The organism is Dyadobacter koreensis (assembly GCF_900108855.1).
GTDB classification, from domain to species: domain Bacteria; phylum Bacteroidota; class Bacteroidia; order Cytophagales; family Spirosomataceae; genus Dyadobacter; species Dyadobacter koreensis.
In genome coordinates this window covers 717651-775321 of the sequence record NZ_FNXY01000002.1, presented here as the reverse complement: position 1 = coordinate 775321, position 57671 = coordinate 717651, and the positions used below count along the sequence as shown (strand labels likewise).

Below are 57671 nucleotides of genomic sequence, written 5' to 3'. Positions count from 1 at the left end.
AGATTTTGCCGGTAAAGCAAAAGATAAAAAATTGCAGCCAAAGGATTGGGAAGGAAACACATTCTCAATTTCTAACCTGGGTATGTTTGGTGTAGATGAATTTACAGCGATCATCAACCCACCAGATTCTTGCATCCTGGCTATTGGTGGTATCAAAAAAGTTGCAGCTTTCAAAGAAGATGGAACTGTATACCCAACCAACATTATGAAGGTTACACTTTCTGCTGATCACCGTGTTGTTGACGGAGCACTTGCTGCTCAGTTCCTGAACACTGTGAAAAAGCTGTTGGAAGAGCCGATGAGCATGTTGGTTTAATGTTATAATTACAAACACACACTAAATATGAAATCAGGTGACCGTTTAAATCAGATTGAACCGCTAATTGCTGAAATAAGTAAGAGGTTAGATGAAATGGATGAAAGGTTAGATAAGATAACTGGATTGCTAGGCGGAATTGTTGAAAAATTAGACGAAGTCGCTGAAAAATTAGATCAAAGAACGGATCGAACGGTTGGAAAAATGGATACTAATTCTGAAATAAAGAGAAGACTCATTGAAAATGAGAAATCCAGGCAGGAGCTTAAATCCATCTCAAACTTTCTGAAAAACAAAAACTAGTTTTTCGAAATGATTTCAGTTCATAAAATACAATAATGTCAAAAGTGTCAGGTTTTATAGCCTGGCACTTTTGTTTTAATGACAGATTAAATTTCTGCCCGTTTGGCAGATATCATTTAGAATCCACAATTACACTATGGAAAAAATACATGCAACCACCGTCCTTGGCGTACTTCACAATGGCACTGTTTCACTGGGTGCTGACGGACAGGCGACGATGGGCAATACAGTAGCAAAAAGCAATGTAAAAAAGATCAGGACATTGATGGGTGGCAAAATCCTCGTAGGTTTTGCAGGATCTACCGCTGACGCTTTTACACTTCTTGAACGTTTCGAAGAAAAACTTAACGCATATGGCGGCAACATGAAGCGTGCTGCGATAGAACTTGCAAAAGATTGGAGAACAGATCGTTATTTGCGTAAGTTAGAAGCAATGATGATCACAGCCAATAAAGATGAGATTCTTGTAATTTCCGGTACTGGTGACGTGTTGGAACCTGAAAATGGAATTGCAGCAATTGGTTCTGGCGGGAACTTTGCTTTATCGGCAGCACAGGCCTTGAAAAAACATGCTACGCACTTGTCTGCAGAAGAAATGGTCCGCGAAGGGTTAACCGTTGCGGCTGATCTTTGTATCTATACAAACCACAATCTTGTTATTGAAAAAGTTGTTCAATAACACCAATGAGAAAGCGGCTGAAAACCAACCGCTTTCTCATTTACAATATTTTTTCAATTTTATAATATTCGATAGCTTCTTTGTAGAAAGGCTCAGAAAACTTTTTAAAACCTACCCTTTCATAAAAATTCAACGCGTCCGTTCTTGCATCGCACCACAATCTTTTGAAATTATTTTCCTGGGCATAGTTAACTACATGCAAAATCATCTTTTTGCCAAGGCCTCGGTTTTGATATTCCGGTAACGTTGCAAATTTCCTGAATCTTATACTTTCGCCTTCTGCAAATAAAGAAATGATCGTTACCAGTATGGAATCCTCATAAAGTCCGAAGTGAATTCCTTCCTCATCTCCCTCAACTTTTACAAATTCAAACGGTTTGTCAGGCCAAAGCACTTTATGCCGGATTGGCAGAATATCTTGTACGGACACTATTTTAATCTCGCTACTCATTTTTTTAAATTTATAATTGCGCAAGCAGTGTCATGATCCTGACCAGCTCGTCAGAAACAAGCCGGCTGCTTTCCTGTTGATATTTGTTGGCAATCAAGGCAAAACTTAACACCGCTCCTGATTTCGTTGTGACGTAACCGGCATAAGCCCGTGTGCCGCCAATAGAACCGCTTTTTGCCCTAATATTGCCCGCCGCTTTGGTTCCTTTTCCCAGATTACGAACCGTCCCGTTTACCCCTAAAACTGCTATACTTTTATAAAAGTCAGGATAAGATTTTTCCTTGGTCGCCAGACTTAATATATCTGTAAGATTATTCGTAGTCAACGATCCTGACGGCGACAAACCACTACCATCTTTTATGAAAAAGCCGCGTACATCTGCCTTTCTGTTCCACCAATAATTCGTTACTGCTTTTACCGCATCATCATAATCTGATTTACCTTCCAACGTTTTTCCCGCTTTTTTTAAAAATGAATCGGCGTAAAGGTTAACACTCCAAAAATTAGCTTGCTGACAGATATCTCTTAACGGAGGCGATTTATACTCATCTAAAATCTTTCGCGAAGTTAACGGTGTCATCGGCTTTGGGCTTTTCAACAGTGTCGTTTCTGTAATAATCTTAATAGCAGAAGCAAGATTTTGTCTTAATGCATATGCCGTAAAGGCGCCAGGATCAGGAATTGAACCTTTAACCGAAAAGGTCGTTACTCCTCTTGGAACAGTGCCTGTCAAAACGACATTCGTGCTAAGCGGACTTCCATAGACGATGGTTTTGTCTCCCGACCCTCTTTCTCCGGTTGTAACTAAATTATTAAAAGTCAGATAGGGAATTGCCGGCTCAATTCCCAGAAATGTCGCTGGGTCTCCCTCGCCTGCTCCGGGCTTGAATCGTATCCGGTATTGATTGTCATTAAAATTAAGTCCCGAAACGCCGGCGCCGTAATAATTTCCCAGATCACCCCAGACCCAGCTATCGGCCAAAGTATTAGAATCAAAATAAGATGCGTCCGCAATAACATCTCCCTTGATAACTTTAATTCCGGTCTTTTGAATTGCAGCGGTCCAGCGGGATATTAATTGCGTACTTGATAAATGCTCCTTAAACCGATCACTTCCCAGCGACGGATCGCCCGTTCCCCGGATATAGATATTTCCAACCAAGGTATCTTTGTTGAAAAATCCATCATGTTCCAGAAAAGTCTGGTACCTAAAATCCCCACCTAACACCGACAAAATTGTTGCCGTGCTAACCAGTTTTAATATAGAAGCCGATGGAAGTGACTTTTCTGAATTTATTGCGAAAATTGTTTTCTTATCTGATGTGGATTTTACGCTGACAGACAATGTACCATTTCGTATTAATTCACTGTTTTGAAGTTCCAATACGGCATCGCTAAAAACCGTTAAAGCCAAACTATCAATCGATTGTCCCTTTAAAAAATGCGTAAACAGCATACAGAAAAGGGTTAATTTTAATTTCATAAATCTTTCTTCGGTCTGGGTCAAATAAAAAAATGAAACATTCTCATGCTAAACTATACAGAGTTCGGCAATTCTACGCCTCTTTTTTGATACTTTTGCAGTTAAATGTTTAAGTTAAGATGATTATATTCCGTAACAATTGCCGTTATTACAGGCATAATTTTACTACTCGCATTTTTACTTTAACTTGATCTTTTAATACAAGATTACGATTCGAAATAATATTGATTTTTCGCACTTGGGGAGAAATCACAATATAGATATTCACAGTATTACATAAAACATGAAATTGACATTTTGGGGAGCCGCCCAGCAAGTTACCGGTAGTATGTTTCTGCTTGAAACAGACGATTACCGGATTTTGATTGACTGCGGCTCGGACTTTGATTTAGATGAAAAAGACAGAAGAACACGCTATGACGAACAAAAAAGTGTTTTCCCTTTTGATGCAAGCTTAATAAATACAGTGCTGCTTACGCATGCACATATTGACCATTCCGGAAACATTCCCAATTTATTCAAAGAAGGTTTTGAAGGCAGAGTTGTATGTACAGAACCAACCCTGGCGCTAACTTCGTTACTTTTAAAGGACGCAGCGCATTTGCATCAAAAAAGGTTGAATGCCCAAAATGGTTCTTCCAATAAAAAAAGAGGTCGTAAAAGAAAAGATGTTCCGCGCGATTATTTTGTAGAAAAAAACGTCATCGAGGCACTTGATAATTTTGTCCCCGTTTCTTTTGGCCAGCGTTACCGTATTGCCGACCACGTAGCGATTACTTTTTATGCAGCTGGCCATTTACTGGGCGCGGCACATATTGTTGTGGAGGTTACTGAAAACGGCGAAAAGAAAAAAATCTGTTTTTCCGGAGATATCGGACGCAGCAATTATCCGTTGCTGATTGATCCCCAGGAAGTACCGCAAGTCGATTATCTGGTTTGCGAATCGACTTATGGAAATCGTCTGCATGAAGATTTGAGCTCTCCCGCGGAGGCTCTTGCTGATGTGATCAAACGAACATGTATCGATATTCCTGGCAGGTTGATTATTCCATCTTTCAGTGTTGGCCGGACTCAGGCTTTACTTTTTACTTTAAATAAAATTTACGCCGATCACGCTTTTCCTAATTTGAAAGTGTTTTCGGATAGTCCTTTGGCGCACAGTAGCACGAAAGTTTATCAGCGGTATGTCAGACTGCTAAATAAAGAGGCCAGGAATTTCCATGCAGATAACGATATCCTGTTCGATTTCGAAAATCTGATTTATCTGGAAAGCTCGGATGCCAGCCGGGCCGTTTCCAATTATAACGAACCCTGCATTATTATTTCATCCTCCGGAATGGTTCAGGGAGGAAGAGTTGAACAACACGTGGAAGCTAACATCGGGAACCCCTATGCAACCATTTTGATGATCGGATATGCATCGGAAGGAACGTTGGGATGGAGGCTTTTAAATGGGCAAGACAGCATTTCTATTCGTGGAAACAAGCTGCCCGTCTTGGCTAATATTGAAAAAATTGACGTATTTAGCGGCCACGGAGACCAGAATGACTTGATCCGATTTGTGAAAATGCAGGATCCGGAAAAGTTAAAGACTGTTTTCTTAGTTCATGGCGAACATCAAAGCATGACTGATTTCCAGGGTAAAATTAATGAATTTGGCTATAAAACGGTCGAAATACCGTTGCGGGGACACTCCTATGAACTTTAAGACCCGGCCACAAAGAAGAAATATAACATGAGAACATACCTTGATTTTGAAAAACCAATGGCCGAGCTAGAACGTAAGCTCGAAGAGATGAAAGCGTTAGCACAACAAAATAATGTTGATGTTTCCAGCGCTATTTCCTTGTTGGAAAATAATATTACTGAGCTCCGTAAGGATATTTTCGGAAAGTTGACAAGCTGGCAGCGCGTCCAGCTTTCACGTCACCCGGACCGTCCTTATACGCTGGATTATATCCAGTTAATCTGCGATGAATTTATCGAACTTCATGGTGATCGTCAGGTTCGTGATGATCCTGCAATGATTGGCGGGCTTGCTAATATTAACGGGCAAACTTTCATGATCATTGGCCAGCAAAAAGGGCGTAATACAAAGCAGCGTCAGCACCGGAACTTTGGTATGCCAAATCCGGAAGGTTACCGCAAAGCATTGCGTTTGATGAAACTAGCTGAAAAATTTAACGTTCCTATCGTTACTTTGGTTGATACTCCCGGTGCATTTCCAGGTATGGAGGCGGAAGAACGCGGGCAGGGTGAAGCAATCGCACGTAACATCAAAGAAATGTTCCTTTTGAAAGTGCCTGTTATTTGTATCATTATCGGAGAAGGTGCGTCTGGCGGAGCGATTGGTATTGCCATCGGCGACCGCGTACTCATGCTGGAAAATACGTGGTATTCTGTAATTTCTCCCGAAAACTGTTCGACGATCCTGTGGCGCAGCTGGGATTTTAAAGAACAGGCAGCGGAAGCGATGAAAATCACGGCCAGAGATATGAAAAACAATAAGCTGATCGACGGTATTGTTCCGGAACCACTTGGAGGCGCTCATCTTGATCACGCGTGGATGGCCGCTGAATTGAAAAAAACCATTCTGAGTAATTTCAAAGAAATATCTTCTATGTCGCCGCAAAAGAGAATTGATCAACGAATTGATAAATTCTGTGCGATGGGGGTTGTTGTTGAATAATCAAGTCTAAATGCCGTCATGAAGAATAGCCGTATAAAAAACATAATTTTTGATCTGGGTGATGTCATTCTGAACATTGATGTCCCGCTCGCTTCAAGTTCTTTTGGGAAATTAAGCGGACGCGAGCAGCATGAAATCCTGACGCTCTTTAAAGAAAAAGAACTTTTCCGCCTGTTCGAGACAGGACTTGTGGACGAGGACGCGTTTAGAAATATGATCAGAGAGTTGCTTGAATTCCCCGATTGGTCAGAAGAAATTATTGATACGGCCTGGAATAGTTTGTTACTGGACATTCCGCCTGCGCGCATTGAACTGATTAAAGAACTGGGTAAAAATTACAGGCTGTTTTTACTAAGCAATACAAGTTCGATCCATATCAAACAAGTTAACAAGATTCTGCATGCCGCTTCTGGCGTTGAAAAACTGGATGACCTGTTCGAAAAAGTTTATCTTTCTTACGAGATGGGGCTAATGAAACCGGATCCCGCCATTTATTTGCAGGTTTTGAAAGAATCTGGCCTCGTTGCGGAAGAAACATTATTCCTTGATGATAATGCAGACAATATCGCAGCCGCTGCAAAACTGGGCATCGACACTATTCTCGTCCAAAAGCCTGTCACCATTCTGGACTATCTGAAAGATTATGTCGCCTAGTACCCGCACACACCTGATTCAGGCCATACTTTTTATTGCAACCGTAATCACCACCACCATGGCTGGTGCAGAATGGATGTATGGCAATATTTTCGCTTTTGTTAGCTCAGGCATTCATTTTATCGCTGAAAAAATTTCCGGAAAAGAAATTCCTCTGACTGGAACACCCATGGGATGGAAGCATTTCTTTGCCGGATTTCAATTTTCCATACCGTTCCTCGCAATTCTTACCATTCACGAATTCGGGCATTATTTTACCGCAAAAGCACATCAGGTTAAAGTTACACTTCCCTATTATATTCCGCTATGGTTCGGCATATCCCAAAGCATTGGAACTATGGGTGCCTTTATCAGAATTACATCCATCGTTAAATCACGTTTAAAATTCTTTGACATTGGTATTGCGGGTCCGTTAGCGGGATTTGTGGCAGCATTGGTTGTGCTCTGGTATGGTTTCACAAACCTTCCGCCAGCCGAATACATTTTCACCATTCATCCGGAATACGCGCGATACGGATTGAGTTATCCGCAATTTGTATATGAAAACGCTGCGGGAAACTTAGCTTTGGGCGATAATATTCTATTTTGGTTTTTCAAAAATTTTGTTGCAGACCCCAGCCGTTTGCCTCATACTTATGAAATTATCCATTATCCTTACATTTTCGCCGGATATCTCGCGCTGTTTTTCACTTCTTTAAATCTTATTCCGATCGGACAATTAGATGGTGGCCATATTCTTTACGGTATGATCGGCAAAAAAAGATTTGATATTGTTGCTCCCGCATTATTTGTTGTCTTCGTTTTCTATGCAGGTCTAGGAATGTTCAGAGCGGAAGACTTTGCTATCAACAGTGACTCCGTTTTTTATGAACATTTGCTTTCGCTTTTTATCTATATTTATTTCCTGTATATCTGTCTTAGAAAGATCAGTGAAAACCCGTCAAACGCAATCATGCTGAGTTTGATGATCGTTGTCGCGCAGTTTGGCGCCACGTATCTACGTCCGGATTGGGATGGTTATTCAGGATTCCTGCCATTTATCTTTATTTTAGGACGCTTTCTCGGTATTCGTCACCCTGATACCGCCGATAATCAGCCAATCGGAACAGCACGGATAATTCTGGGAATCTTCGCTTTGATCATTTTCATAATTTCTTTCAGCCCCAAACCGTTTATTGTTCTCTGACCTGTTGTCGGATCATTGACAAAATTATGTTCACTACATGCTAAACGCTTTTGCGGCATTCATTTTTCGTATTGCCGGCTGGAAGGTAATCGGAAGGCCACCACATGAAATACAAAAGGCAGTCTGGGTTGGCGCACCGCATAATTCTAACTGGGATTTCATGGTCTGTTTAGGAGCACGCGGGGAATTAAAAATCAATATAGGTTTCTTGGCAAAAAGCCAGCTTTTCAAATGGTATACGGGCTGGCTGTTTCGGGCGCTTGGCTGTTATCCGGTTTACCGTAATCAGTCACAAAATCTTGTAGATGCGGTTGTTAAAATGTATGATCAAAATGATTCTCTTCATATCGCAATAACTCCGGAAGGAACCAGAAAGGATGTAGAACGGCTAAAAACCGGGTTTTATCATATTGCTATTAAAGCAAATGTTCCGCTCATTTTAATAGGTTTCGATTATCCGAGAAAGGCATTGGTTATAAGCGAACCTGTGTATTTGACAGGTAACTTTGACACTGATTTAAAAGTTGTCTATCATTTTTATACAACAATTCAGGGCAAACATAAAACCTGGCTGAAAAACTTCGAAGCGACAGGCATAATCCCTCAACAGCAAAGGGGCTGACAATCATCTAATTGGGACCTCCTTGCCGAATTCCAAACATAAAGTATATTGCGTCAAATCAACCCGGACGCTTATGCTTTCCCGAAGAAAATTTCTGCAACGCTGCCTGACTGCTCCTTTTGTGCTGAAAGAAATTTCAAGTCAAACCAGACAAATCAATACAGTTCTTGGGGCAGTAAATCCCGCCAGGCTTGGTAAGACACTCATCCATGAGCACGTCCTAGTCGACTTTATTGGCGCTGATAAAATTAATCCAGACCGCTGGGAACATGAAAAAGTGATCCGTAGAGTGTTACCTTTTTTAAAAGAAATCAAGGCAAAAGGTATCCAAAGTATTGTAGAATGTACGCCCGCATATCTCGGTCGCGACGTCTTGCTTTTGCAAAAACTTTCCAGGTTAAGCGGATTAAATATCCTCACGAATACCGGCTATTACGGAGCGTCGGATAACAAATATTTACCTAAACAGGCTTTTACAGAAACCGCTGAACAGCTGGCAGAACGATGGATTAATGAATTTTACCAGGGAATAGACAATACCGAAGTTAAACCAGGATTTATCAAGATAAGTGTTAATCCGGGCTCTCTTTCAACGTTACATCAAAAACTGGTCGTGGCGGCGGGACTTACGCATTTGGAAACCGGTTTGACAATTTGCTCGCATACAGGCCCGTCATTGCCAGCCTTCGAAGAAATTGCAATACTCGACGAACTTGGTGTTCACCCCAGCGCCTTTGTTTGGGTTCACGCGCGCAGTACGAATGAAAACGATTTTCTTAAAGCCGCGAAAATGGGGGTATGGATTAGCCTCGACGGTATTTCCAAAGATAATCTGGCACAAAATGCTTCAATTCTTCAATTGCTGAAATCTCATAATCTGTTGAACAGAGCTCTTATCTCACATGACGCAGGTTGGTATAAACCGGGTGAGGAAAATGGCGGGGAATTCAGAGGATTTACCACAATAACGGATCATTTTATTCCTTTACTTAAAACAAAAGCTTTTACAGAAGAAGATATTAAGCAATTAATTATTATAAACCCGGCGGAAGTTTTTACAATTAAAAAGCGTAAATTATAGACCATTTAACCCTGATTATCAAATTATTAAGATTGCCACTCTACGACTTGATGATAAAATTTTCTACTTTTACAAGCATGCAGAGAAAACTTCTGCTATCGACAATATCAGCTTTTGCGCTATTATTTTTTGTCAGTTCAGCCGGAATCAATGGTTCCAATGACGGAAGTCACTTTGCATTAGCCAAATCCATTTATTACAACCAAAGCACAGAGATAAAGCCCTTTTTTAACTATGTGAAATGTTGTGATTATGCTGTAAAAAATGGTAAGCTATACTCGGATCGGTTACCGGGAAACGCGCTTCTGATGATGCCGTTTCTTGCCTATTCCAATTTGCTAAAATTAATCGGACTAAGTCATCTGGGACAAAAATTTGAAACCGACCTGGTGGCGGTTACTTTACTTCCCAATTTATGCGCTTTGCTGGGTCTGGTCGTATTATTTCTCTTATTCAGGCAATCCGGTTTCGATTTTTTTATTTCTTTGCTATCAACCATAATTTATGGTCTGGCAACTTTACACTGGCTGGAAGCAACACATCTTTTTTCTCACATGCCGTCTCTACTTTTCGTACTTACTGCGATATACATTACTTTTTCAGTAAATGATGTACAGAAAAATCAGAATCTTGTTTACATGGCAACCGCGCTTGTTGGATTTTCCACATTGATAGAGCTTCAAAATATTCTCTTTCTCGGCCCCGTCTATCTCTATTTCCTGGTTACAATGGGCCGACGAGATTTTCTCAATTATAAAAAGTGGCTTCCCGTTTTCATAAAATCGATAACAATTGCCGGATTTTTTATTGGCTGCCTTTTGTTTTACAACTATCTGACCTTTGACGAATTTATTTTAAAAAGCAATACTTACAACCCCAATTTTCCCGAAGAAAAGAGCTTTTCAGAATCTCTCGGTGGAGATTTCGTAGCGGGCTTGGGAAAACTGCTAATCGATTTTGCCAATCTTGACCTTTACTACAAATGGTACGAAGGAAAAAATAATGATATCTCCGGGCTTTTGATTACTTCCCCGATTCTATGGATTTCCATGATCGGGTTTTTTCTATTTGTGAAAAAAGCTCCTTACAAAGCGTTACTTTTCATTGCGCTGATCACTATCTCAATACTGATAGGCGCTTTTCATAAGACTGCGCTTGTCAGACATATTTTCACTATTCAGCCCTTCTTTTTCTTTCCTTTCGCTTATTCCCTTCAAAGCGTCTTGCGGTCAGAAAAATATAGAAAGCCGGGAATGATCATGATTACGATTCTTTTTCTAATAAGCACAGCAAGAATTTATTATATCAATGCTACCTTCTGGGGTCATGGAGGTAGTAGAGATTTCCCTCAATTCAAAACGGAACTTCCATTTTTCATTATTTTTTACATTTCTTTAATAGGAATTGTGTGGCTCTGCCGAAGTTATTTACGTTCTTCCGAAAAGATTATAACATCTTCCCGATCGTGAAAGCTGTCCATCCTTCTGTATCAGAACGGAGTGAAAAGGAAAATCCATGATTTAAAAGAATTTCTTTTGTAAGTGTCAGGCCGATTCCCTGCCCGTCTTTTTTAGAACTAAAAAATGGATTAAAAAGCTGATTTCCTACTTCCTCCGAAATTGGCAACCCATTGTTTTTTATTAATATCTGAGAATCGATTATTTCGATAATAATGCTTTTTCCTTCACCACACACATCAACCGCGTTTTTTATAACATTGACAAAAACCTGTTCCAATTGTCCAGGGTCAGCATAAACTAACAGATTTTCTTGCTCTTTAATGTTGACTTGAAGATTTATCTGCTTCTGTTCCGCGAAAGAACGCATGAAAATTCCTGTATTTTTCAATAGTGCAGCGATGTCAATCTGTTCCTTTCTTGGTCCTGGCAAACGTACAACATCTGCAAAGTTCCTCATGAATAAAGCAAGCTTTTGATTTCTTTCTGAGGCAACTCCGAGTGCTTCGCGTAAATCCAGAAATGAGTCTTCGGAAAGATAATTCCGTGTCGTCTGCAGAATAGAATCGGTTGCTCCCAGCGTGTTGTTCACCTCATGTGCCATCATACGGATTACTTTACCATAGGCTTTTTTCTCGGATTCCAGAATATCCTTAGTCAGTTCCTCAATCATTAAAAATGACCTTCGAAAGCCTTGATCCATGAAATGAGACCTTTGAACTTTGTACGTTTCCACCCCATTAACTTTCACAGTTTTGGATTCACCGTCTTCCAGGTCTGCGAGCTGGTTAAGAAGTGAAACATTCAGTTCATTTAGCTTCTTCCCGATAAAAAATCCAGTCTCATTGGTAAATTGCTGCCGGGCTTTTCCATTGATCTGTGATATCCGTTCATCAAAATCGAAGATCAGAATCGCTATGGGAGAGGCTTCTATTAATTTTTCAAGAAAGAAATGCTGCTCGTTTAACCTAGTACGCTCTTCGCGAAGCTGATCAATCATCAGATTATAAACCTCGATTAATACGTCAACTTCACTCTTCCCGGTAGGGACGAACTTAATCGTAAAATCTTTGTCTTTGATGGCCTCTATACCTGAACGTACAAATTCAACTGGCCTGGAAAAGGCGCGCAAAATCTGAATTGAGAAAATAATGGAAATGATGATCAGAATTTCAAAAGCGATGAAATAAAATTTATTCTCGCTTAACCATTTGAAGGCCAAAAAAATCAGCGCCACATGAAGTATCCCAATAAAAATAATGTATCTGTACCGTAGTGAAATCTTCATGAAGGATCGAAATAATTAGCTTTCAGACTCGTAAGAAATACCAAACTTCTCTAACCGGCGGTATAAGGCAAACCTGGTAATCCCAAGCGACCTTGCCACTTTTGATATCTTGTGCTGATGAAATTCCATTGCCCTGATGATCATTTGATATTCCATTTCTTCCAAAGTCAGCGTTCCCACTTCCGGCAGTACACTTTTGGCAGAAGAAAGGGAATTTTCATTTATATTTTTCTTAAAATCTTCAACGTCTAACATGTCGTCTACCGATAACAGCACAGTTCTTTCAACGATATTTTTTAACTGGCGGATATTGCCCTGCAAGGTTAGTGTTTTTAGCCATTTCAACGCTTGATGGCTCAATTTGAGCTCTGGACGCTGATAAATTATTTTAAGATTATTTACAAAAAATTCGGCTAAAACAGGAATATCACCCGCGCGCTCACGCAGGGCAGGAAGTTTAACGGTAATTAAATTGATACGGTAAAAAAGATCTTCCCGGAAACTTCCGTCGGCAACCATTTCTTCCAGATTCCGGTTAGTCGCACAAATTATTCTTACGTCGACTTTTATGCTCTTGCTACTTCCGAGCGGTTCAAAAGTGCGCTCCTGCAATACGCGCAGCAATTTCACCTGATTGGAAAAGTCAAGTTCCCCTATTTCGTCCAGAAAAATTGTTCCCTGATGAGCCATTTCAAAACGTCCAATCCGATCAGCTTTTGCGTCAGTGAAAGCTCCTTTGACGTGACCGAATAATTCACTTTCGAAAAGAGTGGAAGAAATTCCGCCAAGGTTGACTTTTACAAATGGCTTCGATTTTCGTTTGCTGTTTGTGTGAATGGCCTCTGCGATCAGCTCCTTTCCCGTTCCGCTTTCTCCTGTAACCAATACCGGAGCATCTGTCGCAGAAATCCGGCCAATCGTTTCCAAAATTTCCAAAAGCTTCGGATCGTCCCCGACTATGTTTTCAAAGTGATATGTTTGTTCCAGTTTTCTTCGATTTGCAGACTGGGGAATTTGCTTCGAAAGGTTCAGTATGGTTTTAACCGATTGTAACAGATAATCATTTTGCCATGGTTTTGTGATAAAATCGCGCGCACCTTCCTTCATTCCCTTCACTGCAAGATCGATCGTTCCCCATCCGGTGATGAGAATGACCGGGATTGCGGCATTTATTTTTTTGATTCTCTGAAGAAGATCCATCCCTTCGTCGCCGGAAGTCTCAATTGAAAAATTAAGATCCAGAAGAATTAATTCAGGGGTTTCTCTCTGCAAAATTTCAATGGTATCCTCAGGAGAAGCAGCGCCTCTGACACTAAACCCTTCTTTTTTCAGAAGAAGAGCTAGTGAAGTTCTAATGGCCAAGTCGTCGTCTACTATGAGGATCATAAGTGGGTGAGTTTCGGGTTTTTCACGCAAAGGTTTTAAGTTAGGCAGAGGGCGCAAAGTTGAAATAAAGATTGTTGACAACTCTGTGGATTCCTTCCCGAAGTAATTTAGTATTGAAGTTAATTAATAGCCCTAATTTCATATAAGATAATTTCAGATATGTAAGCAGCTGAGCATAGAGAACTGGTGCAACATTTTCAATTGATTTAACTTCGATAATTATTTTGTTTTCTACAATTATATCCAACCTATAGCCAACTTCCATTTTTATTTCTTTGTAAAGAAATGGCACGGGCACTTGTTATTTTACTTCCATCCCAGCCTGTATTAAATCATATACTAAGGCATTTTCATAAGATGATTCTAATAACCCCGGACCAACATTCCTATGTAGCTCCAAAGCAATACCTATAATCTTAAAAGACAATTCGTTCTGAGTCATAATTAGCCTGTGTTTATTTTTGGCAAAGTACGCAAAACATTCTCAGCTTCCTTTGCCCTTCCTTCTTTGCTTCGCGTGAACCCTTTAAAACCTTAATCTTCGTGCAAAGCAATCGCCGGATGAATTCTCGACGCCTGACTGCTGGGATACCAGGCGCAAAGCGTGACGATAACGAAAATGATCAGCGTGGCGGTCACAATTGCTATGCCATAGATCCCGGCTGCGACATCAAATACATTTAATAAAGGAAACTGCACGGCGAGTATTAACCCCAGAATCACGCTGAAAGTGGATAAAACCCAAATTTCTCCCAGAAATTGTGCGGTTACCATCTTTTCAGTTGCACCCATGGCCCGTCTCAAACCAATTTCTCCTCGTCTCCTGGCGATACTCAAATTTAGAATACCAAATAAACCGAGAGCGACATTGATCAATAAAAAGCTGCATACAATTAGGAATATCAGAACAGGAATGAGTGTCATATCATGCTGCTTTTGTCTGGCATCCGTCAAATAAACTATGTCCGTACTCCACCCTTTGGCAATTGACGAGATACCTTTCACGAGTTTCGCTTCGAAAATCGCATCGGTACCTGGCTTGACATGAATAACAAGCGTTTTATTCCAGATATCTTTTGACTTTAATAATTCAAACAAAAACGGTTTGTTTTCCATGAATTCAGCTTTGTCTTTATAATGATCGATTACGCCGGAAACAATCCAGGTCGCCTTTCCGTCGTAATCTGACAGTATTTTGCCAACCGCACTTTGGTTTTCAAAAAGTAAAGCTTCTGCTTTCCGGTTAATCACAACAGGAATGTATTTCCCAATGCTGTCCGCATTCCTATACCATTTCCCTTTTATCAAAGGAATATCGATCGTTTTGCTCAGATTTTCATCTGCCACGACGACACCTATCTGTGTAGCAACATTGTTATATTTAACAGTCCGGCTATTATTGCTTTGGGAAAAAGGATAACTATCGCTCATCCTGGAAACCGACTGCACTTCCGGAAAACCTTTGACATGCGCAAAAATTGTCTCAACCTTTTCCTGAATAGCAATTGTATCCTGATTATTATTCAAGCTCATAGCCCATACGTTCTCATACTCAAACCCCAGAGGCTGAATGTAATTCCTGACGTTATAAAAGATTAATGTGGCAAGGCCAAAAAGAACAAGAAATGATGCCCATATTTCAATAATCAGCAGTGCGTGAGTCTGCTTTTTATTCCATATCAATTTAAAAAGATGTCGTATCATGGGAAAAATATTGATCGTATGAGTGAATGATAGAGTAAGTGAATCCACCTAATCCTGTTATGATTTAAGAGCATCTATGATGCTGAGTTTTGACATGCGTAAGGCAGGTAAAACCCCGGATAGTAATCCAAAAACAAGGCATACTACGATGCTGACTAAAAAAACCTTAAAGTTAATTGTCAGGTCAGCGTAAGCAATCCAGCCACTCGTATTGATAATCTGAATTAAAATATAGGTCAGTATTAGGGCAATCCCTCCGCCGATAAATGTGATAAAAATATTCTCCACGATGAATTGCCACATAAGCGTCTTCACAGGAGCTCCGAAAGCCTTTCTTACACCAATTTCTGATGACCTTTCGAGTATGCGCCCCACATTCAGATTAACAAGATTTATGGCAGGAAGCCCCATTACCATCAGCATAACAAACCCTATGACTCCGTAAAAGATATTTCTTAAACCGGGTCCTCCATGCAAAATCGCAGTTAAAAAGTTTATCAGATAAGGATCACTTCTTACTTCGAGTATATTATATTTAAAACCTCCCTGATTACCCGGCAATGGAATTTTTGCGATATTACTCTGAAATTCGCTTTGAACTGCTTTCAGTTCTGAGGGATCTTTTGCCAAAACCATTGCTATAAAGTTACCTACCATACCACTATTCTGGTAATTACTTTTAGGCGCAGTATAGGGAAAATAAACATCCGCATGGGTAAACGGTCGCGTTATTGGACTACCTTTTACAACCCCTATAACTTTATAATTAATACTTTCAATTTCTACATTTTTACCAATGACCGGCTCATCTGAATTTGCAAAATAGTGCTTTTTAAAGTCGTCCGTGATCACTGCCACATAGTCGCCATTTGCAATATTTTGTTCGTTGTAAGGCTTCCCTTCGATAAATTTAAAATCGGAAACCCGCCAGAAATCTGCGTCAGAAAAAGTGATGTTCAGCTTGATTTTCCGAGAGCCTACGTATGCGTTTGATCCGTTGAAGTATGAAAAAATTGTGACCCTCTCAGCCGCTTTAACGGTTTTGGCATAATCCGTCAGGAATTTAAAACTCATAGAATTGGACATCATCGATTGCCGGGCAGAATCCTGCATAACAATTCTTTCAATGTAAAGTGTCCTGTTTCTTTTTGTCTCGGGATAATGCGCTCCAATTAAATGATCCAGAAACGATGTCAAGAGCATCAATACGGTAAGTGTCAGACTGATACCAAACAGCGTGATGAAGGTATAGAAAGGATGCCGAAGCAAAACCTTCCAGGCGATTTTAATATAGTTAGCGAGCATGACTGGCGAATTTTAATGACAGAGTGAATGATAGAATGTGGCGGGATGCCGATTTTTAGGCGTTATTAATTTGAATGATAAAGTGAGTGATAGAATGTGTCGAGATCTCGGATTATAGACATCATCGAGTTTTGATATCAGAATTATTGAGTCGTTGATTTAGGTAAAATGTCTCATCTATCAACCCATTGTGTCACTCACTATCATTCAAAATTAAAGCACCTGCGTTCCGTCGAATAATCTGATAAGCCGATGTGTTCTTTTCGCCATTGCGTCGTCGTGGGTTACCATGACAATCGTTGCGCCATTTTCATTCAGAGACTGTAAAATATTGATGATCTCGTTACCCATCGCGCTATCAAGATTTCCGGTTGGTTCATCGGCCAGAATTATTTCCGGTTTTCCCACGATCGCTCTGGCAATGGCAACGCGCTGCTTTTGTCCACCCGACAATTGCTTGGGAAAATGTTTCATCCGGTTGGACAGACCTACTTTTTCAAGCGCTTCCTCAGCAAGTTCCCGTCTTTGTCTCGCGGTTGTAGAGCGGTATAAAAGAGGGATTTCAACATTATCGATCACCGAAAGGTCATTGATCAAATGAAAGCTTTGAAATATGAAACCCAGCATTTTATTCCTTAACGGTGCAATGGCTTTGTCGTGGTAAGTCTCAACCTTTTGCCCGTCAAGTTCGATGATCCCCTTGGAGGGGGCATCAAGCAAACCGATGATATTGAGCAGCGTACTTTTTCCGCACCCTGAGGGCCCCATGATCGATACAAATTCTCCTTTTTTTACATTTAGATTGATGTTGTTCAGCGCGAGAGTTTCTATTGAACTGGTGCGGTAAATCTTCTCAACATTTTGAAGTTTTATCATGGCTTTGCTAATGAGATAAAAAGTTAATAATATGATATTTATGGCTAATAGTTAATCTTATGGTCTTTTTCGAAATCGTATAAGGTCAGCAGGCGCAAGGTATAGTAGGTCTGCCAGTAATCACGCAGAGCTAGAATATAGTCCCGTTTTGCTCTGTCCTTTTCCTGCATGGCGATACCCAGATCCGTAACGCTCAGATTACTCAATATAAAACGGTCCTGTGCAATCTGATACCGGTTGGCTGCAATTTGATCTGCGAGATTCGTTAGTTTTACCTGCTTTTGGAGCATCTGTAAAAGTGTTACCTGCGTAAAAATTTCCTGCTCAAAGGTAAGTTTATCCTGCTCGACCGATTGCTGCGCAAATTCCTGATTTGCTCTGGCTACTTCTGTTCTTGCCTTATTTCTTCCCCAGGTCATAATCGGTAAAGTAAACTGTAACTCCACAAACTCACGATCCTGCGGTTTGACGTAAATATCTTTCGGCCTCGGTCCCTGATTAGACAAACCGAAAGTCGCATTTAATGACGCGTTCAGGCCATTTTCCTTCTTCGCCGAAACAACATCACGTTCTGCTTCAAGCAGTTTTCTCCGAAATGTGGTTGCATCCGAACGGTTAGCGAACGCTTCGTCAAGTGCTTTTTGCGGATCGACCTGGAATTCGTCCAGCGCTTTGGGAATTTCCAGTTCAAATTCCCTTTCATCCCGCGAGCTCAAAAACATTTTTAACTTCAATGTCGATACCGCCGCCGATTGCTGCGCCGAAGCCAGATCTTTTTGTGCAGTCAGCAAACCCATTTGAAGCTGTAATAAATCGTTTTGCGAAATCTTCCCCAATTCCAGTTTGTGCCCGGCAATTTTGTAAAGTGTATCGTTGTTACTTCGGTTTTTCTCAGCGATCTGTAAATTCACCTGGGCAACCAGCAGGTCAAAATAAAGACCCGTTGCATCCAGCGCAACCTGCTCCATATCGCCGATATATTTCTGATTTCCTTCCTGAAATTTAAGCGGTTCGATTTTTCGATCCCACTTCATTTTGTTAAATCGAAAAAGAGGCTGCGTGATACCGAATTCAAAAGGAATACCATTATAACGCGTTGCATCGCCGGCAAAATCGTCGAAACGCTGCATTTGCTGCTGCACATAAATTGTCCCGCCCGTCGGAGCTATTTTTTGTTCCAAGGCTAAATTTAAAACCGAATTATTATAGGAAACCGACTGGAACGAAACCGTCCCATCTGGCTGGACAACCTGAATGTATGAATTTGTGAAGCCGGGAACCGTTCCATTCAAACTCAGTTGCGGTTTAAAATCGGCCAGAAAAGACCGGTATTGCCAGAAATTTGTTTTTTTCAACGTGACGGCCTGTTTCGAGGCAACGGATTGCTGCCGTGCCTGATTAACAACTTCGGACAATGACAATCGCTGCGTTTGTGCTTTGGCTACAAAGCTTGCCAATACAAAAAAGAAGAAATATAAATATCTCATATCGCTGCTATTGAATTGAGATTTCTTCCATATTTTCATATTGGCTCATGTCGGTCAGTACAACATACTCACCTTTTTTTAGCCCGCTTTTTATTTCCACATAATCGAAGTTTGATAAACCTACTTCGACTTCACGCCGATAAGCGATCCCATTTTTCAGGACATAGACAAATTGTTTTCTTTTTCCATTAAAAGTCGGACCGTTTGTGACACGTAAGGTTTTAAGGCTTCGATCCGTCACGATAAAAACCTCCACTTTCATATTGGGCCGAAGTGATTCATTTTTCGAATTATCCAGCTGCACAACAAATTCAATGATGCCGTTTTTGATAGAAGGTCTTACCTGCGTTATCATACCGCGAAAACTAGTTTCATTCATTTTAACGATCACTGGCAAACCTGTTTTCACCTGATCCGAGTATACGTCTGAACACGATCCATCGATCCGGAAGCTTCCCAGATCGGCCACTTTCGCCAGCATTTCGCCCTCACTTACTGCCGAGCCGATATTTTCATTTACCCAGGTCAACACACCTTTACGGTCCGCGACGATATCTGCCATTTTCAGCTTATGCTGTAACTCTTTTAAATTATTTCCTTCAATCTGCGCGCCAAGTTCAGTTTCTTTTAAACTTGCTCCCATCGACTCGCGGTTGTAGGAGAGGTCATTTTCCAGTTGTTTTTTTTCAAGCTCGGCAATTTTCAGGGCATTTTCGGCACGGGTTATATCTTCTCCGGTTCCACCACCGATTTTTTGCAAACGTCTTGCATCCTCAAAATCGGCACGAAGTTTGTTGATATTCAGCGACTTGATTTTATCATTGATCTCTGCGTCGAAAAGATTTTTATTCAGCTTCATCCGCAGTTGTTCAATACTGTTCCGTTTTAATTCAAGCTGATCCTTATACCGCTCAGATTCAATTTCCGTCAAAGATTTATCCAGATCGACAATCGCCTGCCCAGGCTCCACAGGTGTTCCTGGCGTGATCAGGATCCGGCGGATACTGGCACGAATCGGACTGGTAATGATCTGTTCGTAGGCAGGAATGATTTCACCCGAGGCAGTAAGCGTATTTTCCACATCTCCAATTTCCACAACGGCTGTTCTGACACGAGAGGCTTCCATGGTTCCCTGTAAAGATTTTCTCAGAAAGTAAACACCGAGAAATAATATGACCACAACGGAAGCTCCGATAATCCACCTGCGTTTTTGTTGTTTTTTAACATATTCCGGTTCAACTTCCCGATCCATTTTTTGTAAATTTTAGATATAGTCTATTCCATTTTCACGGCTAACTATGTCTTTTATTCACAACATTATGCCAAAAATTAAATATTTGATAATCAGAAACTTGAATAATTTATACAAAGAAAAAGCCGTGCGAAATCGCACGGCTTGTGTGTTTACGAACAAACAGATTCTCAGGTTTTCATTTTTTTCTTTTTCGCAGCAGGAAAAAGGATATTGTTTAAAATAAGGCGATATCCGGCTGAATTCGGATGCAGATTAAGGTCCGTTGGTTCCTCTCCCACCCGATGCTGATAATCTTCAGGATCATGTCCGCCATAGAAAGTGAAAAAGCCTTTTCCGTGTGTACTATGAATATATCTTGCTTCGCCAGCGGATTTATTTTCGGCCAGAATGACGACTTCCGGTTTCACAAAACGGTTTTTAAAAGCAGTTGTTTGTCCTAAAAAGCCTTTGATGATAGTCTGATGGTTTTGAGTCAGCATACTTGGAACCGGATCCCATTTTGCCGAAAACTGAAACAATGAGAAAAAATCATTAGGTTCAGTAAGTCCGCGTTCATCCGGCTGATTGTCGATATCAGAAAACTCAATTTCATAAGGATAAGGAATCGTTTTGAAGTTCTGAAAAGCAAATGTGTTGCCATAATTAAGCTTGGAATTTGCAGTCGGATCGGCCGGAGTTCCATCGTACATCGCTTCCACAATATCCACTCCCTCAGCCGCCAGTGCGATATCGAAAGTATCTGTGGCATTACACATCGCAAACATATATCCACCACCCGAAACGAATTCGGATATTTTTTTTGCTACAGCCAGTTTCATCGCCGGCACATTAGCATATTGAAATTTCTCGGCAACTCCCTCTGCTTCCCGTTTCTGTTCGCGATACCAGGGATAATCTTTATATTGAAAAAACTTACCAAATTGACCGGTAAAATCTTCGTGGTGTAAATGCAACCAATCATATTCCGGCAGTTTTCCGCCTAAAACTTCGTCATCGTAAACAACATCGTAAGGAATTTCTGCATAGGTCAGTACCAGCGTCACGGCATCGTCCCAAGGCAATTTTGATTTTGGGGAATACACGGCAACCCGAGGTGCTTTCTGTAATTTTACGGCGTCCATATTAACATCCTCCGCGCTGATCTGATTCAATATTTGTCCGGCTTGTCCGTCCGAAATTACTTCAAAACTTACACCTCGAACCGTCATTTCAGAAGCAAACTGCTGGTTGTAAGCCACCATAAAACTTCCCCCGCGATAATTCAAAAGCCAGTCCATCTCCATTTCGTAGCTTTTCAGTATCCAATAGGCTATGCCATATGCTTTTAAATGATTTTTCTGCGATTCATCCATTGGAATCAACAGCCTGTTGCCTAGACTTTGGGCAGAAATCGCTAAAAAAATGATAAACGGAGCAAAGAGCCGTACCATTGGTTTGATTCTTTCACGCATCATGTGCAGCTTTACAAATTGATAAAAACAGAACTTCTTTATCCTGAAACCAAGGTTTAAAGACTTTCTGTAACCATACAAAATTCAGGAGATACTAATTTTCAGGTTACTAAATGAAAAGTTTTTCCTCCGACTATAACGAAAGATACACTTATCAAAGCGCATTTTTTGCCTTAATAAATGTAATTTTATTAAATATGGCACGTAAAGCATCATTATACAATGAATATTAAAGAAAATGTAGACGAAGGCCTGCGTTCCATTCAGTCTAATTTACTGCGTACCGTACTCACTGCACTGATTATCGCGATCGGGATCACTTCGCTTGTCGGTATTCTGACCGCGATTGAAGGTATCCAAAATTCTGTAAACAGCAGTTTTGCTGATCTGGGTGCAAACACTTTTACTGTACAAAATCGTGAGCAAAATAATTTTCGTTCGGGAGGCCGAAGAGAAAAGCGTTACCCGGTTATTGACTATCACGAAGCAAGCGAATTTGCGGATCGTTTTCGGAATGAATTCCAGGCGACCGTATCCTTGTCGGCCAACATCGGCGGTGCCGTTCAGGCCAACTATCGCTCGAAAAAAACAAATCCAAACAGCTCAGTCATCGGCGCGGATGAACAATATCTTGCGATTAACGGATACAAGATGGATTTTGGAAGAAATCTGAATAAAAATGACCTTGAAAATTCCCTGAATGTAGCCGTACTGGGACAGGAAATTGCGAGAAATCTTTTTGACCAGCTTGATCCGGTCAACAAAGAAATTACGTTCATGGGCTCAAAATATAAAATCATCGGCGTCCTTCAAAAAAAAGGCTCGCTAGGCGGAGGCACAGATTCCGACCGCATCATTATCATCCCTTTGGCCAGTGGGCGCGGACTTGCAGCGAATCGCGCGCTGACGTATAATATCACCGCGTCGGCCCCGAGCATTTCTGACGGCGAACTGATCTTGGAAGAAGCCAGAGGACTGATGCGCCGAATTCGTGGTGATAAATTAGGCAATGAAGACTCTTTTGTGGTTGAACGAGCTGATGCGATGGCAAAAGATTTTGAGAATATTTCGGGATATCTGAGAATCGGTGGTTTTGGAATTGGTATCATTACATTGCTTGGTGCTTCTATCGCCCTGATGAATATTATGCTCGTATCCGTAACCGAACGTACGAGGGAAATCGGTATCCGAAAATCGTTGGGAGCAACGCCAAGTGTAATCCGTTTTCAGTTCCTGATTGAAGCCATCGTAGTCTGTATAATCGGTGGAATTGCGGGTTTGTTTCTGGGAATTATCATCGGAAATGTAATCTCGAATTCGATCAGTGCGGGCAGTTCTTTTGTAATTCCATGGCTTTGGATGGCGTTGGGAATTGCGGTCTGCGTAATTGTTGGTGTACTTTCCGGAATTTATCCAGCCATAAAAGCCTCACGCTTAGACCCTATCGAAGCGCTTCGCTACGAATGAAAAAAATTATTAAAATATTTCATCAGTAAAATTTGGATAAGCTAATTTTCTCGCTACTTTTGCACTCCCAACACAACACAATGCCCGGATGGCGGAATTGGTAGACGCGTTGGTCTCAAACACCAATGAGGTTACACTCGTGCCGGTTCGACTCCGGCTCCGGGTACAAAAGCTCCTTAGCTCACGCCAAGGAGCTTTTTGCTTTAATGATTCTATAAAAGCTCACTTTTTTGAATCAGTCCGAAAACTTGGGGAAACATAAAAAAGTAGTTCTTTTTTGCACTAAATCAATTGGAGTAACATTGCAAGAGTCTTATTGCCTGGTTCGACATCAGTTTAAATAAGATTACCGAACTTAAATGTCAAAAAATCTTTGCATACCGGATGCAGATAATAACAATCCGGAACAGACGACTATTACTGACGACTGGAAAACGCTCAATTCAAAAAGTGATGATAACTCAGAAGATGCTAATTTCTTGATAGAATTTCTAACCAACTTTCCCGGTAAACAAACTTTTTTTCTGACATTTCCCTATTGATTCTATTAACAGGGAAATGTCAATAAAATTTGATTGCTCCAACAAAGTGTCATTAATTCGGGATAACCCTTATTTTCATCCCGGAAAGGCAGGATAGTAAGGCTTTGACTCAGAACATTGATAAACCGAACGACCATATTTAGTACAAAACGGCTGTCCGAAGTATCGTAGTTAAGGTCGCTGCTTCATATGCATTGACAGAAGCGACCAAAAAAAAGAAAAACTATTTGTAGCCAATCATACTACTTAAAATTATACGTCAGGCAGATTTCTGCTATGCGCCGATGGAACTATCCATCGCCTTTGAGTGGAAGAAAAACGGGCCTCATCAATCATTTTGTGCAGGATAACAGCATCGTCAAATGAAGGCGCTGAACTAGTTCCAAGTTGAATATCGTCAGCGATTCTGTTGTACATTTCTCTGACGTTTGTATGAGGACCAAAGGGATCATCTGCGTTAGTTACATTAATCGACTCTGGATGCTTGCTTGACGGAGTATAATGGCTGATTGTAAAATCAGCGATCTGAGTATGTCCGGTCTCCGCTCTAAGAATAATTTTCCCTTTGGATCCTTCTATTTCCCAAATAAAAGCATCACCATATACCGGATGACCGCCCTGAAAATTAATTGAAAGCGGGGCATCATTACCTAGGCTTGCAATTACCGAGATAAAATCAGGAGCGTCAGCATCTATAAACTTGCTGGTGTCAAGCGCTTTAACTTTTGGATACCGTGTGTGAATTACTGCGGACAAATGCTTAATATCTCCTAATATATCGCAGACTGCTGCCAGTGTGTGAGCAAACGGAATTGTCAGCAGATCAGCTCCATTCTGCTTTTTTCGTAGGTATTCCTCATTTTTTGTATCGCTGATCGTATCTCCCCAGGGAGTTGCCCACCCCCGTATGCTGCTCGACAAGATAGAACCGATAAGATCGTTGTTAATCAGATCAGCCACTTTGCTTAACGCCACAGAAACGCGGGCTTGCGTGCCTGCAACAGCAACCAGTGACCTTTCACGTGCCATATTCGCTAATTCTTCTGCTTCTGCCAGGGTGCGCCCAAGTGGCCACTCGCAATAAACATGCTTTCCATGCGAAAGTATTATCCTGACAGCATCGTAGTGCAGTGGCACCCGGACTGTCACAACAATCAAATCCACTTCATCCGATGAAGCCATTTCTTCAATGCTACCGAAAGCCAACGGAATTCCGCAAGCTTCGGCAGCTGCACGCGAACTCTCGAGGCTAGAATTTACGACACCTGTTATTTCATATTGGTCAGTTAATTGACCAAGGGCGGGCAAATGCGAAACCGCAGCCCAGCTCCTCCCTGCCTGCAGGCCAACAATTCCAACTCTTATTTTTTTATGATTCATATTCCTTTGTTTTAACGAGAGCCCTCAGAGTTCTGTTTATCGATCCGAATGTCTGATTGTACCAAACTATCGATCAATATTTTAACTTCGGTTGTACCGACCTGATTTCCTAAGAAATAATACTCATGCTTACAATGACGGCACAATACCTGGATTGGTTGCCCGGCCCGTGTTCAGAGCCGACATGACACCCCTTTTTGCCAACAACAGTTTATCTAATGAATATTTCCGAAGTAAGGATCAATCTTGTAATTTTTGCATTGTTCTTTTTGCTTACAAAGTTGACATCAGTAAATCTGGCAGGCAATAAGAGGGAAAATATTCTTCTGGGGATAATATTATCCCTTATATGCCTGTTCTGAATCTGTGCTTATTTTTGTACTAAATACAAAAAAGAAAATGTACGAAAAGAAAATACCCCTGCCACTCGAATGCGGCCTGATGATGACAAGAGAAATCCTGGGCGGCAAGTGGAAACCAAATTTGTTACTTGCTATATCGGTAGGCATCAGCCGCCCAAGCCAGTTACACCGTGAAATTCCACAATCAACCAAACGGGTTCTAAATCTTCAATTAAAGGAACTGGAAGAATTCGAAATGATTGAAAAGAAAGTTTATCATCAGCTACCGCCTAAGGTCGAGTATCGCCTTACCGAGCGTGGCAAATCACTCATGCCACTCTTACAGCAAATGAATGAATGGGGAGAGAAAAATCGGCCATTTATTAAGAGCATCATCTTAAAAAGGACAAAAGCACTTGATTAGTCGATGAACCCTTTGTATCGCAGGGAGAAGTATACCTAACGCCACATCTCCTTTTCTCCTAAATTTTATGCAGTTTGAGTTAGCAGTCTTTTTTAGAGACTTTCATTTTCGTGGTTAAACCTTTTGATTAGGTCTTGATTATTTAGTTTGCTCTCGATAAGTTTATTTAAAAATTTACCAAAAAAAAATAGATGGCATTTTTTGCGCTTATGGCTAATCAGTTAAAGTAAACTTTATCACGGCTTTAATAGATCATAATAGGCGAATTACATCGAGTAGCGAATTGTTTTACCGCTCAATTAACCTCTCGATGCTTCTAAGTCTGCATAACCATTTTAGTATCTTTGAGTAGCTATTAAATATTCTTTATCCTCCTGAAAAGAAAAATTAGAGAGCCATGATCGGAACTCTCTAATTCAATGTCTACTCCTACCTAAACAAAACAGCCGAGTCAACAATCTATAAATCTGTCAATTATATTATTCAAGTTTCAAACTAGCCACCGTTGTCATTTCCACACGGGCGAGTTTGGGCAAACCGGCAACGGCAATGCAGGTACGTGTCGGGAAGCGGTTTTTGAAATAAGGACCGTATACAAGATTTAACTCGTCAAACAATCTCATATCGGTAAGGTAAATGGTCACACTGACAATGTGATCAAAGGCGAGATTATGTTCGGTTAGTACTGTTTCGATATTAGTCAGCACTTGTTTTACCTCATCGGCAAACGATGTGGTTACCAGCTTTCCGCCGGCTGATCCGATCTGTCCGGAAATAAATAAAAAACCATTTGCTACCAAAGCCTTCGAAAGTGGTAATACGGGTGCCGCGTTTTTTTCCTGATTGCTGTCCATCTATTTTTTTTTAGCTTTCACATGTATTGAACCTCAAAATTAATCGATTTTGAAAGAAATTTGACAATCCGGCAACCCGCATAACTGCTATTTTTTTCTTCATAAATACCCTTTCGAAATCGTTTTTGAATATGAGCAGCCACAAGGACCGGAGCTATCAGGACAAAATGAACTTTTACTGCCCCAAGCCAGACTGAGATCGGGGATTCAAATTTTATCAAAGACGTAGTGATCAAATATCGAAGCTCGGTCTTATGATTTGATTCATTCCGTATATTCCAAAATATCGGCTGGCTGACAATCCAGTGCTTTACATAATGCTTCCAAAGTACTAAAACGGATGGCTTTTGCTTTTCCGGTTTTTAGAACTGACAGATTTGAAAGTGTTAAACCTACTTTTTCTGACAGTTCATTCAACGACATTTTCCGCTTTGCCATCATAACATCAAGGTTTACTATTATCGGCATCAGCTATATCGTTAATTCGTTTTCGTGTTGAATTTCTATTCCTCTTTTTATAATCTGCACAATGACAAAAAGGATTACTGCCATAAAAAGCCACACATCAGCTCCTGCGATGTGCAGTGCCTGCAAGTCGGCTGGCTGCATACCTTGTTTCGTTAGCCAGACTGAATATTTAAACCCATAAAAAGAGAACAAACCAATACCCAGTGCCAAAAATGACAGGTTTGAAATAAAATTACCAAGTTCCAAATTGAAAGGCCGGGTAATATTCAACTTTTTGTTCATGAACAGTTTTACGCTGATGTAAAACATGATTGCTTTCAAAATTGCAACAATATTCATAATAAGCACAATGACAAAAAAGTGGCCGTGGTCAAAAGCATGAAGACTTGACAAATAATCCGCTCCTTCCCAAAAATTTGTAACTCCATGCGCGTTTATGAAAAGCGTAATGATCGTATTGACGGCGGTACCACCGGCCTCGACACATAAGCCTATAAAAATGATCCATGAAAGTATCTGCAATACCTTTAAAATCTGATTGGTCGTGATTCTATTTTCCATGATTAGCTGTTTTTAAATAACCATGCTAATATCGGTAAATATTTATTGAAAAACAATAAATATTTACTTAAAAAAGGAAATTTCCCTCAGTTGACTCATTTTTCAGGAAATGTTACCGCGCTTCATGGAAACCATATACCAGTTTTCCAGAAATTCCTGATTTTTCCATGAGAACCAGACCAGTTTATTCCGGCCTTTTAGTTCAAGTTTATCGGCAATGCGTCCACGGTAATTTTCTACACTTTTGGGTTCAATACAAATTTCAGCAGCTATTTGAGGTGTCGTCAGCCCCTTGGATAAATGGAGAATTACATCCCATTCCCGTTTGGTCAATCTCATCAGAAAAGCCTGAGGAATAGGTGTCTCATTATTGAAAGATGTTAAAGCGTTTGTAGATATTATTGTCATATTATTTGTCGAGGAGAGTTGTAAACTAAAAGTACAGCAAGGTTACAAATTCTACGAATATAACTATGAGATTTATGGAATTATTTGAAAATGAGGGGTAAACACCCTGAATAATGAGGGGTTTTAACTATCCTATATTAGTAATTCTATAAATAGTTTTACAGAATAAAAGTATCAGGAAAACCAAATCCATTTTCATTTCATCGAACTTTCTCTACTATGTCTTCTATGCAAATGCAAACTCCCTGGGTGGAGTCCCCCTTCTTTGAAAAGGAACTGAAAAGTGCAAATCTTGATCAGGAAACAGCTGAAATGGTAAAATTTTATGCTGAAAACGGGTATGTCATCATTGATCCGCAGATCGATGATGAACTTATCGAGAGAGCCTTGTCACAGATCAAGCCCGAATTTACCAAGCATGATACAAACCGGTTGCAAGATGCCTGGAAGGAACACGACGCCGTGAGGCAAATTGCTATTGCTCCCCGTGTGATTGAAATCCTAAATATTTTATACAGGAGAAGGCCAATTCCATTCCAAACATTAAATTTTTCAACTGGCAGCCAGCAAAGAACGCACAGCGATTCCATTCATTTCAATTCTGTACCGGAGCGCTACATGGCGGGCGTCTGGATCGCGCTGGAAGATGTGCATGATGGAAACGGCCCGCTTCATTATTATCCGGCCAGCCACCGGTTGCCATTCTATGACTTATCCATCCTGGGAATGAAAGGCTCGACGAGTTCGTCGATCGAAGATATGCTCGCCAATTATTACAACCGATATGAGGATTTCATTGAAGAACTGGTTGCACAAAAACATCTGGAAAAGAAAGTTCTGAATTTGAAAAAGGGGCAAGCATTGATATGGTCGGCCAATTTGCTGCATGGCGGAGAAAAAATCACGGTTCCGGGCTCAACCCGGTATACGCAGGTCAATCATTTCTATTTTGAAAACTGTGCATATTATCGGCCAATGAAAACCGATATGGCACTGGAAAGAATTTCAATTCAGAAGGTAACTGATATTTCAACAGGTAAAGAAGTACAAAGTAATTATCTGGGAACACCTATAAAATATGTTGGTTATTCCTATAAAATGTATCTGCCAGGAACCTTGATGAGGAAGGTAATCCCTTCAAATTTTCGTCAGTGGGTTCAAAAAATGATTAACAAATAACGCCGTCTTACACTTACTTAAAACTTGTCAAGTTAAATGAATAAATATTTATTTTCCCTAGATTATTTAAGAGGATTGGCCGCGGTGTCCGTTTGTTTTTTTCACTTTACAACGAACCTTCATTATCTGGAAAATGACGATCCTGTAAAACATTTTTTCAGTTTTGGCCATTTCGGCGTTCAGGTCTTTTTTATCATTTCGGGGCTGGTGATACCTTATTCCATGGCAAAAGGAAATTACACGATTCGAAAATTCTCTACGTTTTTTAAGAAGCGTTTGATCCGGATCGAACCTCCTTATCTTTTCTGCGTATTTCTCGCATTGCTCCTGAATTACATTACAACGCTGACGCCTTTTTATATTGGAAAACCTTTTAAAATCGATTATGCACAGGTTTTCTATCACTTTGGTTATCTAAATATTTTCATGGGTAAAGAATGGCTGAATCATGTATTCTGGACGCTCGCCATAGAGTTTCAATATTATTTGCTGATTGCACTGATATTTCCTTTGGTGAGCCACAAAAAAGCTTACGTCTGGATTACGGCGCTCGTACTATTCAATGCAGCATCATTTTTTTTTAACAAGAATTTCGTTTTCCACTTCTCAATATTCTTCACAACCGGAATTCTTTTATATCGTTATTTCTCTGAAATTTCCGGAAAATCAGAGCTGTCCATAGCCCTGATCTCGGTGCTCGCATTTCTGTTTTTGAGGTATACCTATGAAGAAATTATAGTCGTGGTATTTACCATAATTGTGATTCTGATTCCTTTAAAACCAACACTTTTAAGTACATTTTTTGGGAATATTTCCTATTCGCTGTATCTGTTTCATACGCCGGTCGGCGCTCGGCTTCTGCATATTACCCGGCGATTTTCAGATTCAGAATCGCTGAGACATGGGATGATTCTGGTCGCGTTTATTTTCTCAGTCCTGGTTTCTTATTTTTTATATAAAATGATAGAGAAACCGTTCAAAAAGTTATCCCAGAAAATCAGGTATGATGCTGCGGAGCCCAGTGTCATAACAGCATTAGCTCCTCAGTCCATATCATAAAGCGATGTTAAAGTCTTTCGTGCGTAGTGCGCCCCAGTACTACGCACTTTTTATCCGGCTTACGTTTTATCCTTTAAAATTGGTAATGTAAAGGTGCGAGCTGCAAGCAATTAAACAGACTAAGTCTCTCCTTTACCGCATACTAAGATATACTATGATCGCATGTGAGAAAATCGTATTCTTATATGTAATTATAAGAAGAAGGCTATGCAAAAATGGCTGAAAATTTCAATGGTTTTGATTGGGATATTATTTTATTTATTCCTCTTTTTTCAGCAATGGTTCATTGGCCTAAACCCTCGCCTTTTCGACCAGATAGTGGATCATTATGCCGTATTTCTTGCCATTCCCTGCGCTGGTTTTGCAGCGCTGATACTTGTTGTAATACTTGATCAGACATATGGAACTATCAAGTTTTCGATTCTTCAAATCAATTTTGAAGGTGCCTCCGGACCGATTGTATTTTGGATCCTCGTCTATCTGTCAATTATTCTCTCCATAAAAATGCTTTGGTAAACGGCGAAGAGAGGACAACGGTCAAAGTTTTTTTGAAAATTCGGTTGAACGTAACGATGTTTGCCGGCATAAAACTTTATAGACAAAAAGCTTTTATTTACACCCAACTAAATTACAAATAACATGTCGCAAACAGATTCAATAACCGATCAGGAATCAGAAAGATTTGAAAAAAAACTGGCAGAACTATTAGGTATAACATATGAAGAAATTTTAACCACGGAGTATGAAATGACTGACAACATCGGCAACGATGACATCGTCTATGAGCACATTTTAAGGTTCACCGGCGATTCTCCAAGATCTGTTCTGGATAAAATTGCGGGACTGAGCGCCGAAAATGAAATCATAATTCCGGCAGTTGATCTTGCAGAAGAAGAATAGAATTATTGAAAAGCAGTTAATTAAAAGTCGCAGTTTTTTAACTACGACTTTTAACACTTCACATACTATCTCTTCAACCCATCAAATTCCTTAGGATGGCCATGCTTTTTAACAACATAGCTAAAATGGTTTGCCACGCCGTCTTTGATCAGGAAACTTTTACTGAGTACCACATAAAACTGGACGTCGCCCGACGCATCCGGAACCATCAAATGATCTCCGACAGAGGGCAGATTCCATTTGTAGAACTCAACCTGAAATTGATTGATATCTTCTTTTTTTGTGTCTGTGGTAATGTCGATATCTTCAACAAACAAGACCGATACGAATTTATCCATGAGAATATTGATGTTTGTTTTCTTAATGTCTCTGCATGATTCTCCGAACGAAGAGTTGCGGATACAATAAATTATATACAAAAAAAGCTGTGCCTTCCTGAAAAGAAAACACAGCTTTGACGGAGAAATATATAAGATTATTTCACTACCGTAGCTTCCAGCTCAACCTTTAAAGTCTCAAAAAGACTTGTTACTTCCAGCATTGTCAATGCCGGTTTAACATCATATTTAGCGACCCAGTTTTGAAAAATTTCAAAATGAGGCCAAAGTTCAGCAGTCGAAGTTGTATAAATGTTTAGCCGAACAATACCACTGCATTCAAAACCAGCTTCGCTGATCACCTGTTCCAGATTCTGCAATGCTAGAATTAACTGAGATTTCATGTCCTCGTCACTCGATATTCCCTCCGCGCTTATAGCAGTCTGCCCTGAAACATATAGCGTACTTTCGACATTTTTCGCTTCAACGGCCTGGACATAACTACGTTGATCCTGCCATTTCCATGGGTTGATGATTCTCTTTTCCATTTTCTTTGCGTTTGAGTTAGCGCTTTTCAAGGCGCATCGTTTTAAATTTACGCTGCAAAGTTCCGGATAAGGCTTTGAACCTGGTCTTGATGCAGCTCACGATTTTGATGTGATCCAGATCACATTACGGCGACAGCCTGCTCAGGGTTTCCCTGGAAACGCCAAGATAAGCGGCAATTAAACTTTTTGGTACGCGTTGAATCAACGCCGGATATTGCCTGATAAGTTGTTCATAGCGCTCTTTCACATTTGATGTTAGCCACGATATAATACGCCGCTGTGCTCCGAGAAAACCAAAATTGGCTTTTTCAAGAAAAAATCTTTCCATTTTCTGAAGACCATCGCATAACTTTCTATAATCTTCCAGTGATAGACATAGAACCTCAGTGTCTTCAAGACATACCAGCGACATTGTGGCTTTGGTCTGTGTATAATAGGCATAAAAATCGCTTTCCCACCAATCTTCCATCGCAAAAGAAACGATGTGCTCCCTGGAATTATCATCGGTATACACCAGTTTCAGAAGTCCGGATACGACAAAGTGATGATACTTTACGGGCTCGCCTTCCTGAACCAAAAATTGATGTTTTCTAAATTTTTTCGTGGTGAAATGACTGCTCACGAATTTAAACTCATCGTCAGTGAGCGGCACTATTTTTTCTATATGTTCTCTGAGTTTTTGATGCATGGATAAAATGTTAATAACTTCTCATAGAACTGCTGAAATTCGTCAGTCTTTAAAACGTTCTGTTTTTATGATACCCTTAGAAGAAACATATAAAGTTCTGATTTTTACTTCTCTGCCAGGAATGGGCACGCCTCCGATATGGGCATTTTGAAAAACAGGCCTATGAATGAAATGAATATAAAGGGTATCTTCAGAAAAATTTCCCAGCGACCAACTATTAAAACCGAAATCATAAATTTTGTTCACAGTCAACCGGTCGAATGACATCAGGTCGATTTCAGATTTTGGCCAAAATCCATGTTTCTTTTTGTAGGAGAAAACCATCAAGTTAAAATCTACCGGCGGACTGACTTTCTTTTTTAACCGCCTGGTGTTAAGCGGAGGAAGCTGTGCTCCAAACTTTTCCAGGCAGGATGAAGATGTCACAGCTAATAAGAAAAACAAGATCAGGTTAAATAATTTATTTCCCATTGATAAGTATCAAAATCACTTCCACTTTCCGATCACTGGAAATGTTGCTATAAAATTGTATTTAAACGAGCTGATTTTCTGCAATACTACCTAATTCTGATTTGAGTTTTATATTTTAAAAAATACTCAAATTCAAAAATAGTGTAAAAAACTGCTAGCGTTATCCAATGAACTTTACTCAAATAAGAAATCGCAAGTCAACCTCCGCGCTAACAAAAGATCCCGGTGAACTGATTGCAGGCGAAAATTTTACCTAAAAAACAATCTCTTAAAATTGGAATACGTCGACTCATTGCTGCCATACCTAAAAAACGGGAAACAGATTAGCCCTGAAAATCAAGGAAGCTGTTCTAATTTTTACCGAATCAAATCCTGATCTGAAACAAATACGTTTTGATTTTCGCGAGCCTGGAAAAATTGACCTCGAAGCGTTTATGGTGTCTCATTATTCATGAGCGAAATAAAGTTTAAACGATCAAAAAACTTCTATTGACCCTGTTCTTCCGAAAACTGGCAGGCGATGTCCCGATTGTTTTTCCAAACAAACGGATAAAATATTTGTCATCTTCAAAACCCAGGTTATAAGAAATTTCCTTAACACTCATTTCCGAGTAAAAAAGCAGGCGCTGCGCTTCTCCGAAAATCTCCTGCTGAATCAAATAGGTCAATGAAAATCCTGTAACAGACTTAACAGTATCATTCAGATAACTCACCGACAAATTCATTTTCTCTGCATATTCCGAAGGCTTTTTCATTACTTTAAAGTTTTTCTGCAAAAGCGTACAGAATCTTTTAGCAATATCGACATTTCTGGAAGTGTGTTTTTCTGTGCGTGCCTCTTGCTGCAACTGATAAAGATAACATGCCTGATATACGAAAGAATCCAGCAGAGACCTCCTCAATTGCGCATTGAAAGGAGCCTTGTTATCTATATTAAGCACTGTATAGATCAGGTCGAATAACTTTTTAAACCAGTCAATTTCTTCACTTTTCAATGTCAGTAATGCAACGTTCTCAAACGACTTTTCAATAAGCATACGCGCATTATCATCCACCAGCCCGGCACTGAAAGATAACGCCCAGCCTTTGTATTCCCTGCACGAAATAAACTGATGAACCTGGCCGGGATAGGAAACCAGCAACGAATTTTGGTTGACCTGCACAGGATGGAAGTCTATATTAAAATCAATCGTTCCCTCCTCTAAAAAGAAACAACAGTAATGGTCGTGACGATGCGGTATCGAAATCTTGTTCGAATGAGCTAAAATCAGGTCTTCAGAAGAATCAAACGGGAAAAGATACACCTCCGATTCATTCCCAAAAAACTCTTCAAACTGATAAACCGGAATATTCTTGTCAGACATTTTTAAAAAATTAAGACCAGAAGCCATGTGCAAAGATTTTGGCATCAAGATCGGGAAGTCGTTTCAAAAACTTTCTCAAACCTGAAACCATCGGAATATATCCTGCAATATAAATAGAGGAATATTCAGTCAATATCTTCTCCTCCGCATATCTTATTAGTGAACGAAGACAATCCTCGCGGGATTTCATGACAAGGCTAAATTCCGGATTGTCCGAAAGGAACAGAGGTGGTAAGATATATTCTTCGTTGAGAAATACGATTGCTTCAAACGGAAAATTGCCTCTTTCAGTCATTTGTTTGAGTGCTAAAAAATGCCCGAGTGCACTCCCGTCCCCGAAACACAGAATTTTCCCCGGCTTGTTTGGCAATGGAGCAGCATGGGCAACAGCCAAAAATATTGTATCGCCAACTTTAAGATTTTTTGCCCAGCGGCTACCGTAACCTTCGTGTTCGGATTCTATAAAAACAGTGCAGATACGTTTTTCAGCATCCCAGCAAGCGGGTGTGTAATCGCGGTATTCGCCATATGCCACCTTACACTTGACTCGCTGAATACTGTTCCATTTTCGCATGTCGATCTCCGGCATATGGATAACAATTTCAAACATACCGGACAGTTCCCAAGCCTTCACTCCTACAACATAACATTCTGATGTAAAGGCCTTATCCACCAAATTATAAATTGCCTTTTTTAACACGTTTGCCATCTTTCCTGATAAATTCTCCTGATTCAATACCATTAACAGGAGCAAAGTTATTCCAGGAAATAAGGGTTTTTATACCACAGATTACGGACAAAGGTGGACAATTCGCGTTAATAACGCCAACCTGCCTAATCTGTGCCTGTTTGCTGACAGTTTCTTGCTATCTATTATGTCTGACATTTTCCGGCTGTAAAAAACAATCACTGCACCAGGTGTACCAGCGCAGTGATAAAAAACGCAGACAACAGGATTATCTGGCGTTCAGCAATAAAGTAGTTTCTTTGATCTTTCTCCGGCTGACAGAAACTTCTTTTCCATCTGCCAGTTTTAGTAAACGATCATCGTCAACTCTTGAAATAATAAAATCCGAGTTTATAATGAACGCTTTGTGTACGCGGATAAAATTCTTTTTTAAATGCTGCGAGACCAATTTCAGCGTCTTTGATACCACATAACGCTGACCTGAATCAGTGTGAATTATGGTATAATTTCCTAAGCCTTCAAGTAACATGATCGTTTTGGGCGGAACGATCATACTCCCGCCTTTGACGTGGACGATAACGTCGGTTTTCCTGGACACAGGTTTTCTTTTAAGTTCTGGTGAATTTTCTAACGTTTTCATTTTTAAGCACTGGGTTGTTGTTTATATACATACGAAGGATATCGAAAATCCGATTAAACAAAAAAGGATCCGGAAAGCTCCGAAACCTTTAAACATTTTACTCAACGTTAATAAAAAGAGTCTCAGAAGCCCGAGACTCTTTAAGTGATACCTCTTCTATGCTCATTCCGAGCAAAGGACAAATTAAAAAAATCAATCCTATTGGTTTTAGCCGCATTGCGTACCGAAAACTGTGGAAACTGGGAAAGAATGAGTATTTAGAGATGCAATTACACGAACTAATCAGACCGAAGAGACTTTACGGGATTTACGAGTGCTGTTTCTACCAAACGATAGACCTTCTGTTAAAAAGGCGATCAGTCAGGTAATTGAAAAAGCCGATATAAATAATTTACGGTGATATCCATAACTAAAAATGCCGGCTTTTTAAGGGCCGGCATTTTTACACACTGTTTTAAACTGATAGCGGAGGATTAAATATGATACAATTCTAAAAAATACCGTTTGATAAATAAAGCTAAACTTATTTAACGGTAAAAACTTCGAATAGTACCCGCCTGAGAAAAACCTGATTTTATCCCAAAGCTTGTTTGCAATCACCTGACTTATAACTTGATCTCGATAATTTCTGCTGATTGAAATACGATTTTCACTACTAAAAATTTCATTGCCGCAGATTCTTATAATTTCGGTAATGGAGACAATAAATAATTTATGAACGCGGATAAATAATTCACTCTTGAAACTTTTCTCTGGGTTTTTTCAAATCCAGCAGCGTAATCTTTCGCCCGCCCGGTTGTCAACAAATTTTCGTCAGCTTTTGTTAATCAATATTTTGATGGATAATGGAGAACACAAAAATGCTGAAGAATTCTATAACCGGTGATAACTTGTATTTTCAGATGCCTGTAAATCAATATGCGCTATGGAACAATCACAGAAGAAACTTTTGTAAACAAAAGTCAAGTCAAAGCCAATACTGAACCCAGAAAAGTCCGGATTTCAGAATTTCCCTATTAAAAGTCTTTTGGAAGCAAGTCAAAAAATCTAAAGAATACGTTAACGGGATTCTACGACCAACGTGAGCGGATCAGAAAAAGAGCGAATCAGGCCAGTTCGCAACTGTTTTCACTGAAAAATTTCACCTCTCCTGTTTTTTCGTTTCTGCATTTCACTTTGCCTGTAAACTTTACAGTCGCTCCTTTTTTGATATTTTCGTGTTCCAGAATAAGCCAGGTATCAGCACTATTTTTAACTTTTACACGAACACGGTCATTGTACTTCTGGACAGGCATAACTTTATTTTATGATATATGGGCGTCAAAGGTAAGGAAATAATCGGGTAAAAGATTACGAAACCACCCAGCAAAAAAGGAGACATCAGCCTCCTTTTACTTCCTGCTACAAATTTTCTTCAGGTATTTCAACCAGCATATATTCATCAATCTGATTCCATGAATAGCGGTAAATAATTCCGCGCGGAGCTTCAATGAAATCACTTCCTTCCGCGTCACGATATCCTGGCCGCCATTGGTGTGTATTTTTAATCCTGAATTTGACGCTGGAACCAGGCTTCGGCAAATCTTCCTTCGTAACGATCTTAACTTTCATAATTTACCTTATTTGGTTATTGCTGGAAGTTACGACAATTTACTCTCGCATCCGGTTTAATACGGATAACCGCCTGTTTAATAAATTTAATTTTTCATAATTATTTCTTTTACTCGTGGATCTTCATTGCATTAACAGCCAGCTTATCGTTTATTTCCATATATTTTCGCGCACTGTCTTTTTTATAAAAATAAGAATACGCACTGACTGACTCAGCCTATAAGCTGGCATTTTTGTTATCCAGTTTAATAGCCTCCTTCTGATAAATCCCGGAGGTATCCAACTGTTTAAGATTAGCTTATAAAAATGAAAGATAGAAAGGATTGTCCTTAGAAGTTCTTCATAAAAACGGTCAAAATTTATTTTTTGGCCAAAGCAAACTAATTATTGATCACGATCGTGTGCTGGCTATCCTTATACTATATACGTAATGCAAACCTAAATACTGGATGCCGTTGCCGCTTGTACCGGAACAGTTGGGGCATTTGCAACGCATAACCATGTCCAGCTTAATTTGCCGCCGCCAGACATCATCGTTTGTGTACAATTTAGCGGAAAAGAAACTGACTCGAAAGATTGATCCATGGAAATAAACCCGATCTGCTTGTCCCCTGTCTGTGCCAGTGCATCACCAAGTTTGGACAAACCATCACTCGCCGACGTGATACCCGTTAGTACCACAGGACTCACACCGCCAATTGCCTGGACAAGACCGCTTTTTTCAACATCAGTTTCTACAAAATTGCCAATACCTGAAAGTATTTTCCCGATGTCTTTCAGAAGAACATGCGATTCCATTACCCAAATCCTGACATTCAACATATTGTTCGCTGGCAACTGTGTTGACAACAGAAAAAGACCTCCCTCGGAGTCACCTGCTGGTGCGAAATCATATTCCGTTTGATTTTCTCCGAGCGTAAGGTTTCCGGAATCCGGCAAATGTGAAACTGCGAGACTTTGCGGGTTTACTGCATTTGTGGAAGCAAGCACAAAATAAATGGATCTTTCCTTATCTGAACCCGAAAGTTCGATCGAATCCAGCTTTAACTCAACCGTTAATGTGCTCATACAATTCGGAAGTTTAGGTTTTATGTATAAATAAATAGAAACCTGTATCATGTAAGTTGTGATACATTAATATCCCAACATCCTCCCCAGGTAAATGATACAGGTTCCTTTTCTTCCAGTCCTTATCCGGAATTAGCTTGCCGCTACCGCATCGGACGTCACATTGATCAGCCCCATTGTGTTGCTCAAAGTTGTTCCGGTTATTGTGTAGTTAGCAGTACTTCCATTTCCGGATTCATAGATAAAACCCTGACTAGCAGTATTATCTTTTCCGGCAACTACATTTGCTTTCAGCCAGATAACTGATCCGCTAGGAACACCAAGCGAACCCGGATCTACCGTTTGTGTACGGCCAAGCGTGATATCGCTGCCCGTTTTTGACGTTTTTCTGTTTCCGTTCTGATCCATATACTCAAACTCTATTTTAACTACGAATCCTCCTCCGTTGTGCAACGAAACTTTTCCAATTTGGTCCATTGTGGTAGCGATTTAAAAGTTAAAGAAATAGTTTAATTGATTTTTTGATACTGTCCGTCAAGCAAAGTTTTTCATAACATTGCCGCACAGTTTAATCGATTAAAGAGATACCAAAATCTGAAATTCAAGTGCCGACCAATATATCCTTGTGCACATCAGACGAATCGGTCAATGCATTAAAATCAGACTTACAAGATTTGGAAACCTGTGATTATGGATAACAAAACTTTATGTACCTCCCATACAAAAATTCTGTTCTTGTCACTTGTTTCGTACTCTCTTTCAGCGACTAACATGACAAAGGTCATAATTTTTGGAGGCCAGAAACAGACCATAAACACGTGTTTATTTAAAACAAGTGTTTTCACTTAGATACAGGTGTTTTTATACCTAAGTGATTTTGCCTTTTTATTCCTATTGGGAAAGACTTCAAAAGAGTTATTTAAGGCGACGCGGATGACTACTTTTCCTGCTTTTTACCTACTTTTAGTATCGAAGATTTGCTAAAAGTAATTTAATAATTCCGCCTCAACCATTTTCCCGAAATATTCTTAAATTTTATCAACATTATGAAAATAAAACTTCTGCTCTGCACTTTGGCACTTGCCGGCGTTCATTATAAATCAATGAGCCAGGCATTTAACAACTTCCCGGTAACAACGCAGAAACCACCGCTTCATGGAAAACACTGGATGGCTATCACAGGAAAACCACTGGCAGCAACAGCCGGAGCCATGATTTTCGCAAAGGGCGGAAATGCTATCGACGCCTCCTGCGCCATGCTTGCGTCTACCTGCACAATGTGGGATGTGTTGAGCTGGGGTGGCGAAACACAAGCGTTGATCTACAATCCGAAAACAAAAAAGGTAATAGCGTTAAATGCAATGGGCGTTGCGCCGACGGGTGCCACCGCTGATTTTTTTAAAAATAAGGGGATGAAGTATCCACCGGATCTTGGACCTCTTGCCGCAACTACGCCCGGAACAGCGGGCGGTTTGATGACCATGCTGGCTGAATATGGTACAATGAGCCTGAAACAGGTGTTAGCACCGGCTATGCAGCTCGCTGAAGGATATCCTATCGAAGCTCAAACTGCAAATTCCATTGAACGGGGAAAAGAAAAAATCAAGCAATGGCCTTATTCTAAAAAGGTTTTCTTACCGCATTTGGGCGACAAACGGGAAGCACCGGATGCCGGAGAAGTTTTTGTCCAGAAAGACTTGTTAGCAACTTTACAAAAACTGGTCGATACCGAAGCACAGGCTTTAAAGAAAGGAAAAACCAGAAAAGAAGCGATTTATGCAGCTTATGACCGCTTTTATAAAGGAGACATTGCGAAGGAAATTGCACGCGGCTGCCAGGAACAAGGCGGTTTGATTACCGAGCAGGATCTGGCAAACTGGAAAGTTAAAATCGAAGAGCCATTGATGACAACTTATAAAGGAATTGAAGTTTATAAAATGCAGTCATGGACGCAGGGCCCGGTGATGTTGCAGGCACTGAATATGCTGGAAAATTTTGACCTGAAAAGTATGGGTTACAACTCTTCCCGCTATGTTCACACGTTGTATCAAACCATGAACCTGGCTTTTGCCGACAGGGACTATTATTACGGAGATCCCGCTTTCGCACCGGAAGAACCAATAAAGGGCTTGCTTTCAAAAGAATATGCGAAGGAAAGAATTAAACAAATCAACTGGGAAAGAAACGATCCAAAAACACTTCCGGGCGATCCCTACCCTTTTGAAGGAAAAACCAATCCGTATACTGACCAGATCAAAAACTGGGGAGTAAAACAGGTTTCCCAAAGAAATGTTAACGGTCTTGACGAAAAGTTCATGGAAGAATTTACCGCCGGCACTACCTCCGTCGAAGCCGCTGATGAAGAAGGCTGGGTAGTTTCCATAACGCCAAGTGGCGGATGGGTTCCGGCCTGTATTGCAGGAAACACGGGTGTTGGATTAAGTCAGCGTATGCAATCTTTTGTCCTGGACCCGAAAGAAAATCCTTTCAATGTAGTTGAGCCAGGAAAACGTCCGCGTGTGACCTTAACGCCAAGTCTTGCGCTGAAAGATGGAAAACCATTTTTATCATTTGCAAAACAGGCCGGCGACGAGCAGGATCAGTTGTTGCTCCAGTTCTTTCTAAATATTGTGGAATTTGGAATGACTGTTCAGGAGGCAACCGAAGCTCCAAGTTTCAAAACGTTGCAGATGTATGCAAGTTTTGGCGATCATGAAAAGGAGCCGGGCGGTTTAATTCTGAACGAAGCAATGCCAGACTGGACCCGAAAGGAATTATCAAGAATGGGGTATAAAAACTCATATCAGCCGCGGACCAGTGGCCCGATCAATGCCATTTATTTCGACTGGATTCATGGTACGCTCTGGGGAGGTTCAAGCAATCATGGCGAAGACTACGGAATTGGCTGGTAAATTGTAAAAATAACAAATAAGCAAAAAGACCCGCTCTATTTCTTTAAAGCGGGTTTTTTTGTTGTAATTACTTCTTAGCTATCTGGGCAAGAGCTCTGCCCAAATCTGTATCCAGAAAATTGGCAGCCTCATCATGATCTGTGGAAAGACTGACTGGAAGCCATTTTTCCATTTCTTCTGTTCTGGCCTGATCAGCAATTTTCAGCAGACCGATCGCTTCACTTCCCAATACCAGATGCACAGGAGCCTCCGTATTGTCGACCAGTTCCACCATTACTTTCGCAGCTTTTTCAGGATCGCCAACAGGTATGAAATTTCCTGCCTTGAAAAAATCAGCTCGCTGGTCGACGGTCGTTTCGTAACCTTCTACCGACGGCGCATAACTCATAGAGTCCCCTGCCCAATCGGTACGGAATCCGCCTGGTTCTATGCAAGTCACTTTGATTCCAAGTGGTGCGACTTCTTTCGATAAGGCTTCACTGAAACCACCCAAACCAAACTTAGCTGCCTGATACATGGTCAGTCCGGGATTACCAACACGCCCTCCCACCGAGCTGATCTGTAAAATATGTCCGGAACGTTGTTTACGCATATGAGGTAAAACGGCGCGTGTAATTTCAATCGGCGCATATAAATTAGTTTCCAACTGACTGCGAACCTGGTCTGCGGAGAAAGCTTCGGCAGCACCTATAATCCCAAAACCGGCATTGTTAACCAGAACATCAATCCTTCCAAATTTTGCAATCGTGTCAGCGACGGCCGAATGAATCTGACCGTCATTGGTAACATCCAGTTTAAGAACATAAACCTGATCCGGGTATTTTTCTGACAGATCCTTCAGTTGATCAGGATTTCGCGCAGTGGCAGCCACTATATCGCCTTTTGTTAAAACCGCTTCGGCAAGGCTACGTCCTAATCCTCGGGAGCTGCCTGTTATAAACCATATTTTTTTCATTGCTTTCGAATTTTATTTGATACAAAATTACGCTGGCAATGCTTTGGAAACTTTGTTAAAAAGCTCAAATTACTTTGTTAAAAAGCTCAAAAAAAATATTGGGAAGTATGTTTTTATTTCCTGTCTCGATAAGACAAAAAAATAAAGAACCCCGGAAAATCCAGGGTTCTTTACGCACCACTACTCAACGTTAAGAAATAAAGTTAAAAGGAATCATGTTATAAATAAATAAAACTTATCAAATGGCACAAATGAAAGATCAATCTGGACTAAAAATGCGTAATGAACCATTTTTTCACTCCTCCTGAATTACTAACTTTTTAATTTACAAAAAGTTATTTGTCATAATATTTCGATAATATCCGGGTCCGAACTTTCCTGATCATCTTCATATTCCCATTCAGAAATTGTTTCAACAGGGTAACTAATACCCACTTCTTCTGACGATTCATGATCAATTTTTTCAATAAACACTTTTAAAAGTTCGTTGTAAACTCCTTTATGCCTGATTCCAGACAAATCAGTAAACAACAGCCGGATATGGGGTGAGGGCAAGTCTTTGCTTTTCATTTTGTATATAGATTTTGAAAAATAGTACAATCGATATTTCCTTCATTCAGAAGTAATTTAAGCGTTTATATTTTAGGAATAAAAAGCGTTGTGACTAATTTGTTTTGACAACGTCGATATTATCGCACTCGCCGTTTTTACCGGTGGACAAAATGAAAAACGTCCTGACTTTTTTCACAAAAGTTTTCTCGGAACTGAAATCCATTACAAATACAACGCTTATCACATCCTTGACCATACCGAAAATCAACTTATGCAGATGAGAAATCCATTTGCACCGATTGTTCTGGCCGCACAAAAAGTACTTTTAACAAACAAAATTCCGTATAACAACGAACCGATCGAGCGATTTCTCTTCTCTTTGAAGACTTTTATCTATATTCATAAAGGGAGGAAGCTTTTGAGGAGGGTCCGGAGAAAGGCGTGGACCAGAGAATAAAAAGAGGCGAGCAAAAAAAGAACAATCTAATTGTGACTAACCTTTTACTTCGATATATCCAAAATTGCTAAGCTTGCATTTGTTACTGAGAAATATGTTTTGGATGTAAAAAATCTTTTGGCCAAATCGACTGATTAACAATTGAATATCAATAAAAAAGAGGCATAGATACGCCTCTTTTTTATTGATATTATTCCAAAATTAATAACCTGGATTGTTAGGAAGCAGATTTGGATTTACATCCGACTCTTGCTTTGGTATCGGGAATAAAAGTTGTTTTTCTGAAAACGTGGCTCCAAAAACTGTTTTGTGTCCCACAAAATTGTCCCAGTTTCCGGTGACATCGTTATGCACTTTTCGTGTCCGGATCATATCAAACCACATTTTATTCTCAAAACAAAGTTCAAAATAACGCTGTAACCAAACTTCCTGTTCGAAAGCAGTCTGCCCCAGATTCCCGATCGCTGACAAACTCGCCCTCGCACGGATTTTATTTACATATTCAATCGCTTTCGCATTCGGCGATCCCTCGGCACGGTTTGACGCTTCGGCATACATCAAATAGACATCCGCCAAACGGTATAAGGTGTAATTAAGATCAGATTTGACGGTGTTTGTGACCGCATTAACATCGAACCATTTATAAATGTAAGTATTCTTAAATTTTACGGTTTCGCCCGTTTTTACACTTGGATAACTTGTGTAAAAAAACTGACGCTCCTGCACACGTTTATCACCAGCGGGAAAGGATTTGATGAAGTCCGGGGTCGGATAAACGGATCCATATTCATCAGCATATTTTGATATGCCTGAAAAGTTGGGAATTGTGAGTGGTGTAAGCGGGTTCAAAGACGGCGCCGCCGCTGAATATTGAACCTGGAAAATAAACTCTCCTGAATTCTTGTTTACAGGCAGAATCATATCCGTATAGTTTGCAAAAAGTGTATAACCACCTTTGTCAATCACATTTAATGAGCGTTTTGCAGATTCCGCATAATATTGAGCTCCGCCATTTATTGCCGCACCTGCATAAGTCAGGTACACGTCTGCAAGAATCGACTCTATTGCTCCCATGGAAATTTTCCCAGTATTATCCGACCAGGCAAGGGTTGATTTTTCAGCAAAAAGCAAATCAGGGATGATGATATTATCATAGATTTCCTTTGCTGCCACACGCGGAACATTGAGGTTCAGATCTTTCGGAACAGTTGTCACACTTGGCACAGCGCCGTACATTCTGACAAGATAAAAGTAGTATAGCGCACGCAGGGTACGAACCTCAGCAAGCATATTGTTTTTTTGTTCTTCGGTCAGTCCGGCAGCATTGATCGTGGGAATACTCTGAATCGCCAGGTTACACGCGCCAATCCCAAGATACATTTGCTGCCACCAGGTATCGAAATAAAACGACGTGTTGTTGTAACCAAGATTTTGAAAATTGATAAAACCGGTCTGTCCCAGATCGCTGTTGGCTTTACCTGTCATAAATTCAAGCAAATTCCAGGTGTTACCTCCATAGGAAGAATTTTGTCCTGCCAGCAAACCTTGTAAATTAGCATAGCCTGCATTCGCATAAGCTCTTGCTACTTTTACACTGGAAACATCGGAATCCGGGGTTATAAAACCTGTGGGACTTTCTTCCAAAAAGTCGTTACATGAACCTAACGTCAGGAGCGACGCGGCTAACAATATATTTTTCAGCACTTTCATTTTGATTTCTTTTACAGGTTAAAAAGTAAGTGTACATCCTAAGTTCCAGACACGCGGGCGCGGATTAGCAAAAAAATCCAGGTTCTGAGAGAAAGAACTGTTGGAGCCATAGCCCGAGTTAAACGTATCAACCTCAGGATCGTATCCTGTATATTTCGTTATGACAAACAAATTTTGAACACTTGCATATACACGCAGACGGTTTAATTTTAATCTTTCCAAAGCGGCATCCTGTATCGAATAACCGAACGTGAAATTTTGTCCGCGAATGAATGATCCGTTTTCAACCCACCAAGTATCAAAGTGCGAATCTTGTGCAAATTTGTAATTTCGAACCTGCGAAATCATTGTGTTTTGGTGCTCGGGCGTCCATGCATCGAGAACCGTTGCAAGGCTATTCGCAATTGTCTGTCTGTCTTCTACAGAATGCTTGTAGGTTGCAGCGGTATTCAGACCTTCTACAAAACGAATATCAAATGTAAAATCAAACCCTTTATAGTTCATTGTACTACTAAAAGTACCTGTCCATTTTGGTGTTGTGCGGCCGATGATGCTGTAATAATTGCTTCCGTCTGCATTGTAGATATATTTTCTATCGCCCGGCTTCAGATTGTGCTGAGCTGCAAGGTCTGCTTCATCTGTGCTGTAAGTTCCTAACCGCGTCATCCCATAAAGTGATCCGATAGACTCTCCCACCCTTAGGATATTGGTCTGTCCAAGGAAATTTGGACCTGGGAAAATATCTGCGTCTCCATTATTCAACTTCAAAATCTTATTTTTGTTTGCCGCGAAAATGAAGTTGGTAGACCAGGTAAAATTGTCCGTTTTGATGTTGGTTGTATTCAAACTTACCTCAAAACCTGAGTTTCTGACCGAACCAACATTCTGATAAACGTTGGCATTCGTCTGACCGGCAGACCATGGAATTGGGGCCTGTAACAAAAGATCCTTTGTCACACGGTTATAGTAGTCAACAGTCAGGTTAATATTTTCACGAATTCCCAGCTCCACACCCGCGTCAAACTGCAAAGATCTCTCCCATTTCAGGTTAGGATTTCCAAGATAACTTGGTAAAAGTGTCGATTGCAATGCTCCGCCCAGCACTGTTGTTCCCGGCTGAATTTGTGCGATAGAACGATACTGACCAATTTCCTGATTTCCAGAAAGACCGTAACTAGCCCTTAGTTTCAAGCTGGTAATATTTTTGTTCCCCTTCAAAAATCCCTCTTCTGAAATGCGCCATGCAGCTCCAACCGACGGGAAAAAAGCAAATTTATTATTGGCCCCAAATTTTGAAGAACCATCGAAACGACCGGTTGCTGTGAACAAATATTTTTCATCCAGATTGTATGTCGCTCTCGCGAAATAGGAGTTCATCGTCCACTTGTAATCCTCAGAAGTCGAAGAGCTTCTGACAGAACCAGAGCCCAGGTTATGCCACTGGAAAAAATCATCAATGAAATTCTGGGTTTCCGTAAAGTTTGTTTCCTGATAATATCGTTGCCACGAAGCACCAAGTAATGCTGTAAACCGCTGACGGGAGTTTATCGTTTTGTTGTAAGTCAGGTAATTTTCTGACTGCCAATAATTGTTCGCATAATTTCTCATATTCGCTACACCACCCTGATCGGCCGACATGTGTGCAAGGTTTTGAGAAGAGAAAAAGTTGTTTTTCTGAGAACTCAAATTGAATCCGAAATCTGTTTTAAAGTCAAGATCTTTCGTAATGTGGAAAAGCAAATAGCTGTTTCCAAGCATCTGCAATGTGTTATTGATTGTGTAACGGTTATGGGCAATATTCACCGGATTTGGTCCGCCTTCAAGCCCTCCGATATCATTATTACCCGCCCAGGTTCCATCAGGATATTTCACAGGAACAATCGGAACTTCTTCCGAAACCATACGCGGAACGTTCAAACCACCGTTTCCATCTGAAACCAGTCGCTGCGTACTTTTGATTAATGAAAGGCTCCCACCGACTTTCAACCATTTATTGACATCGTTATCCAACGTAAATCGCGCCGAATAACGTTTGAATCCTGACGTGATCATTAACCCATTCTGATCCAGATAACCCAAAGACAAACTGTACAAAGTCTTATCGTTTCCGCCCTGAAAATTTAGCTGATGGCTGTGCGAAACGGCTGGTTTATATACTTCTTTTTCCCAGTTTGTATTGTATAAAGGCTTGTCGTTCGTATCAAATAGCAGTGGAAAATTGGCATGATTTAACGGAGCTGCTGGTGTCCAGGTACCTCCGGCAGGGTCAAATTTCGTTCCGTTTGCAAAAGCCAGATTATACGTTTTTACAAATTCCTCAGAGTTCAAAGTTCTCACGTGACGGTATAGATCACTTACGTTCACATTTCCATCATAAGAAACTTTCGTACCTCCCCTTCTACCCCGTTTGGTCGTAATCATGATCACACCATTCGCTCCGCGAGCACCGTAAATTGCAGTGGATGAGGCATCTTTCAATACTTCCAGAGACGCGATATCATTCGGATTAATTGAGTTTCCGTCGACACCAATAACGCCGTCCACAACATAAAGCGGATCGATATTTGAATTAATTGATCCAAGTCCACGTACCCTGACTTTCGCCGCAGCGCCAGGTGCATTACTGTTTACACTAACTTCCACACCGGCAATTTTTCCCTGTAAAGCCTGCGAAACGTTAGGAACCGGCTTATCCATTAATTGTTCTGCCTTTATCGTTGCGACAGCACCTGTCAAATCTGACTTTCTGACGCTTCCATATCCTATTACCACAACTTCACTCAGCGCTTTTGAATCGGATTCGAGCGATACCTCCAACGTAGTTTTGTTGCCAACCACAACTTCCTGACTGGTAAAACCAACAAAACTGAATACTAAGACGGCTGACTCATTGGGAACTGATATTGCAAAATTCCCCTCTGCATCGGTAGACGTTCCAACACTTGTCCCTTTAACAACAACATTTACGCCCGGCAGAACTGACTTATTTCCTCCATCAACAACTTTTCCACGAACCTCTTTATCCGCAGTAATAAACAGGCTGCTTTCTCCTGCAAAAGACGCCAGGGAGCAGGCAAGCATTAAATTCAGTAAGACTATTTTCATAATCCATCCCGACTGAATGACGGATTTTGGTACACGACTTCTCATACTTTCCATTAGGTTGACTAGTTTAGAATTCACTTAGAAAAAAGGCTTGTACAAGCAAGCACAATCGGAGATCGGATACGGTGTTTCATTTTAAAAACGCCAAAGGTTTGGTTTTGAAATTTTAATTTATAGATGACCTAAACAGTCAAGAACGAGGGATGCAACAGGAATTCTTACAAGCTGGAAAGGAGAAATCAATCAGGAAACGAGGATTGTTATCATCCAACTTTATAAAAATATAATTCAAAATAGGCTGCGACGCATTAAATTCTTATTAAAGCAGTCTTAAAATCACGTTAAATTAAACCCGAAATAATATTGTTTTTATCCTATAAACTTATATTCCACTCAAAATGAGCTAGATAGCTAAAACGTTTAACTACAATCTATAATCGCATTAAAACGAATAGCTAACAATTTAAAAATCAACTAATTAAAATTAATACCCTTATAAAAACTTAAAACTCTTGAAAAAAATAGCTTAGTATGTACATATGTATATACATATTAAATAATGCAATTTTTGTATTTGCTTTACTAAATGATTTAAAGACTAGTCAGTGATTTTTTAAATTAGCCTCTGGCGATGTCAATTGCGTACGTAAAACTATCTGCCCGGTAGTAACCAAGGTTAAATTCAATCAACCTGTCGCCCGGATCACAAACGATTCTCTTACGAAGCAAGATGGGTTCACCGGCTTTCATATGCAGAATTTTCGCCAGACGTTCGTCTGCCAAAGTAGCGCTGATTTCTTCTTTTGAAACGGCTACCACCGAATGATGATCCCTTTCAAGCATTTCATACAAAGGTTTCGAGAAATCTTCTTCGCCCGTCAGGCCTACACGTGGATGGAAATAGGAAATAAAATGTACAACTGGTCCGGCATCCAACCCCCGCAATCTTTCAAGTTTGAAAACCTTAGTACCGATACTTATTCCAAAAAGTTCAGAAACCTGCTCATCCGCTGCAACCCATTCCGTTTTGAGATCATAATTTTTAAACGATACACCCTTTTCATGCATTTCGAGCGTGAAACTCGACCACTTATTTAGCTTCGTTGTAATATTATTCTTCGCTACCTTCGTTCCAACACCTTTTTTTCGTGTCAGTAATTCCTCGTGAACAAGCTTGTTCAGAGCCTGTCTGACGGTGTTTCTGGAAATACCAAGTCTTTTGGCAATATCGACTTCATTAGGAAAAAGTTTTCCATTCTGATATTCAGGATCAACGATGAGTCCACGCAATATTTCCTCTACCTGAATGTGCAGTGGAAGCGGGCTTTCATGATTGATACTAAAAATCTCCATGTTATCTCATATTATGTTTATACATATGAACATTCAAAGTTGAAAATAATTATTTTAACAGAAAAATTATTTTGCTACTATTTTAAGAATAATTGTAAAATTTTTATCTAAAAAAACTCTCACTAAAAAATATATATAACAGGATTACCTTGTTACAAAAAATAAACAAAACCGATAAAGCTTTCCTGTTCCTACTACAATTTCCCTCATCCACAAATCAGCGGCAAGTAAAGGAATTTTGTTGACTGCAATAAGATTTAAAAAGTTTATCAGTTTATATGATAATTAAAAATACAAATTATTACATTTGCATTATATATGTTCATACATACCAACATATATTTCAAATATGTTGCTAACGTCCGTGTATTTTCAACAGCATTGGTTAAAATTGATATGAAAAAGTCAGCATCTATTTTCTCGATTATTCTGTTACTTATAACTTTTGCTGTTCAGGCGCAACAGAAAACCTTATGGAAAATTGGCGAAGCTGACAACTCACCAAAGGGAATGGCGCTTGCGCCTGATCAGTTCAGGCACTTTGTCGAGAATGATTTTGGATATGAGGATAAATTTTTTCTAATCGGACATTCAGAAGCGGAAAACGATTGGCCTTACATAATTCCGGGACCTGTCAATGGATGGGGAGGAACTGGAAATACGGCTGGCATTCGTTCTCATTTTCTTACCATTTTCTTTGAAATAAAAAATAAACCGGTAGCAGGAAAGTGGCAACTCTTAATAGATATCCTGGATACAGACTCACTATACGCACCATTTTTTGAAATTTTGATCAATGGCAAGCCATGGGAATTTAAGCTAAAAAAAGGATCGAGCTTCAAAGATCCCGACAAATTTGCAGCGAACCCAAAAGAGCAGCAAATAAAAATCGACATACCGGCTGATCTGATAAAAAAGGGAATAAATGAAATCGCAATGACATCACTGGAAGGCGGCTGGATCGCATTTGATCAGATAAAACTGGAGGGGCCCGCCAGTTCCACATTAGCCAGGCCAGAAAGTGCACTTCTGAGAAATGTACAAACGGCAGATTATGAGATCAGGAAAGATGGTACATTATTTCAGCCGCTCTTGATTGATATTACGCACGTAAAAGGAGCTCCAATTGTCCAGGTAAAATTGGACGGGCAAACTATTTTAAAGCAGGTTATTGAACAGGACCGATATATTCTGGAAGCTCCGATGCCTGCAGTGAATCATTCAAAAACGGCAAATTATCAAGTTTTTGTTAACAATATCCTCGTCAGAGAAGGTCAGGTAATGAGGTCAAAAATGCCTGAGAAATCGCCCTCTGGCTATGTTAATACAATGATGGGCGCCGGACATTCCCGCTGGATGATCGCACCGGGCCCCTGGATGCCTTTCGGCATGGTGAAACTGAGCCCCGACAATCAGAATAGCGGTTGGCAGGCAGGTTACGATCCGACTTTTGAATCCATTGGCACATTTAGCCATATTCATGAGTGGACCATGACCGGACTGGGGATCTTTCCTACTGCCGGCCCCTTACAAATTAAGATGGGAGATCAAAGTAACCCTGACGTCGGATACCGGTCTGGTATTGATAAAACAACCGAAAAAGCTCCTTTGGGTTATTACAAAGTTGATCTGACCGACAACAATATAACGGCTGAACTGACCGCAACCACCCGTGCTTCTTTCCAAAAATACACTTACCATAACAGCACGACCGGCCGGGTGATGGTCGACTTTCAGATTCCGACAGAATACGGATACAAGATAAAAAATATTAAAATAGACAAAATCAATGACCACCGGATTGAGGGATTCAGCAACCAGCTGTCGACAGATCTCTGGTCTGGTGGAGTTGATCAGGAATACAAAGTACATTTTGTTTTAGAATTTGATCAACATATAAAAAATTATGGCGTATGGCTGAATGACGAAGTAAAGAAAAAAACAAATCTCCTGGCCGATAGCGCAAAAAATGCGGGAATCTACCTGGAATTTGATACCCGAAAAAATAAGGTTGTCCAGATCCGGTCAGGTATTTCATACGTCAGCGTCGAAAACGCTTCACTTAATCTTAGAACAGAAATTTCAGATCCGTTCAACTGGAATTTTGATCTGATCCGTAAAAATCAGGAAAAAGTGTGGGATGATCTTCTGGGGAGAGTAGCGGTTACGAGTAATGATAAACGCGAAAAAGAGCGTTTTTATACCAATATGTATCGTTCTCTCGCAAGCAGAAATACTTTTAGCGATGTTGACGGAAGCTGGCGGGATGCAGATGAGAAGGTTAATAAGTTGCAAAACAAAGATGATGTCGCGCTTGGCTGCGATGCTTTCTGGAACACTTTCTGGAACCTGAACCAGTTCTGGAATCTGGTAACACCCGAGTGGTCAAACCGTTGGGTAAAATCACAGCTGGCTATGTATGACCAAAGCGGGTGGCTGGCGAAAGGCCCTGCGGGCATGGAATACATTCCCGTTATGGTTGCTGAACATGAAATTCCACTGATCGTCAGCGCCTACCAGATGGGTATACGCGGTTATGATGTAAACAAGGCTTATGAGGCGGTCCGAAAGATGCAAACCACGCCTGCTGAAACAGTTGGCGGAGGCCGCGCTGGTAATGAGGATCTGGTCACTTACCTGAAACACAAATATGTACCATACGATGAGGGCCGTTTTTCGAACTCTTTGGAATACAGCTTTGATGATTATACAGTTTCACAATTTGCGAAGGCACTTGATAAAAATGAAGATTATCAGATATTTAAAGAACGTGGAAACTGGTGGAGAAATGTTATCGATCCGCAAACTGGTTTTGCCAGAATGAAAGATGCAACAGGCAATTGGCTTGCCGATTTCGATCCGTTTAAATCAGGGGCAAATCACCATTACGTTGAGGGAAACGCCTGGCAGTTATCATTTTTCGTACCGCAAAACGTCCCTGGCCTCGCCAAGACAATCGGTGAGAACGAATTTACAAAAAGACTTGACTGGGGCTTTGGCGAAAGCGTTAAATGGCGATACAACGGTCCAAACGATCAATACTGGGATTATCCGGTCGTGCAAGGAAACCAGCAATCAATGCATTTCGCATTTCTTTTCAACTGGGTTAAAAAGCCCTGGCTGACACAAAAATGGAGTCGTTCCATCGTGGATCGTTATTACGGACACGAAATTTCAAATGCCTACCTGGGCGACGAAGATCAGGGTCAAATGAGTGCCTGGTTTGTAATGAACGCACTGGGCCTTTTCCAAACCGACGGTGGCACCAGAGTAGATCCCATTTACGAAATCGGCAGTCCTGTGTTCGAAAAGTCTGTAATCAATTTAGGTGAACAATTCGGGCGTGGAAAATCATTCACTATTGAAGCCAAAAATACTTCAAGAAAAAATATGTATGTCCAAAAAGCGATTTTAAATGGTAAATATCTCAGTAACTTTTGGTTTAATGCTTCTGAGCTGTTAAAAGGCGGTTCGCTGATTTTAGAAATGGGTCCGGAACCCAATACAAACTGGGGAACCGGAGCGCTCCCTTCTGCGCAGTAGTCAAATATTTCACCAAATATAGCCGGTGCCTGATCTCTTTTATTTACCTGAAATTACTAAATCCTGACAATGAAAAATATAATTCTTCCCCTGGCCTTTTCTTACTTGCTATTTAGTTGCGCGACAAAAGAAAAAAGTGAATCAATAAAAACAGTTTACCAGACAGACAGCACGTTAGCTATTGTAAAGGCGAAAGCAATCGATATTGTAAAAACCGGCTTTAACGCAGGAGACGGATATGGTGAAGTCTGGATAAGAGATTACAATACATTCATTACTTTGTCTGCAGAAGTGCACAAGCCGGAAATTTTAAAAGAAAACCTGCGTGTATTTTTCCGACTGCAAGGTAATGATGGAAATATCGTCGATGGATTTATTCCAATTCAACAAGCCAGGGATTCGAAAGTAGGTTATGAATATATTTATAATGATCTCGAACCAGAATATGCCGGTCATAAAAATACAGTCGAAACGGATCAGGAATCGTCGTTGATTCAAGCGGTTTCACGCTATATAAAATTGAGTGGTGACACAGCTTTTTTAAGTGAACTAATTGGAGATAAAACAGTCGCTCAACGTCTGGAATGGTCGATGGAGTTTCTGATGAACCATCGTTATGATAAAAAACACGGATTGATCTGGGGCGCCACGACAGCGGACTGGGGAGACGTGCAGCCGGAACATGACTGGGGTGTTTATCTGACAAAAGATACGCATCTGGCCATTGATATTTACGATAATTCGATGTTCCTTATCGCGCTGGACAGGCTTTCTGAGTTGGTTCCTGCTAGTAAAGCAAAATGGCAGCCCATCCGTGACGCGATCGCGAAGAACACCATGAAACATTTATGGGATGAAAAAAATCAAAAGTTCATTCCTCATATTTACCTGAACGACTCACCATTTCCTGATAGTTTGAACGAAAACGAAATTTATTACCATGGCGGCACAGCAGTTGCTATCGAGGCAAATCTTTTGTCGAAAGAGCAGATAAAAGTCTCGCTTGATAAAATGATTGATAATGTAAAAAAATCAGGAGCCGGTTCCATCGGTCTTACGCTTTATCCAACATATCCTGAAGGCAGTTTTAAAAACAAAGGCATGTATCCCTACGGCTATCAAAATGGTGGCGACTGGACTTGGTTTGGTGGCAGAATGGTCAGGCAGTTATATCTGAATGGCTTCAAAAAAGAAGCCTATGAACAGTTAAAGCCAATGATCAAGCGGGTACTGGACAACAACGGATTTTATGAATGGTATACAGTCGATAACAAGCCCAAAGGTTCCGGTACTTTCCGCGGAGAAGCCGGCGTCTTATATGATGCAATCCTATTATTCGAACAAGAAGATTCCAAGGGAAATTGAGATGAGCGAAAAAGTTGTAATGGCCATCGATCTCGGGGGAACCCAGATAAAAATGGGACTGGTCCGAGGTTCGGAAATTATTTGTTCCACACAAATCGATTCGCAGGCTGGTAACGGATTAAGGAAACGTTTCCCGCAAATTGAGAAATCGATGGGTGAGTTATTGAACAGGGCTTCGCTGTCTGTTTCCGAAATTTCAGGCTTAGGTTTGGCAATTCCTGGAATCATCGATTCGGTTGATAAAAAAATATTAACCATTAATGACAAATATAACGACGGCCCGGAAATCGATTTTCATGCCTGGTCTTCAAAAACCTGGGGGCTTCCGGTCTTTCTGGAAAATGATACACGGGCCGCATTGCTGGGAGAATGGAAATTTGGGAAAGGCCATGGATATGACGATATCGTTTTGATGAATCTGGGCACCGGTATCGGGACCTCTGCTGTCATTGAGGGAAAAATCCTCCGTGGAAAACATTTTCAGGCAGGAATTCTGGGAGGGCATTTTATTGTCGACATTAAGGGAAACCAATGCAATTGTGGAACTGTTGGCTGCGCTGAGGCCGAGGCTTCAACCTGGAATCTGGAACAAATCGTAAAAAAATATTCCGGTCATTCTGAAGGTTTTTTGTCTGTATCTGACAAACCGGATTTCAAAACCATTTTCCAACACGCAGCATTAAACAATCCGCTGGCTTTGCTTGTAAGAAATCACTGTTTGGAAGTCTGGGCTGCCTGCGCTTTGAATCTGGTACGTGCCTACGACCCGGAAGTCCTGATTTTAGGTGGCGGCATTATGGCGAGCAGAGAGGTGATTATACCTTTTATCCAGCAAAAATTAAATAATGACGCCTGGGCTGTCTGGGGCAAAGTGATGGTCACAGAAGCTTCATTAATCAATACGGCTGCACTTTTAGGTGTCGCCAGTTTAGTCAATAACTATTAACTCACTCCTGTGTTGAAAAAGTCAAATTTTAATAAATCACCCCAAATCGATATTTCCGGCCATACTGCGGTTTCGGGATGGAAATCTATATCGCAGACGTTAAAGGATACAATTGAGTCAAGGACCATAGGTAAAACCATTGTGGTACTGGACACTTATCATGGGGTTTATCTTGATGAAATACTGGAAAATTTAGAAATCGGACAGACAGAATCCTCCACTTATAATGTTTCAAATGCTTTTCTGGATACAGAACAACTGGAAAGTCTGGTTTATCCGTTTACAAAAGACGACCCCGTCTTCGGATATGTAACCACGCTCGATCTAACTTCCTTTTTTGATCCTGAAAAAGTTAAAATTCTTCAAAAACAAATAGCAGAAAATCAGGACGATCTCATTCTGGTTGCCGGTATCGGCGCTTCGATTATTTTTCCGGAAGCAGATATTCTTCTTTATGCCGATATGCCGAGGTGGGAGATCCAGCTTCGTTTTAGAAACAATAAAATAAGCAATATTGGAACGGATAATGCAAGCGATGCTTTTTCGTATCAGTACAAAAGGAGCTTTTTTGTTGACTGGAAAATTTGCGACACGCACAAGCGTACACTTATGAGCCGCTGGGATTTCCTACTTGATACAACAATTCCGCAAAACCCAAAGCTGATAACCGCAAACGCTATTTCCGACGCTTTGAAACAGGCCGTTGAGCAGCCGTTTAGGCTGGTGCCTTTTTTCGATCCGGGTCCATGGGGTGGTCAATGGCTTAAAGAAGTTGTTGATCTGGATCGCTCTGCGACTAACTACGCCTGGGGCTTCGACTGCGTCCCTGAGGAAAACAGTCTTGTCTTTAATTTTAACGGAGTTCCTTTTGAAATTCCATCGGTCAATCTGGTCTACAAACATCCTGAAAGTCTGCTGGGCGCAAAAGTTTACGAAGCATTCGGCGCTGAATTCCCGATTCGTTTTGATTTTCTGGATACCATGGAAGGCGGCAATTTGAGTTTGCAGGTGCATCCGCTCCATCAGTACATCAAAGATCAGTTCGGTATGGGATATACGCAAAACGAAAGCTATTATTTCCTGGATTCAAAGGAAGATGGTTTTGTATACCTCGGATTAAAAGAAGACATCAATCCTGATAGTATGCTAAGCGAACTGGAAATGGCTCAGGAAAGAGAAACCGATTTTGATGCGGAAAAATTTGTGCAAAAATGGCCGGTCAAAAAACACGACCATGTTTTGATTCCTGCAGGAACTGTCCATTGCTCCGGTGCCGATACCGTTGTTCTCGAAATCAGTGCGACGCCATTTATTTTCACATTTAAATTGTGGGATTGGAGCCGAATGGGGCTTGATGGAAAACCCAGACCGATATCTCTTCAGCATGGAAAAAATAATATCCAGTGGGAAAGGACAACTGAATGGACTAAAAATAACCTCATCAATCAGGTCCAACTTATCCATCAGGGTGATGGCTGGCGCGAAGAGCGGACCGGCCTTGACGAAGAATCTTTTATTGAAACCCGCAGACACTGGTTTACGAAAAAAGTACAGCACAACACGGAGGGTTTGGTCAATGTCCTGAATCTGATTTCAGGCCGGGAAGCAATTGTCGAAAGTCCGACAGATGCTTTCGAACCATTTGTGATCCATTATGCCGAAACGTTTATCGTTCCAGCCGCAGTTGGAGCCTATACCATAACCCCGCATGGTGAAAGCGAAGGATTGGAATGCGCTACGATCAAGGCATACATCCGCACATACAATCTCAAAGAAGATTACAAAATCAATTAGCCATGGAAAATCAGGGAAGCACGCTTTTCGTCTACAAGATCACATTGGTTGCGGCTGTCGGCGGGTTATTATTTGGTTATGATACTGCGGTGATTGCCGGAGCGATCGGATTTCTACAAATCAAATTTGATCTGTCGCCATCGATGGTTGGCTGGATCGCTTCGTGCGCGCTCGTTGGATGTATTTTCGGAGCGCTTTTTGCCGGACCGCTGAGTGACTGGCTGGGACGTAAAAAAATCCTGGTCCTTTCCGCAATTTTGTTCGGCATTTCCTCCGTTGGTATCGCTGTCCCGTCAGACCTCAACTGGTTTGTATTTTTCAGAATTAT

Annotated in this window: 53 protein-coding genes, 1 tRNA gene and 1 pseudogene (2 of these 55 cut by a window edge); 23 read left to right on the top strand and 32 right to left on the bottom strand. The window is 40.6% G+C overall.

Translation table 11 applies throughout. The features are described from left to right. From BMY70_RS07795 to hslV, 3 genes are all read left to right on the top strand, one after another. Positions 1-316, top strand: partial view of a pyruvate dehydrogenase complex dihydrolipoamide acetyltransferase gene (locus BMY70_RS07795; RefSeq protein WP_090334246.1) — the 3' end only. Its footprint begins 1382 nt before the window's first position; the window shows 316 of its 1698 coding nt (coding positions 1383-1698); its start codon lies beyond the left edge, outside the window; the stop codon is at positions 314-316. 27 nt (positions 317-343) lie between these two features. After that, the gene (locus BMY70_RS07790) at positions 344-619 is read left to right on the top strand and encodes a hypothetical protein (protein WP_090334243.1); all 276 of its coding nucleotides are present in this window, start codon (positions 344-346) and stop codon (positions 617-619) included. Between the two features lie 136 nt (positions 620-755). Then, positions 756-1298, top strand: coding sequence for an ATP-dependent protease subunit HslV (gene hslV, locus BMY70_RS07785; protein ID WP_090334240.1), 543 nt, complete (start codon positions 756-758; stop codon positions 1296-1298). Positions 1299-1338: 40 nt separating this feature from the next. Here hslV and BMY70_RS07780 read toward each other — a convergent pair whose 3' ends face one another. Together BMY70_RS07780 and dacB are read right to left on the bottom strand one after the other, a co-directional pair. Further along, entirely contained in the window at positions 1339-1749 is a 411-nt protein-coding gene (locus BMY70_RS07780) for a GNAT family N-acetyltransferase (RefSeq protein WP_090334237.1), read from the bottom strand. A gap of 10 nt (positions 1750-1759) precedes the next feature. Next, positions 1760-3205, bottom strand: coding sequence for a D-alanyl-D-alanine carboxypeptidase/D-alanyl-D-alanine endopeptidase (gene dacB / locus BMY70_RS07775; protein WP_090334234.1), 1446 nt, complete (start codon positions 3203-3205; stop codon positions 1760-1762). Positions 3206-3515: 310 nt separating this feature from the next. On the opposite strand from dacB, the gene BMY70_RS07770 reads away from it, so the two are divergent. The 7 genes from BMY70_RS07770 (at position 3516) to BMY70_RS07740 (ending at position 10933) form a co-directional block, all read left to right on the top strand. After that, positions 3516-4940, top strand: a complete 1425-nt coding sequence (locus tag BMY70_RS07770; RefSeq protein ID WP_090334232.1) for an MBL fold metallo-hydrolase RNA specificity domain-containing protein — start codon at positions 3516-3518, stop codon at positions 4938-4940. 27 nt (positions 4941-4967) lie between these two features. Further along, positions 4968-5921, top strand: coding sequence for an acetyl-CoA carboxylase carboxyltransferase subunit alpha (locus tag BMY70_RS07765; protein WP_090334226.1), 954 nt, complete (start codon positions 4968-4970; stop codon positions 5919-5921). 18 nt (positions 5922-5939) lie between these two features. Further along, positions 5940-6575 carry an HAD family hydrolase gene (locus tag BMY70_RS07760; protein ID WP_090334223.1) on the top strand — a complete coding sequence of 212 codons (636 nt, stop codon included), beginning with the start codon at positions 5940-5942 and terminating at the stop codon, positions 6573-6575. Then, positions 6565-7761, top strand: coding sequence for a site-2 protease family protein (locus tag BMY70_RS07755; protein ID WP_090334220.1), 1197 nt, complete (start codon positions 6565-6567; stop codon positions 7759-7761). The genes BMY70_RS07760 and BMY70_RS07755 overlap by 11 nt, the downstream gene beginning before the upstream one ends. Positions 7762-7798: 37 nt before the next feature. Next, positions 7799-8383 (top strand): 1-acyl-sn-glycerol-3-phosphate acyltransferase, encoded by a 585-nt coding sequence (locus BMY70_RS07750; RefSeq protein WP_090334218.1) that lies wholly within the window; start codon positions 7799-7801, stop codon positions 8381-8383. 73 nt (positions 8384-8456) lie between these two features. After that, positions 8457-9464 (top strand): phosphotriesterase family protein, encoded by a 1008-nt coding sequence (locus BMY70_RS07745; RefSeq protein ID WP_090334215.1) that lies wholly within the window; start codon positions 8457-8459, stop codon positions 9462-9464. 77 nt (positions 9465-9541) lie between these two features. Next, positions 9542-10933, top strand: coding sequence for a hypothetical protein (locus BMY70_RS07740; protein ID WP_143072069.1), 1392 nt, complete (start codon positions 9542-9544; stop codon positions 10931-10933). Here the strand turns inward: BMY70_RS07740 and BMY70_RS07735 are convergent. From BMY70_RS07735 to BMY70_RS07695, 9 genes and pseudogenes are all read right to left on the bottom strand, one after another. Next, positions 10911-12209: a sensor histidine kinase gene (locus tag BMY70_RS07735; RefSeq protein ID WP_090334209.1), complete on the bottom strand. Its 1299-nt coding sequence runs from the start codon at positions 12207-12209 to the stop codon at positions 10911-10913. The genes BMY70_RS07740 and BMY70_RS07735 overlap by 23 nt on opposite strands. Positions 12210-12224: 15 nt before the next feature. Beyond that, complete coding sequence (locus BMY70_RS07730) at positions 12225-13595, bottom strand: sigma-54-dependent transcriptional regulator (protein ID WP_090334206.1); 1371 nt, start codon at positions 13593-13595, stop codon at positions 12225-12227. A gap of 40 nt (positions 13596-13635) precedes the next feature. Continuing rightward, a pseudogene (locus tag BMY70_RS07725) lies at positions 13636-14037 on the bottom strand (GxxExxY protein). 92 nt (positions 14038-14129) lie between these two features. Further along, positions 14130-15299, bottom strand: a complete 1170-nt coding sequence (locus BMY70_RS07720; protein WP_090334203.1) for an ABC transporter permease — start codon at positions 15297-15299, stop codon at positions 14130-14132. A 57-nt stretch (positions 15300-15356) separates the two neighbouring features. Further along, positions 15357-16604, bottom strand: coding sequence for an ABC transporter permease (locus BMY70_RS07715; protein WP_090334200.1), 1248 nt, complete (start codon positions 16602-16604; stop codon positions 15357-15359). Positions 16605-16817: 213 nt separating this feature from the next. Beyond that, positions 16818-17480, bottom strand: a complete 663-nt coding sequence (locus BMY70_RS07710) for an ABC transporter ATP-binding protein (RefSeq protein WP_090334198.1) — start codon at positions 17478-17480, stop codon at positions 16818-16820. A gap of 44 nt (positions 17481-17524) precedes the next feature. Continuing rightward, the gene (locus tag BMY70_RS07705; protein WP_090334194.1) at positions 17525-18967 is read right to left on the bottom strand and encodes a TolC family protein; all 1443 of its coding nucleotides are present in this window, start codon (positions 18965-18967) and stop codon (positions 17525-17527) included. 7 nt (positions 18968-18974) lie between these two features. After that, positions 18975-20219 carry an efflux RND transporter periplasmic adaptor subunit gene (locus BMY70_RS07700; protein ID WP_090334191.1) on the bottom strand — a complete coding sequence of 415 codons (1245 nt, stop codon included), beginning with the start codon at positions 20217-20219 and terminating at the stop codon, positions 18975-18977. Between the two features lie 170 nt (positions 20220-20389). Next, positions 20390-21652, bottom strand: a complete 1263-nt coding sequence (locus tag BMY70_RS07695) for an asparagine synthetase B (protein WP_090334785.1) — start codon at positions 21650-21652, stop codon at positions 20390-20392. Positions 21653-21895: 243 nt separating this feature from the next. Between BMY70_RS07695 and BMY70_RS07690 the strand changes: the two genes are divergently transcribed. The 3 genes from BMY70_RS07690 (at position 21896) to BMY70_RS07680 (ending at position 23682) form a co-directional block, all read left to right on the top strand. Next, positions 21896-23140, top strand: coding sequence for an ABC transporter permease (locus BMY70_RS07690; protein ID WP_090334188.1), 1245 nt, complete (start codon positions 21896-21898; stop codon positions 23138-23140). Between the two features lie 82 nt (positions 23141-23222). Further along, positions 23223-23306, top strand: a tRNA-Leu gene (locus BMY70_RS07685). Between the two features lie 193 nt (positions 23307-23499). Further along, the gene (locus BMY70_RS07680) at positions 23500-23682 is read left to right on the top strand and encodes a hypothetical protein (RefSeq protein ID WP_090334186.1); all 183 of its coding nucleotides are present in this window, start codon (positions 23500-23502) and stop codon (positions 23680-23682) included. Between the two features lie 252 nt (positions 23683-23934). On the opposite strand, the gene BMY70_RS07675 is transcribed toward BMY70_RS07680, so the two are convergent. Beyond that, positions 23935-25062 (bottom strand): Gfo/Idh/MocA family protein, encoded by a 1128-nt coding sequence (locus BMY70_RS07675; RefSeq protein ID WP_090334185.1) that lies wholly within the window; start codon positions 25060-25062, stop codon positions 23935-23937. Between the two features lie 399 nt (positions 25063-25461). Between BMY70_RS07675 and BMY70_RS07670 the strand changes: the two genes are divergently transcribed. Beyond that, on the top strand, positions 25462-25827 hold the full coding sequence (locus BMY70_RS07670; RefSeq protein WP_090334182.1) for a winged helix-turn-helix transcriptional regulator: 366 nt from the start codon (positions 25462-25464) through the stop codon (positions 25825-25827). A gap of 479 nt (positions 25828-26306) precedes the next feature. Here BMY70_RS07670 and BMY70_RS07665 read toward each other — a convergent pair whose 3' ends face one another. The 4 genes from BMY70_RS07665 to BMY70_RS07645 all read right to left on the bottom strand — a co-directional run bounded on the left by BMY70_RS07665 (position 26307) and on the right by BMY70_RS07645 (position 28118). Further along, complete coding sequence (locus tag BMY70_RS07665) at positions 26307-26681, bottom strand: Rid family hydrolase (RefSeq protein ID WP_090334180.1); 375 nt, start codon at positions 26679-26681, stop codon at positions 26307-26309. A gap of 264 nt (positions 26682-26945) precedes the next feature. Next, positions 26946-27149, bottom strand: a complete 204-nt coding sequence (locus tag BMY70_RS07655) for a helix-turn-helix domain-containing protein (RefSeq protein WP_090334174.1) — start codon at positions 27147-27149, stop codon at positions 26946-26948. Between the two features lie 3 nt (positions 27150-27152). Then, positions 27153-27710: a DUF2975 domain-containing protein gene (locus tag BMY70_RS07650; protein WP_090334172.1), complete on the bottom strand. Its 558-nt coding sequence runs from the start codon at positions 27708-27710 to the stop codon at positions 27153-27155. Positions 27711-27812: 102 nt separating this feature from the next. Next, a complete protein-coding gene (locus BMY70_RS07645; protein ID WP_090334169.1) occupies positions 27813-28118 on the bottom strand; it encodes a response regulator transcription factor in 306 nt (101 codons plus the stop codon). A 219-nt stretch (positions 28119-28337) separates the two neighbouring features. Here BMY70_RS07645 and BMY70_RS07640 point away from each other — a divergent pair, with 219 nt between their 5' ends. From BMY70_RS07640 to BMY70_RS07625, 3 genes are all read left to right on the top strand, one after another. Then, positions 28338-29297 (top strand): phytanoyl-CoA dioxygenase family protein, encoded by a 960-nt coding sequence (locus BMY70_RS07640; protein WP_090334166.1) that lies wholly within the window; start codon positions 28338-28340, stop codon positions 29295-29297. A gap of 36 nt (positions 29298-29333) precedes the next feature. Next, entirely contained in the window at positions 29334-30356 is a 1023-nt protein-coding gene (locus BMY70_RS07635) for an acyltransferase family protein (RefSeq protein ID WP_090334162.1), read from the top strand. Positions 30357-30995: 639 nt separating this feature from the next. Next, the gene (locus BMY70_RS07625) at positions 30996-31256 is read left to right on the top strand and encodes a hypothetical protein (protein WP_090334158.1); all 261 of its coding nucleotides are present in this window, start codon (positions 30996-30998) and stop codon (positions 31254-31256) included. Positions 31257-31321: 65 nt separating this feature from the next. Here the strand turns inward: BMY70_RS07625 and BMY70_RS07620 are convergent, their stop codons facing one another. From BMY70_RS07620 to BMY70_RS07570, 11 genes are all read right to left on the bottom strand, one after another. Further along, positions 31322-31594, bottom strand: coding sequence for a hypothetical protein (locus BMY70_RS07620; RefSeq protein ID WP_090334155.1), 273 nt, complete (start codon positions 31592-31594; stop codon positions 31322-31324). A gap of 137 nt (positions 31595-31731) precedes the next feature. Next, positions 31732-32121 carry a RidA family protein gene (locus BMY70_RS07615; protein WP_090334152.1) on the bottom strand — a complete coding sequence of 130 codons (390 nt, stop codon included), beginning with the start codon at positions 32119-32121 and terminating at the stop codon, positions 31732-31734. A gap of 124 nt (positions 32122-32245) precedes the next feature. Continuing rightward, positions 32246-32809, bottom strand: a complete 564-nt coding sequence (locus BMY70_RS07610; protein WP_090334149.1) for a Crp/Fnr family transcriptional regulator — start codon at positions 32807-32809, stop codon at positions 32246-32248. Between the two features lie 42 nt (positions 32810-32851). After that, the gene (locus tag BMY70_RS07605; RefSeq protein ID WP_090334146.1) at positions 32852-33280 is read right to left on the bottom strand and encodes a hypothetical protein; all 429 of its coding nucleotides are present in this window, start codon (positions 33278-33280) and stop codon (positions 32852-32854) included. Positions 33281-33747: 467 nt separating this feature from the next. Continuing rightward, positions 33748-34644, bottom strand: coding sequence for an AraC family transcriptional regulator (locus BMY70_RS07600; RefSeq protein ID WP_177196976.1), 897 nt, complete (start codon positions 34642-34644; stop codon positions 33748-33750). 10 nt (positions 34645-34654) lie between these two features. After that, positions 34655-35353: a ferredoxin reductase domain-containing protein gene (locus BMY70_RS07595; protein ID WP_090334784.1), complete on the bottom strand. Its 699-nt coding sequence runs from the start codon at positions 35351-35353 to the stop codon at positions 34655-34657. A gap of 247 nt (positions 35354-35600) precedes the next feature. Next, complete coding sequence (locus BMY70_RS07590; RefSeq protein WP_229209517.1) at positions 35601-35972, bottom strand: LytR/AlgR family response regulator transcription factor; 372 nt, start codon at positions 35970-35972, stop codon at positions 35601-35603. Between the two features lie 1106 nt (positions 35973-37078). Beyond that, positions 37079-37267, bottom strand: a complete 189-nt coding sequence (locus BMY70_RS07585; protein ID WP_090334141.1) for a hypothetical protein — start codon at positions 37265-37267, stop codon at positions 37079-37081. A gap of 106 nt (positions 37268-37373) precedes the next feature. Further along, positions 37374-37583: an SH2 domain-containing protein gene (locus BMY70_RS07580; RefSeq protein ID WP_090334138.1), complete on the bottom strand. Its 210-nt coding sequence runs from the start codon at positions 37581-37583 to the stop codon at positions 37374-37376. 438 nt (positions 37584-38021) lie between these two features. Next, entirely contained in the window at positions 38022-38651 is a 630-nt protein-coding gene (locus BMY70_RS07575; protein ID WP_090334136.1) for a hypothetical protein, read from the bottom strand. A 132-nt stretch (positions 38652-38783) separates the two neighbouring features. Then, positions 38784-39128 (bottom strand): hypothetical protein, encoded by a 345-nt coding sequence (locus BMY70_RS07570; protein WP_090334134.1) that lies wholly within the window; start codon positions 39126-39128, stop codon positions 38784-38786. A 569-nt stretch (positions 39129-39697) separates the two neighbouring features. Here BMY70_RS07570 and BMY70_RS07565 point away from each other — a divergent pair. Further along, a complete protein-coding gene (locus BMY70_RS07565; protein ID WP_090334129.1) occupies positions 39698-41563 on the top strand; it encodes a gamma-glutamyltransferase family protein in 1866 nt (621 codons plus the stop codon). 67 nt (positions 41564-41630) lie between these two features. Here BMY70_RS07565 and BMY70_RS07560 read toward each other — a convergent pair whose 3' ends face one another. From BMY70_RS07560 to BMY70_RS07535, 5 genes are all read right to left on the bottom strand, one after another. After that, positions 41631-42518 (bottom strand): oxidoreductase, encoded by an 888-nt coding sequence (locus BMY70_RS07560; protein WP_090334126.1) that lies wholly within the window; start codon positions 42516-42518, stop codon positions 41631-41633. A 342-nt stretch (positions 42519-42860) separates the two neighbouring features. Next, positions 42861-43088: a hypothetical protein gene (locus BMY70_RS07555; protein ID WP_090334124.1), complete on the bottom strand. Its 228-nt coding sequence runs from the start codon at positions 43086-43088 to the stop codon at positions 42861-42863. Positions 43089-43728: 640 nt separating this feature from the next. Next, positions 43729-45237: a RagB/SusD family nutrient uptake outer membrane protein gene (locus BMY70_RS07545; RefSeq protein ID WP_090334118.1), complete on the bottom strand. Its 1509-nt coding sequence runs from the start codon at positions 45235-45237 to the stop codon at positions 43729-43731. An 18-nt stretch (positions 45238-45255) separates the two neighbouring features. Further along, positions 45256-48387, bottom strand: coding sequence for a SusC/RagA family TonB-linked outer membrane protein (locus tag BMY70_RS07540; RefSeq protein ID WP_229209516.1), 3132 nt, complete (start codon positions 48385-48387; stop codon positions 45256-45258). A gap of 573 nt (positions 48388-48960) precedes the next feature. After that, positions 48961-49695 carry a GntR family transcriptional regulator gene (locus BMY70_RS07535; protein WP_090334115.1) on the bottom strand — a complete coding sequence of 245 codons (735 nt, stop codon included), beginning with the start codon at positions 49693-49695 and terminating at the stop codon, positions 48961-48963. Between the two features lie 396 nt (positions 49696-50091). Between BMY70_RS07535 and BMY70_RS07530 the strand changes: the two genes are divergently transcribed. The 5 genes from BMY70_RS07530 to BMY70_RS07510 form a co-directional block, all read left to right on the top strand. Then, positions 50092-53238: a glycoside hydrolase family 92 protein gene (locus BMY70_RS07530; RefSeq protein ID WP_090334781.1), complete on the top strand. Its 3147-nt coding sequence runs from the start codon at positions 50092-50094 to the stop codon at positions 53236-53238. 69 nt (positions 53239-53307) lie between these two features. Next, a complete protein-coding gene (locus BMY70_RS07525) occupies positions 53308-54603 on the top strand; it encodes a GH36-type glycosyl hydrolase domain-containing protein (protein ID WP_090334111.1) in 1296 nt (431 codons plus the stop codon). Next, positions 54488-55549 (top strand): ROK family protein, encoded by a 1062-nt coding sequence (locus BMY70_RS07520; RefSeq protein WP_229209515.1) that lies wholly within the window; start codon positions 54488-54490, stop codon positions 55547-55549. The genes BMY70_RS07525 and BMY70_RS07520 overlap by 116 nt, the downstream gene beginning before the upstream one ends. A gap of 9 nt (positions 55550-55558) precedes the next feature. Continuing rightward, positions 55559-57343 carry a class I mannose-6-phosphate isomerase gene (locus BMY70_RS07515; protein ID WP_090334105.1) on the top strand — a complete coding sequence of 595 codons (1785 nt, stop codon included), beginning with the start codon at positions 55559-55561 and terminating at the stop codon, positions 57341-57343. 2 nt (positions 57344-57345) lie between these two features. Then, on the top strand, positions 57346-57671 hold the 5' end (the start) of the coding sequence (locus BMY70_RS07510; RefSeq protein ID WP_090334102.1) for a sugar porter family MFS transporter. Its footprint extends 1024 nt past the window's final position; the window shows 326 of its 1350 coding nt (coding positions 1-326); the start codon lies at positions 57346-57348; the stop codon falls past the right edge of the window.

Excerpts from the sequence above, each read along its gene's own strand:
- BMY70_RS07525 (WP_090334111.1), top strand. The coding sequence starts at position 53,308 with ATGAAAAATATAATTCTTCCCCTGGCCTTTTCTTACTTGCTATTTAGT.
- BMY70_RS07605 (WP_090334146.1), bottom strand. The coding sequence starts at position 33,280 with ATGGGAAATAAATTATTTAACCTGATCTTGTTTTTCTTATTAGCTGTG.
- BMY70_RS07695 (WP_090334785.1), bottom strand. The coding sequence starts at position 21,652 with ATGGTACGGCTCTTTGCTCCGTTTATCATTTTTTTAGCGATTTCTGCC.
- BMY70_RS07650 (WP_090334172.1), bottom strand. The coding sequence starts at position 27,710 with ATGGAAAATAGAATCACGACCAATCAGATTTTAAAGGTATTGCAGATA.
- BMY70_RS07765 (WP_090334226.1), top strand. The coding sequence starts at position 4,968 with ATGAGAACATACCTTGATTTTGAAAAACCAATGGCCGAGCTAGAACGT.
- BMY70_RS07540 (WP_229209516.1), bottom strand. The coding sequence starts at position 48,387 with ATGAGAAGTCGTGTACCAAAATCCGTCATTCAGTCGGGATGGATTATG.
- BMY70_RS07760 (WP_090334223.1), top strand. The coding sequence starts at position 5,940 with ATGAAGAATAGCCGTATAAAAAACATAATTTTTGATCTGGGTGATGTC.
- BMY70_RS07545 (WP_090334118.1), bottom strand. The coding sequence starts at position 45,237 with ATGAAAGTGCTGAAAAATATATTGTTAGCCGCGTCGCTCCTGACGTTA.
- BMY70_RS07665 (WP_090334180.1), bottom strand. The coding sequence starts at position 26,681 with ATGGACAGCAATCAGGAAAAAAACGCGGCACCCGTATTACCACTTTCG.
- BMY70_RS07635 (WP_090334162.1), top strand. The coding sequence starts at position 29,334 with ATGAATAAATATTTATTTTCCCTAGATTATTTAAGAGGATTGGCCGCG.
- BMY70_RS07715 (WP_090334200.1), bottom strand. The coding sequence starts at position 16,604 with ATGCTCGCTAACTATATTAAAATCGCCTGGAAGGTTTTGCTTCGGCAT.
- hslV (WP_090334240.1), top strand. The coding sequence starts at position 756 with ATGGAAAAAATACATGCAACCACCGTCCTTGGCGTACTTCACAATGGC.
- BMY70_RS07755 (WP_090334220.1), top strand. The coding sequence starts at position 6,565 with ATGTCGCCTAGTACCCGCACACACCTGATTCAGGCCATACTTTTTATT.
- BMY70_RS07745 (WP_090334215.1), top strand. The coding sequence starts at position 8,457 with ATGCTTTCCCGAAGAAAATTTCTGCAACGCTGCCTGACTGCTCCTTTT.
- BMY70_RS07655 (WP_090334174.1), bottom strand. The coding sequence starts at position 27,149 with ATGCCGATAATAGTAAACCTTGATGTTATGATGGCAAAGCGGAAAATG.
- BMY70_RS07730 (WP_090334206.1), bottom strand. The coding sequence starts at position 13,595 with ATGATCCTCATAGTAGACGACGACTTGGCCATTAGAACTTCACTAGCT.
- BMY70_RS07570 (WP_090334134.1), bottom strand. The coding sequence starts at position 39,128 with ATGGACCAAATTGGAAAAGTTTCGTTGCACAACGGAGGAGGATTCGTA.
- BMY70_RS07575 (WP_090334136.1), bottom strand. The coding sequence starts at position 38,651 with ATGAGCACATTAACGGTTGAGTTAAAGCTGGATTCGATCGAACTTTCG.
- BMY70_RS07645 (WP_090334169.1), bottom strand. The coding sequence starts at position 28,118 with ATGACAATAATATCTACAAACGCTTTAACATCTTTCAATAATGAGACA.
- BMY70_RS07700 (WP_090334191.1), bottom strand. The coding sequence starts at position 20,219 with ATGGATCGGGAAGTTGAACCGGAATATGTTAAAAAACAACAAAAACGC.
- BMY70_RS07565 (WP_090334129.1), top strand. The coding sequence starts at position 39,698 with ATGAAAATAAAACTTCTGCTCTGCACTTTGGCACTTGCCGGCGTTCAT.
- BMY70_RS07520 (WP_229209515.1), top strand. The coding sequence starts at position 54,488 with ATGAATGGTATACAGTCGATAACAAGCCCAAAGGTTCCGGTACTTTCC.
- BMY70_RS07600 (WP_177196976.1), bottom strand. The coding sequence starts at position 34,644 with ATGTCTGACAAGAATATTCCGGTTTATCAGTTTGAAGAGTTTTTTGGG.
- BMY70_RS07770 (WP_090334232.1), top strand. The coding sequence starts at position 3,516 with ATGAAATTGACATTTTGGGGAGCCGCCCAGCAAGTTACCGGTAGTATG.
- BMY70_RS07580 (WP_090334138.1), bottom strand. The coding sequence starts at position 37,583 with ATGAAAGTTAAGATCGTTACGAAGGAAGATTTGCCGAAGCCTGGTTCC.
- BMY70_RS07535 (WP_090334115.1), bottom strand. The coding sequence starts at position 49,695 with ATGGAGATTTTTAGTATCAATCATGAAAGCCCGCTTCCACTGCACATT.
- BMY70_RS07705 (WP_090334194.1), bottom strand. The coding sequence starts at position 18,967 with ATGAGATATTTATATTTCTTCTTTTTTGTATTGGCAAGCTTTGTAGCC.
- BMY70_RS07610 (WP_090334149.1), bottom strand. The coding sequence starts at position 32,809 with ATGCATCAAAAACTCAGAGAACATATAGAAAAAATAGTGCCGCTCACT.
- dacB (WP_090334234.1), bottom strand. The coding sequence starts at position 3,205 with ATGCTGTTTACGCATTTTTTAAAGGGACAATCGATTGATAGTTTGGCT.
- BMY70_RS07790 (WP_090334243.1), top strand. The coding sequence starts at position 344 with ATGAAATCAGGTGACCGTTTAAATCAGATTGAACCGCTAATTGCTGAA.
- BMY70_RS07670 (WP_090334182.1), top strand. The coding sequence starts at position 25,462 with ATGTACGAAAAGAAAATACCCCTGCCACTCGAATGCGGCCTGATGATG.
- BMY70_RS07555 (WP_090334124.1), bottom strand. The coding sequence starts at position 43,088 with ATGAAAAGCAAAGACTTGCCCTCACCCCATATCCGGCTGTTGTTTACT.
- BMY70_RS07590 (WP_229209517.1), bottom strand. The coding sequence starts at position 35,972 with ATGAAAACGTTAGAAAATTCACCAGAACTTAAAAGAAAACCTGTGTCC.
- BMY70_RS07595 (WP_090334784.1), bottom strand. The coding sequence starts at position 35,353 with ATGGCAAACGTGTTAAAAAAGGCAATTTATAATTTGGTGGATAAGGCC.
- BMY70_RS07740 (WP_143072069.1), top strand. The coding sequence starts at position 9,542 with ATGCAGAGAAAACTTCTGCTATCGACAATATCAGCTTTTGCGCTATTA.
- BMY70_RS07675 (WP_090334185.1), bottom strand. The coding sequence starts at position 25,062 with ATGAATCATAAAAAAATAAGAGTTGGAATTGTTGGCCTGCAGGCAGGG.
- BMY70_RS07735 (WP_090334209.1), bottom strand. The coding sequence starts at position 12,209 with ATGAAGATTTCACTACGGTACAGATACATTATTTTTATTGGGATACTT.
- BMY70_RS07680 (WP_090334186.1), top strand. The coding sequence starts at position 23,500 with ATGTCAAAAAATCTTTGCATACCGGATGCAGATAATAACAATCCGGAA.
- BMY70_RS07750 (WP_090334218.1), top strand. The coding sequence starts at position 7,799 with ATGCTAAACGCTTTTGCGGCATTCATTTTTCGTATTGCCGGCTGGAAG.
- BMY70_RS07640 (WP_090334166.1), top strand. The coding sequence starts at position 28,338 with ATGTCTTCTATGCAAATGCAAACTCCCTGGGTGGAGTCCCCCTTCTTT.
- BMY70_RS07530 (WP_090334781.1), top strand. The coding sequence starts at position 50,092 with ATGAAAAAGTCAGCATCTATTTTCTCGATTATTCTGTTACTTATAACT.
- BMY70_RS07710 (WP_090334198.1), bottom strand. The coding sequence starts at position 17,480 with ATGATAAAACTTCAAAATGTTGAGAAGATTTACCGCACCAGTTCAATA.
- BMY70_RS07620 (WP_090334155.1), bottom strand. The coding sequence starts at position 31,594 with ATGGATAAATTCGTATCGGTCTTGTTTGTTGAAGATATCGACATTACC.
- BMY70_RS07780 (WP_090334237.1), bottom strand. The coding sequence starts at position 1,749 with ATGAGTAGCGAGATTAAAATAGTGTCCGTACAAGATATTCTGCCAATC.
- BMY70_RS07560 (WP_090334126.1), bottom strand. The coding sequence starts at position 42,518 with ATGAAAAAAATATGGTTTATAACAGGCAGCTCCCGAGGATTAGGACGT.
- BMY70_RS07615 (WP_090334152.1), bottom strand. The coding sequence starts at position 32,121 with ATGGAAAAGAGAATCATCAACCCATGGAAATGGCAGGATCAACGTAGT.
- BMY70_RS07585 (WP_090334141.1), bottom strand. The coding sequence starts at position 37,267 with ATGCCTGTCCAGAAGTACAATGACCGTGTTCGTGTAAAAGTTAAAAAT.
- BMY70_RS07720 (WP_090334203.1), bottom strand. The coding sequence starts at position 15,299 with ATGATACGACATCTTTTTAAATTGATATGGAATAAAAAGCAGACTCAC.
- BMY70_RS07625 (WP_090334158.1), top strand. The coding sequence starts at position 30,996 with ATGTCGCAAACAGATTCAATAACCGATCAGGAATCAGAAAGATTTGAA.
- BMY70_RS07690 (WP_090334188.1), top strand. The coding sequence starts at position 21,896 with ATGAATATTAAAGAAAATGTAGACGAAGGCCTGCGTTCCATTCAGTCT.